Annotated in this window: 49 protein-coding genes (1 of these 49 running past the window's edge); 36 read left to right on the top strand and 13 right to left on the bottom strand. The window is 54.1% G+C overall.

Annotation, left to right across the window (positions count from 1 at the left end):
• The 3 genes from ACLD72_RS09070 to glnA form a co-directional block, all read left to right on the top strand.
• Positions 1-397, top strand: partial view of a CAP domain-containing protein gene (locus ACLD72_RS09070; RefSeq protein ID WP_411000384.1) — the 3' portion only. 359 nt of this gene lie to the left of the window's left edge; 397 of the gene's 756 nt are visible here — the last part of the coding sequence; the start codon falls outside the window, past its left edge; it ends in the stop codon at positions 395-397.
• A gap of 484 nt (positions 398-881) precedes the next feature.
• Positions 882-1,925, top strand: coding sequence for a 3-deoxy-7-phosphoheptulonate synthase (gene aroF / locus ACLD72_RS09065; protein WP_411000386.1), 1,044 nt, complete (start codon positions 882-884; stop codon positions 1,923-1,925).
• A gap of 251 nt (positions 1,926-2,176) precedes the next feature.
• The gene (gene glnA / locus ACLD72_RS09060) at positions 2,177-3,601 is read left to right on the top strand and encodes a type I glutamate--ammonia ligase (protein WP_411000388.1); all 1,425 of its coding nucleotides are present in this window, start codon (positions 2,177-2,179) and stop codon (positions 3,599-3,601) included.
• A gap of 666 nt (positions 3,602-4,267) precedes the next feature.
• Here the strand turns inward: glnA and ACLD72_RS09055 are convergent.
• Both ACLD72_RS09055 and ACLD72_RS09050 read right to left on the bottom strand, forming a co-directional pair.
• Positions 4,268-5,170, bottom strand: coding sequence for a transposase (locus ACLD72_RS09055; protein ID WP_411000390.1), 903 nt, complete (start codon positions 5,168-5,170; stop codon positions 4,268-4,270).
• Positions 5,171-6,068: 898 nt separating this feature from the next.
• A complete protein-coding gene (locus ACLD72_RS09050) occupies positions 6,069-7,097 on the bottom strand; it encodes a LacI family DNA-binding transcriptional regulator (protein ID WP_411000392.1) in 1,029 nt (342 codons plus the stop codon).
• Positions 7,098-7,550: 453 nt separating this feature from the next.
• On the opposite strand from ACLD72_RS09050, the gene ACLD72_RS09045 reads away from it, so the two are divergent.
• The 9 genes from ACLD72_RS09045 (at position 7,551) to ACLD72_RS09005 (ending at position 17,586) form a co-directional block, all read left to right on the top strand.
• Positions 7,551-8,918, top strand: a complete 1,368-nt coding sequence (locus tag ACLD72_RS09045) for an ABC transporter substrate-binding protein (protein ID WP_411000394.1) — start codon at positions 7,551-7,553, stop codon at positions 8,916-8,918.
• A 115-nt stretch (positions 8,919-9,033) separates the two neighbouring features.
• Entirely contained in the window at positions 9,034-9,927 is an 894-nt protein-coding gene (locus tag ACLD72_RS09040) for a carbohydrate ABC transporter permease (protein ID WP_411000396.1), read from the top strand.
• Between the two features lies 1 nt (position 9,928).
• The gene (locus ACLD72_RS09035) at positions 9,929-10,765 is read left to right on the top strand and encodes a carbohydrate ABC transporter permease (RefSeq protein WP_251594642.1); all 837 of its coding nucleotides are present in this window, start codon (positions 9,929-9,931) and stop codon (positions 10,763-10,765) included.
• Between the two features lie 31 nt (positions 10,766-10,796).
• Positions 10,797-13,538 carry a GH36-type glycosyl hydrolase domain-containing protein gene (locus tag ACLD72_RS09030; RefSeq protein WP_411000398.1) on the top strand — a complete coding sequence of 914 codons (2,742 nt, stop codon included), beginning with the start codon at positions 10,797-10,799 and terminating at the stop codon, positions 13,536-13,538.
• Between the two features lie 7 nt (positions 13,539-13,545).
• Entirely contained in the window at positions 13,546-14,427 is an 882-nt protein-coding gene (locus ACLD72_RS09025) for a hypothetical protein (protein WP_411000400.1), read from the top strand.
• A 512-nt stretch (positions 14,428-14,939) separates the two neighbouring features.
• On the top strand, positions 14,940-16,028 hold the full coding sequence (gene serC, locus ACLD72_RS09020) for a 3-phosphoserine/phosphohydroxythreonine transaminase (RefSeq protein WP_411000402.1): 1,089 nt from the start codon (positions 14,940-14,942) through the stop codon (positions 16,026-16,028).
• A 192-nt stretch (positions 16,029-16,220) separates the two neighbouring features.
• Positions 16,221-16,685: a tRNA (uridine(34)/cytosine(34)/5-carboxymethylaminomethyluridine(34)-2'-O)-methyltransferase TrmL gene (gene trmL, locus ACLD72_RS09015; RefSeq protein ID WP_411000404.1), complete on the top strand. Its 465-nt coding sequence runs from the start codon at positions 16,221-16,223 to the stop codon at positions 16,683-16,685.
• Between the two features lie 6 nt (positions 16,686-16,691).
• Positions 16,692-17,252 carry a maltose acetyltransferase domain-containing protein gene (locus ACLD72_RS09010; protein ID WP_411000406.1) on the top strand — a complete coding sequence of 187 codons (561 nt, stop codon included), beginning with the start codon at positions 16,692-16,694 and terminating at the stop codon, positions 17,250-17,252.
• Between the two features lie 88 nt (positions 17,253-17,340).
• The gene (locus tag ACLD72_RS09005; protein ID WP_251594631.1) at positions 17,341-17,586 is read left to right on the top strand and encodes an AbrB/MazE/SpoVT family DNA-binding domain-containing protein; all 246 of its coding nucleotides are present in this window, start codon (positions 17,341-17,343) and stop codon (positions 17,584-17,586) included.
• Between the two features lie 447 nt (positions 17,587-18,033).
• Here the strand turns inward: ACLD72_RS09005 and ACLD72_RS09000 are convergent, their stop codons facing one another.
• The gene (locus ACLD72_RS09000; protein WP_411000408.1) at positions 18,034-19,101 is read right to left on the bottom strand and encodes a phosphodiester glycosidase family protein; all 1,068 of its coding nucleotides are present in this window, start codon (positions 19,099-19,101) and stop codon (positions 18,034-18,036) included.
• Positions 19,098-19,508, bottom strand: coding sequence for a hypothetical protein (locus tag ACLD72_RS08995; protein ID WP_411000410.1), 411 nt, complete (start codon positions 19,506-19,508; stop codon positions 19,098-19,100). Before ACLD72_RS08995 ends, ACLD72_RS09000 begins: the two co-directional genes overlap by 4 nt.
• Positions 19,509-19,720: 212 nt before the next feature.
• Here ACLD72_RS08995 and ACLD72_RS08990 point away from each other — a divergent pair, with 212 nt between their 5' ends.
• The gene (locus ACLD72_RS08990) at positions 19,721-21,337 is read left to right on the top strand and encodes a hypothetical protein (RefSeq protein WP_458475717.1); all 1,617 of its coding nucleotides are present in this window, start codon (positions 19,721-19,723) and stop codon (positions 21,335-21,337) included.
• Positions 21,338-21,527: 190 nt separating this feature from the next.
• Here ACLD72_RS08990 and ACLD72_RS08985 read toward each other — a convergent pair whose 3' ends face one another.
• Positions 21,528-22,283 (bottom strand): DUF2161 family putative PD-(D/E)XK-type phosphodiesterase, encoded by a 756-nt coding sequence (locus ACLD72_RS08985; RefSeq protein WP_411000414.1) that lies wholly within the window; start codon positions 22,281-22,283, stop codon positions 21,528-21,530.
• 1,382 nt (positions 22,284-23,665) lie between these two features.
• Here ACLD72_RS08985 and ACLD72_RS08980 point away from each other — a divergent pair.
• Positions 23,666-25,561, top strand: a complete 1,896-nt coding sequence (locus tag ACLD72_RS08980; RefSeq protein ID WP_411003718.1) for a PrkA family serine protein kinase — start codon at positions 23,666-23,668, stop codon at positions 25,559-25,561.
• Between the two features lie 604 nt (positions 25,562-26,165).
• Here ACLD72_RS08980 and ACLD72_RS08975 read toward each other — a convergent pair.
• Entirely contained in the window at positions 26,166-27,611 is a 1,446-nt protein-coding gene (locus ACLD72_RS08975) for a SpoVR family protein (RefSeq protein ID WP_411003719.1), read from the bottom strand.
• Positions 27,608-28,768, bottom strand: a complete 1,161-nt coding sequence (gene yhbH / locus ACLD72_RS08970; RefSeq protein ID WP_411003720.1) for a sporulation protein YhbH — start codon at positions 28,766-28,768, stop codon at positions 27,608-27,610. Before yhbH ends, ACLD72_RS08975 begins: the two co-directional genes overlap by 4 nt.
• A gap of 291 nt (positions 28,769-29,059) precedes the next feature.
• Here yhbH and ACLD72_RS08965 point away from each other — a divergent pair, with 291 nt between their 5' ends.
• From ACLD72_RS08965 to narI, 7 genes are all read left to right on the top strand, one after another.
• Positions 29,060-29,521 carry a hypothetical protein gene (locus tag ACLD72_RS08965; protein WP_458475716.1) on the top strand — a complete coding sequence of 154 codons (462 nt, stop codon included), beginning with the start codon at positions 29,060-29,062 and terminating at the stop codon, positions 29,519-29,521.
• Complete coding sequence (locus ACLD72_RS08960; protein WP_411003722.1) at positions 29,475-29,804, top strand: hypothetical protein; 330 nt, start codon at positions 29,475-29,477, stop codon at positions 29,802-29,804. Before ACLD72_RS08965 ends, ACLD72_RS08960 begins: the two co-directional genes overlap by 47 nt.
• A 70-nt stretch (positions 29,805-29,874) precedes the next feature.
• The gene (locus ACLD72_RS08955) at positions 29,875-30,156 is read left to right on the top strand and encodes a hypothetical protein (protein WP_411003723.1); all 282 of its coding nucleotides are present in this window, start codon (positions 29,875-29,877) and stop codon (positions 30,154-30,156) included.
• A complete protein-coding gene (locus tag ACLD72_RS08950; protein WP_411003724.1) occupies positions 30,157-33,840 on the top strand; it encodes a nitrate reductase subunit alpha in 3,684 nt (1,227 codons plus the stop codon).
• Complete coding sequence (gene narH / locus ACLD72_RS08945) at positions 33,830-35,332, top strand: nitrate reductase subunit beta (RefSeq protein WP_411003725.1); 1,503 nt, start codon at positions 33,830-33,832, stop codon at positions 35,330-35,332. Before ACLD72_RS08950 ends, narH begins: the two co-directional genes overlap by 11 nt.
• Positions 35,333-35,348: 16 nt before the next feature.
• On the top strand, positions 35,349-35,999 hold the full coding sequence (gene narJ / locus ACLD72_RS08940; protein WP_411003726.1) for a nitrate reductase molybdenum cofactor assembly chaperone: 651 nt from the start codon (positions 35,349-35,351) through the stop codon (positions 35,997-35,999).
• Between the two features lie 19 nt (positions 36,000-36,018).
• A complete protein-coding gene (gene narI, locus ACLD72_RS08935) occupies positions 36,019-36,720 on the top strand; it encodes a respiratory nitrate reductase subunit gamma (protein WP_411003744.1) in 702 nt (233 codons plus the stop codon).
• 68 nt (positions 36,721-36,788) lie between these two features.
• On the opposite strand, the gene ACLD72_RS08930 is transcribed toward narI, so the two are convergent.
• Both ACLD72_RS08930 and ACLD72_RS08925 read right to left on the bottom strand, forming a co-directional pair.
• On the bottom strand, positions 36,789-37,643 hold the full coding sequence (locus ACLD72_RS08930) for a DegV family protein (protein ID WP_411003727.1): 855 nt from the start codon (positions 37,641-37,643) through the stop codon (positions 36,789-36,791).
• A 55-nt stretch (positions 37,644-37,698) separates the two neighbouring features.
• The gene (locus tag ACLD72_RS08925) at positions 37,699-38,547 is read right to left on the bottom strand and encodes a DegV family protein (RefSeq protein WP_411003728.1); all 849 of its coding nucleotides are present in this window, start codon (positions 38,545-38,547) and stop codon (positions 37,699-37,701) included.
• A 177-nt stretch (positions 38,548-38,724) separates the two neighbouring features.
• Here ACLD72_RS08925 and ACLD72_RS08920 point away from each other — a divergent pair, with 177 nt between their 5' ends.
• Complete coding sequence (locus tag ACLD72_RS08920; RefSeq protein ID WP_411003745.1) at positions 38,725-39,102, top strand: DUF423 domain-containing protein; 378 nt, start codon at positions 38,725-38,727, stop codon at positions 39,100-39,102.
• Between the two features lie 701 nt (positions 39,103-39,803).
• Here the strand turns inward: ACLD72_RS08920 and ACLD72_RS08915 are convergent.
• The gene (locus tag ACLD72_RS08915) at positions 39,804-40,367 is read right to left on the bottom strand and encodes a hypothetical protein (protein ID WP_251594571.1); all 564 of its coding nucleotides are present in this window, start codon (positions 40,365-40,367) and stop codon (positions 39,804-39,806) included.
• A gap of 221 nt (positions 40,368-40,588) precedes the next feature.
• Here ACLD72_RS08915 and ACLD72_RS08910 point away from each other — a divergent pair, with 221 nt between their 5' ends.
• From ACLD72_RS08910 to sufB, 6 genes are all read left to right on the top strand, one after another.
• Complete coding sequence (locus tag ACLD72_RS08910) at positions 40,589-41,059, top strand: Dps family protein (protein ID WP_411003729.1); 471 nt, start codon at positions 40,589-40,591, stop codon at positions 41,057-41,059.
• Between the two features lie 254 nt (positions 41,060-41,313).
• A complete protein-coding gene (gene sufC, locus ACLD72_RS08905) occupies positions 41,314-42,096 on the top strand; it encodes a Fe-S cluster assembly ATPase SufC (RefSeq protein ID WP_251594567.1) in 783 nt (260 codons plus the stop codon).
• Positions 42,097-42,115: 19 nt separating this feature from the next.
• Positions 42,116-43,417 carry a Fe-S cluster assembly protein SufD gene (gene sufD, locus ACLD72_RS08900; protein ID WP_411003730.1) on the top strand — a complete coding sequence of 434 codons (1,302 nt, stop codon included), beginning with the start codon at positions 42,116-42,118 and terminating at the stop codon, positions 43,415-43,417.
• Positions 43,414-44,634: a cysteine desulfurase gene (locus ACLD72_RS08895; protein WP_411003732.1), complete on the top strand. Its 1,221-nt coding sequence runs from the start codon at positions 43,414-43,416 to the stop codon at positions 44,632-44,634. The genes sufD and ACLD72_RS08895 overlap by 4 nt, the downstream gene beginning before the upstream one ends.
• Entirely contained in the window at positions 44,634-45,056 is a 423-nt protein-coding gene (gene sufU, locus ACLD72_RS08890) for a Fe-S cluster assembly sulfur transfer protein SufU (protein ID WP_411003733.1), read from the top strand. Before ACLD72_RS08895 ends, sufU begins: the two co-directional genes overlap by 1 nt.
• 21 nt (positions 45,057-45,077) lie before the next feature.
• On the top strand, positions 45,078-46,475 hold the full coding sequence (sufB, locus tag ACLD72_RS08885; protein WP_128632330.1) for a Fe-S cluster assembly protein SufB: 1,398 nt from the start codon (positions 45,078-45,080) through the stop codon (positions 46,473-46,475).
• A 374-nt stretch (positions 46,476-46,849) separates the two neighbouring features.
• Here the strand turns inward: sufB and ACLD72_RS08880 are convergent, their stop codons facing one another.
• From ACLD72_RS08880 to ACLD72_RS08870, 3 genes are all read right to left on the bottom strand, one after another.
• Positions 46,850-47,188, bottom strand: coding sequence for a L,D-transpeptidase (locus ACLD72_RS08880; protein WP_411003734.1), 339 nt, complete (start codon positions 47,186-47,188; stop codon positions 46,850-46,852).
• Between the two features lie 114 nt (positions 47,189-47,302).
• Entirely contained in the window at positions 47,303-48,349 is a 1,047-nt protein-coding gene (locus ACLD72_RS08875; protein WP_411003735.1) for an HD-GYP domain-containing protein, read from the bottom strand.
• A gap of 84 nt (positions 48,350-48,433) precedes the next feature.
• A complete protein-coding gene (locus tag ACLD72_RS08870; protein ID WP_411003736.1) occupies positions 48,434-49,186 on the bottom strand; it encodes a molybdenum cofactor biosynthesis protein in 753 nt (250 codons plus the stop codon).
• Between the two features lie 139 nt (positions 49,187-49,325).
• Here ACLD72_RS08870 and ACLD72_RS08865 point away from each other — a divergent pair, with 139 nt between their 5' ends.
• From ACLD72_RS08865 to ACLD72_RS08830, 8 genes are all read left to right on the top strand, one after another.
• Positions 49,326-50,765 (top strand): bifunctional metallophosphatase/5'-nucleotidase, encoded by a 1,440-nt coding sequence (locus ACLD72_RS08865; protein WP_411003738.1) that lies wholly within the window; start codon positions 49,326-49,328, stop codon positions 50,763-50,765.
• Positions 50,766-50,799: 34 nt separating this feature from the next.
• Positions 50,800-51,627, top strand: a complete 828-nt coding sequence (locus tag ACLD72_RS08860) for an undecaprenyl-diphosphate phosphatase (protein WP_411003739.1) — start codon at positions 50,800-50,802, stop codon at positions 51,625-51,627.
• Between the two features lie 87 nt (positions 51,628-51,714).
• Entirely contained in the window at positions 51,715-52,815 is a 1,101-nt protein-coding gene (locus tag ACLD72_RS08855; protein WP_251594549.1) for an HD-GYP domain-containing protein, read from the top strand.
• Positions 52,812-53,951: a radical SAM/CxCxxxxC motif protein YfkAB gene (gene yfkAB / locus ACLD72_RS08850; protein WP_411003740.1), complete on the top strand. Its 1,140-nt coding sequence runs from the start codon at positions 52,812-52,814 to the stop codon at positions 53,949-53,951. The genes ACLD72_RS08855 and yfkAB overlap by 4 nt, the downstream gene beginning before the upstream one ends.
• A 17-nt stretch (positions 53,952-53,968) precedes the next feature.
• The gene (locus tag ACLD72_RS08845; RefSeq protein ID WP_411003741.1) at positions 53,969-55,324 is read left to right on the top strand and encodes a hemolysin family protein; all 1,356 of its coding nucleotides are present in this window, start codon (positions 53,969-53,971) and stop codon (positions 55,322-55,324) included.
• A 655-nt stretch (positions 55,325-55,979) separates the two neighbouring features.
• Positions 55,980-56,204 carry a spore coat associated protein CotJA gene (locus ACLD72_RS08840; protein ID WP_411003742.1) on the top strand — a complete coding sequence of 75 codons (225 nt, stop codon included), beginning with the start codon at positions 55,980-55,982 and terminating at the stop codon, positions 56,202-56,204.
• Positions 56,176-56,484: a spore coat protein CotJB gene (locus ACLD72_RS08835; RefSeq protein ID WP_458475715.1), complete on the top strand. Its 309-nt coding sequence runs from the start codon at positions 56,176-56,178 to the stop codon at positions 56,482-56,484. Before ACLD72_RS08840 ends, ACLD72_RS08835 begins: the two co-directional genes overlap by 29 nt.
• A gap of 50 nt (positions 56,485-56,534) precedes the next feature.
• Positions 56,535-57,104, top strand: a complete 570-nt coding sequence (locus ACLD72_RS08830) for a manganese catalase family protein (RefSeq protein WP_251594539.1) — start codon at positions 56,535-56,537, stop codon at positions 57,102-57,104.
• The last annotated feature ends 567 nt before the right edge of the window (positions 57,105-57,671 follow it).

Genomic DNA, 57,671 nt, shown 5'->3' with positions numbered 1-57,671 from the left:
GCAGGGCGCAGGAACGACGACGGACAAATCGCAGTTTGCTACCCAGGTTATCAAATTGGTAAACCAGGAACGGGCGAAACAAGGCCTTAAGCCGCTTACCGGCGACTCCGCGCTGAACAACATGGCTTTGGCCAAAGCGAAGGACATGAGCCAAAACAACTACTTCAGCCACACCTCGCCAACTTACGGCTCGCCGTTTGACATGATGACGAAGTTTGGCATCAAGTACAGCTATGCCGGCGAAAACATCGCCATGGGACAAAAAACACCGCAAGAGGTCGTCAACGCTTGGATGAACAGTGAAGGCCACCGCGCCAACATTTTGAACGCCAACTACAACCTGATCGGGGTCGGATACTACAACGGCTACTGGGCACAGGAGTTTGTGGGCAGATAAGTTAGTTAGCAGGATTTGATAGAAGGCTGGAGAGAGGATCTCCAAGCCTTCTATTTTTTGACCGTCTGCACTTTTGCATTTCGTGGGATCTTCCCCCTTTGGACTTGACGGGGACGGCATAATCGGCTATAGTTACTTTAATGGATAAAAGCTTAAAAGCGAACAAGCGTTTAAGTGAAAGAGCGACTTTGTTTCTTCTTAATTATCATTGTCGTACTCACATCGGGCCTGCGCCCGTTAGAGTGCGTGATCAAAAGATGACTTTTTGAACTACCTCTTAAAGTGCGTGTTCAAAAAGGTCGGTTTTCAGCACCAAGAAGGTTGAATGAAGCCGGGACCGAGGAGCGGAGCGTACGTTTTGGGTACGTGAGCACCGGAGGGGCCGGCTGAATTCAAGATTCGACGCCGAATTACTTCTTGAATTTACTTCGTGATCAAAAGCGGACTTTTGAACTACCTCTTAAACATGAAAGGATGAATGTAGATGATCGTCATTACCTCGAAACATACGCCGGAAGAGCGGGTTCAGGAAATCGTTGCCGTGATTGAAAAGGAAGGGCTGCAAGCCCATGTGTCGCGCGGAAAGGACCATACGGTGATCGGGTTGATCGGGACGATCGAACCGAAGCTCGCCGAGCATCTCCGTCAAATGAAGGATGTTGAAAATGTCATTAAGATTTCAAAATCGTATAAATTGGCGAGCCGCGATTTCCATCCGGAAAACACGGTCATTCGCATCGGCGATGTGACCATCGGCGGTGGGGAACTGGTTGTGATGGGCGGGCCTTGCGCGGTGGAATCCCCGGAGCAGATTGACGAAATCGCCAGACTCGTCAAAGCGGCCGGTGGTCAGGTGCTTCGCGGCGGCGCATTTAAGCCGCGTACGGGCCCGTACAGCTTCCAGGGCGTCGGCGTGGAAGGTCTCGTTATGATGGCCGAGGCGGGCAAAAAACACGGCCTGCTGACGATCACGGAGGTCATGACACCGGAATACGTTGACGTCTGTGCGGAATACGCCGATATTTTGCAGGTAGGAACGCGCAACATGCAAAACTTCGACCTGCTGCGTAAGCTCGGTACGTGCAACAAGCCGGTGCTGCTGAAGCGCGGGTTCAGCGCGACCTACGACGAATTCCTGAACGCGGCCGAATACATCCTTGCCGGCGGGAACCCTAACGTTATGCTGTGCGAGCGCGGCATCCGCACGTTTGAAACGTATACGCGCAATACGCTCGATTTGTCGGCGATTCCGGTGCTGCAAAACCTTAGCCACCTGCCGGTCATCTCCGATCCGAGCCATGGGACGGGGCGGCGTGAGCTGGTCGAGCCGATGACTAAAGCGTCCGTGGCCGCCGGAGCGGATGGTCTGATTATCGAGATGCACACCGATCCTGACAATTCCATGACGGGCGACGGCGTTCAGTCTTTGTTCCCCGACCAGTTTGCGGCTTTGCTGCAAGATTTGGAAAAATTAGCTCCGCTTGTCGGCAAACGGTTCGATGCACCAAAGGCTGCGCTTCAGCTGTAAATTATAAATGTTTTGGACTATTTACCAATAATGGGCAGCCCTTTCGCTACACTAGCGAAGGGGCTTTTATACTTTTTGTCGGATAATTTGTACTTGTTGTAATAATACCTTACATGAGATATAAAAATACCTTACATAAGTATTGACGAGCGGACCCAATAGACCTATAATGAACCACAGAATAAAACAAAAGGATGAACGTTAATCGCATTAACGGGATTTAATGTTCGTGATTTGGGGAGGAAAGCGCAATGTCAGCAGAGTTCGTTTTAAAAACAATCAAAGAAAAGCAAATCGAATGGGTAGACTTTCGTTTTGTTGATTTGTCGGGACGCGCACATCATATCACACTTCCTGCCAAAGAAGTGGATGAAGATACTTTCAAAAACGGCGTTGCTTTCGACGGATCTTCGATCCCCGGCTTCCGCGGTATCGAAGAATCCGATATGGTTATGATGCCGGACCACGGCTCCGTATTCGTAGATCCGTTTACAGCGCATCCGACGTTGAACGTGTTTTGCGATATCTATACACCGGACGGCGAACGTTACGAGCGGGATCCGCGCAGCGTGGCCGTACGCGCTGAAGAATACCTGAAGCAAAGCGGTGTCGGAACCGCAGCCTTCTTTGCTCCGGAATCCGAGTTTTTCATTTTTGACGATGTCCGCTTCGAGAGCGGTATGAATAAAACGTTTTACTCGGTAGACTCCGAGGAAGCGGTCTGGAATACGGGACGCGCCGAAGAGGGCGGAAACCTGGGCTACAAAGTGCCTGTAAAAGGCGGTTATGTACCGGTTGCTCCAACCGACAAGCAGCAGGACATCCGCAGTGAAATGTGCCGCTTGCTGGAGGAAGCCGGCCTCCGTGTGGAACGCCACCACCACGAAGTGGCCACTTCCGGTCAAGCGGAAATCAACTTCCGTTTCGATACGCTGCTGAAAACGGCCGATAACCTGATGGTTTATAAATACATCGTGCATAACACGGCCGCTCAATTCGGCAAAACTGCCACCTTTATGCCGAAACCGCTGTTCGGCGATAACGGAAGCGGCATGCACGTGCACCAATCGATCTTCAATGGCGACACTCCGCTGTTCTATGATAAAGGGGCGTACGCGAACCTGAGTGAAACGGCGCTGCACTACATCGGCGGCATCCTGCACCACGCTCCTGCGATTATCGCGTTCACGAACCCGAGCACAAACTCTTTTAAACGTCTGGTGCCTGGCTTTGAAGCGCCGGTTAACCTCGTATTCTCTAAGGGCAACCGTTCGGCGGCTGTGCGTATTCCGGTAGCGGCCGTAACGCCGAAAGGATGCCGGATCGAGTTCCGCACGCCGGACTCCACGGCCAACCCGTACCTGGCCTTCTCCGCGATGCTGATGGCCGGTCTGGACGGCATCAAGAACAAAATCGATCCGGTTAAACTGGGCTACGGACCGTTCGACAAAAACATCTATGAATTGTCCGACGAAGAAAAAGCCGGCATCCGCAGCGTACCGGGCTCCCTGGACGAAGCTCTGAGCGCGTTGGAAGCCGACAACGAGTTCCTGACGGCAGGCGGCGTATTCACGAAAGCCTTCATCGAGAACTTTATCGAATTGAAACGCGCCGAAGCGAGAGCGGTAGCCGTAAGAGTCCATCCTTACGAATTCGGACTTTACTACGACCTGTAAGAAGCACTGATTTTATAACATTGAAAATAAACAAAAGGCCATCCCGAAGATGATCGACTTCACCGGGATGGCCTTTTAAAAATTATAGAATTTAAGCTGGCAAAATAGAAAAACACTGCTTCGTTTGGTAAAGCGAGAGTGACGAGCTTCTACGATCAGACAGAAGAGGTGTCTTTCATTGTTATAGGCCATCAGCCCGACCTAAATCAACTACCAAGGGCGTTGAAAGCTTGAGGATAGGAAGTGGGGTGGGGTGGGCGGCAGACCAACACTCACTGTCCGGACGCTTTGCACGATTATCCCGTTTGATCAGGTAGCAGAGAACAGACAAGCTCGGGGGAAGAGAATATTTGGTGGAGAAGCAGATCGGTTCGAGATAATTTAGACGGACTTAGGAGAAGGAATCAGGTTTAGGGGAGGTGAAACAGACCGGACAAGAGATCAAGGACAAGAGATCAAGGACAAGAGATCAAGGACAAGAGCTCAAGGACAAGAAGTGAGGGAAACGAAAAGACCGTAATTTTGCTGTAGCCTGAACCCTTCCTTATGCAGCAACGCCCGCACCGTTCATGCTAATTCACACCAATCAAGTTGATCCGCATTAAGCTGCCCCCTACCCATTAAGTTGATCTGCATCAAACTCCCCTCGCCGTTCCAGCGTGTCGATCAGGCCGCAGCCGCAAGGGGCTGGTTCGGTTGGCGCGCGATCAGCCGGCGGTAAGGGATCGCCGGAATCGCCAAACACATGTGCAACAACTTCTGCCGCATCGTTTCTTCCGCTCCGGGCAGGTGCAGTTGGCGGCGTCCGGTATACTCGTTGAGGTACGCCTGCAGATACTTCAGTCCCAAGGCTCCATACGTACTCTTCAGCGATTCCCACGCCTCTCTCACCACTTTCCGCAAGGGCGCATACAGCCGATAGGCTAGAGGGAACGACTGTACCACCGATGTACGGACATCCACATGCCCGTTGATGAACGCAGCGAGTTCGAGACGGTTTGCTCTTTGTCCGTCTCCTCTCTTATGCGGTACAAGGCGGATTTTGACCTGCTCCGGCTCGCCCGACTCCGTTACCGTGCATCCCGCTACGACCGCCGTGGCATACGAATGCGAAAGCTGACACCGGGACGGATCGCGCCCGTACAGATCGCTGTTCACCTTCACGTCTCCGCAGAGCAGTTCCCGGGCATCAAACTCTAGGGCGGCATGGCGTATTTTGTGCAGCAACAACCAGGCGGTTTTGTAGGTGACCTCGATCACCTGGCTCAGCCGCATCGCCGAGATGCCGCCCTCAAGCAGGAATAAATCCAGGGCCTCGAACCACTTGAGCAGGGGCAAATGCGTTCCTTCAAAAATCGTGCCGACCAAAGCCGACGTTTGATGCTTGCACTTCCCGCACTCAAACAAGGGGATATGCCTCGAGGTCAAACGACTGCACCGGGTGTGAGCGCAGCGTGGGCAGATGAAGCCGTTTGGCCACTTCATCGCGATCAGCGCTTCCATGCAAGCCTGCTCGCTGTTAAAACGGTTGCTGAATGATTGAAGTTCCGTTCCCGCATTGACCTCCATGTTCGCTCGCCTCCAGATCAAGAATACACGAACGTGCGTTCGATTTACTTCATTATACCAAACGTACGTTCCTTTTTCAATCTAAAAATCTCACCTGAACCGCCTCATTTTTTCCTTATCTCTGTTTCTTCTCTCTTTTGTTGGAACCCTTGCCTAGCCCCCCTGTTCCCTGAAAGAGAGGGATAATCGTGCAAAGGCTCAGAAGGCAGGGACACCAAGGCAGGGACACCATGACACGAACCCTTTGGGCAGCCCTCTCACACCGGCTTCGATTTGCGACACTGCTCGAAACGGCTACGGTGCAAAAGGTAGATGCGCTGACCTCGGTGAAAGCTGACCTCGGCGGATCGTGACGCCCTCTTCATCGTTGACGCTTCCATGCTTCCATGCTTCCATGTTTAAGCGTAATCGCAGCAAAGCGATCGAGTTGCTTGCCCGATTTAGAGATCATGCCACCGGCACGTTTTACAAGGGATCTCCTATGAGACCGAATTGCCTCTATTTACCTCGAATCGGTCCGGATGAACTCGTTTAGAGCGAGATAGGTTCATTTGGGTGCGTTAGGTTGGGAAATACCCGGGAAATGGGCGGATAAGGTCGCTGGAGTTCGCTGGAGTCCGTTAGGGCAGCGTTCACGGATTGGAAAGAGCCGAGGTACTCGGTGCTAATGTGTATGAAAGAAGGGGAAGGTTACTCAAAGTAGAACAGAAGAGGGAATGGGTATGGGGTGGAAAGTTCACGGCCCGCCTTTAGAGTCAGGTTCTACCCACAAAGTAAATTCCACAAGAACCTGACTCTAACAAACGGCTGCCCCCATACCCATAACTCCAATTGCTCCGCTGTAGAAGTCAGATCCATACAAAGACGCCGTCAGGGGCTTTTCTTAGCAAGTTGCCCTTTAAATCAAGGCAGGATTGCCTCCGCAGGACTCGCGAATCACGAGCTCAGGCTCCACGACAACGTTGCTCGTCTCCGATTGATTGTTGATCAGGTCGTAGAGCAGGGAAGCGGCCAGCCTGCCGATTTTGTCTTTGTTCTGCCGGATGGTCGACAGGGTGGGCGTAGTGTATTTGCACGCTTCGATGTCATCGCAGCCGATGATGGCGATGTCCTGGGGGATGCGCAGCCCGTGTTCCTTCAAAGCGCGCATCGCCCCGATCGCCAGCAGGTCCGAGGCCGCAAATACGGCCCGCGGCAAGCTGCCGGATTGGATTATCCGGGACATGGCTTCATACCCGCTGGACTCGAAGAAATTGTCCCCGTTAACAAACCATTGTTCCGTCACCGGAAGACCAAAGCTTTCGATCGCATCTTTATACCCTTGTTCGCGCATATTGGAAATGTCGGATTCCAGCGTGCTGCCGATATAACCGAGCTCCCTGTACCCGAGCAAATAAAAATGCTCTACTACTTTATAAGACATTTTGTAGTTATCGGACATGATGTACCCTGAGCTTTTGCCGTTGAGTTGAATATCGACGCCGATGCAGGGGATTTCGCTGTGATCCAGCTCGTTGATGGAAGGCTCGACCTCCTGGCCGGTGACGATGATGCATCCGTCCACTTGAAAATGCCGGCAGCGCGCCAGATAATCGCCGTCGACGGAGTGGAACTTCTCGTTCGAGAAGAATAGAAGATCATAGCCCAGAAAACCCATCTGCTTCTTGAAGGCGTTCAGCACCTCGATAAAGAAGGGGTGGGTAAAGTCGATATTGAGCTTCCCTGCGAAAATAACGCCGATCAGGTTCGACTTCTTTGTAGCCAGCGTTTTCGCTGAATTCGAAGGTACATACCCCGTCTGCTTCATAATTTCGAGAACTTTCGTTTTTGTTTCCGCGGATATGTCGCTATAGTTATTAATGATTTTGGAAACGGTCGATACCGATACTCCGGCCATTTCCGCAATTGTTTTAATGTTGACCGCCAAAAAGCAGCCCTCCCTACAATAAAAGAACGTTTTGGATTTAGTATATCTTAATGAAATGTTTAAGACTATTAAAGAAATTATTTGCGAAACATTTACGAAACTGGTTTCGTGATTAGTTTATAGGAATTGCGAAACGGAGTCAAGACAACCCGAAATAATTGAGCGAAAAGAAGCATGACCCAGGCCGATAGCGGATGGTTTGATGATGAACACAACCCCTAAAACTGCGTCGCAATCAGCTTTTTTTGGAGCGTGAAAAAATCTCTTTACAAACCTAATTTTTGATGCAATAATGTGTCTTGACGAAACCGCTTTCGGTGAATTTATCCCGATGTTTGCTAAAACAGCCTAGTTTTACGAAAATCATGAAAAAGACCTCAGTGCACAACGTAAAATCGGGAAGGTAAGCCGGATCGATAGTCCAAAATCATTACCTTAATAGGGGGTAACAGCATGGTAAAGAGAATTTCAGCCTTGATCCTGGCCGGCGCCCTGACGCTTAGTCTGGCGGCTTGCGGCGGAGGCAGCGGCAATGGCGGTAACGCGGCTCCGGCAAACGGAGGCGATGGCGGCAAAGCGTCCGGGGAGAAGAAAGTCATTAAAATTCTGCACTGGAAGCAAGAAAACATTAACAAAGCGATGGAAGATATCAATAAGGCGTTCGAGGAAAAGTATCCGGAATACAAGATCGAATATACGACGACCGGCCCGGACGACGAGTATAAACAGGCGCAAAGAGCGAGAATCACGGCAAAAGACGTAGATATTTTGGCCGATCTGTCCGGGATGAGACTTTCTCCGCAAGAATGGACGCCCGGAGCGAAAACACCGGATTGGCAGCAATGGATCGATTCCGGTCTGATTGCTGATCTGTCGGATCAGGCGTTCGTTAAGAACTGGAATGCGAACGACATTGAAAAAGCCGGAACTTACAACGGCAAGGTGTATGCGATTCCAACCGGCAAAGTGGCGATGTCCGGGCTGTTTTACAACAAACAAATTTTTGAAGAAAACGGCCTTTCCGTGCCGAAAACTTGGTCGGAATTCATCAAGCTTTGCGATGACTTGAAAGCGAAAGGCATCACGCCGATTGCCGTCGCCGGTAAAGACGTATGGCCGTTGAAGCTGCCGGTGTTCGCCCTGCAGTCGAAAATTTTGGGCGGCGGCGACCAGCAAAAATGGATCGAAGGCGTCTGGAAGGGCGAAACCGCGTTTAATGACGCCGAAGCTGTGGAAGTGCTGGAAAAAGCGAAAACGATTCAGGACAATTATATGATCGATGGCTTTATGGGGATCGACTATGCTTCCGTACCGTCGATTTTCGCCGCAGGAAAATCCGCGATGCTGGCGGACGGGAGCTGGGACGCTCCGACGATCGCAACCGCGAATCCCGATCTGAAATATGGATATTTCCCGCTTCCGGCTACGGAAGACGCTGCGAAAAACGCCTCGTTCGTAGGGAAGTACGACGTAACCTGGTATGTTGCCGAAAAAGGGCCAAACAAAGAGGGCGCCCTCAAATGGATGGAATTTTTCTCCCAGCCTGAAAATTACACCAAATTCGTCAAAGCGGCCGGCTTTATTCCGACGCAGGACAACATCTCGACGGAAAGCGAATTTATCGACAAAGAGCTGACTCCGTACCTTGGCGACTTCGAATTGGCTTACGAGATTATGATGATCAACCGCGAAAACGTGGGCGAACATCTTGCGGCCGAAGGCGTGCATACGGAATACCTGGCTCCGGGCGGGGCATTTAAAACCGCGAAGGAACTGGCCGATGTCCAGCAAAAAGAATGGGAAGCCGCAGCGCCTAAGTAAACAATAAGGTTTCTGTCTGAATCTATAGAAAGAAAACAACCATACTGTACTGTCTCGGGGTCTGCTCGTCAGGCCCCGATCCTTTATTTGATTTGGACCTTAAGAGGTGAGAGAGATGTACCCATTTGGAAAAGGCTTTGCCCGTTACGTTCCTTTTCTGCTCCTGTTGATTCCCCTGGCGTTATACATCGTTTTTTATTTCGGACCATCGATGTTAACCGTGATTTATTCGTTTACGGATGTGAAAAATATCCCCGGCAGCTCTATGCATTTCGTTGGGCTCGATAACTATAAAGACTTGTTTTTTGCCGGAAATTCCGGGGAACGTTGGGTTTCCATCAAAAACACGTTAATTTTCATGTTTATCGTCACCATCGTGCAAAACGGAGTGGCATTGTTTGTCGCCGTACTGATTAACCAACGGCTGCGCGGCGATTATTTTTACCGGGCCGTGTTTTTTCTGCCGGTCGTGCTTGGGGTGGCCGTCGTCGCGCTCGTTTGGGGCATGATGTTCGACCCGATGAGCGGACCGGTCAATATGCTGTATCAATGGCTGTTCGGATATAAAGACATGTTTTTCTCCAGCTTTACGCACGCGTTCGGTTACATTATTTTCGTGCAAATCTGGATGTACATGGGTTATTCGATGCTGATTTTCCTCGCCGGCCTGCAATCCGTGCCAAAGGATCTGTACGAAGCGGGGTACATTGACGGGACGAACCGCTGGCAATCGTTTAAGAACATAACGTTCCCGCTGATCGCGCCGTCTTTTACCGTCAACATGCTGCTTTCGATCATCGGGGCGATGTCCACGTTCGATATTATCCTCGCCACGACGGACGGTAAGTTCAACACAAGAACGATGGCGTATGACGTGTATAAGGAAACGTTCCGCGGCAGTCTGGAAATGGGCTTGCCTTCGGCGCTGTCCGTGGTCCAGTTCCTGATCATTTTAGTGTTTGTTGTCGTGGCCGTCAGACAGACGCGTAAGAGAGAGGTGGAATATTAAAATGAAAAAATCCAATTCATTTACGATTCTGTCTTACGCCGTCATCGCCGTGCTGCTTGTCCTTTACGTGGTGCCGCTGATTTTGGTGCTCAACGTTTCGCTGAAATCGTATCCCGAATATTTGATGAACCCGATCGGGCTGGTGAAGGACGCCCAGTGGAGCAACTACGTCAGCGCCTGGACCGAGGGCAATTTTGCGAACTATTTTCTGAACAGTGTTCTTTATACGGCCGTGGCAACGGTGCTTACGATTATTGTGTCTATCCTTGGCGCCTTCCCGGTAGCGCGGGGGTACGTCAAATGGAGCGGGTTCATTTATATGTTTTTCCTGCTGTCGCAGTTTCTCCCTAACCCGATGGTCGCTCAATATAAGCTGATGCTTACCTTTAAGGAAAGTCTGGATTTCTTCGGTTACGATACGAAGCTGGGCTACATCATTTTGAAGACGAGCGGTACGGGCGTCGTGTTTATGATGTTCGTCGGCTACATCAAATCGATCAGCCGCGAGCTGGACGAAGCTGCGGGCATGGACGGATCGGGGTATACAAGATACCTGTTCCAGATGATTTTGCCGCTGATGAAGCCGGTTATTGCGACAGGCGTCATCCTTACGGCGATCGGCATCTGGAACGATTTCGTCGGTCCGATCATGTATTTGCCGAGCAAAGTGAACTATCCGATTACGTTTGGCTTAAAAGAGTTCAAGGGCCAATACGGCAACAACTGGCCGCTGTTGGCGTGCGGGATTACGATCGTGGCGGCTCCGCTCATTTTGCTCTATACCTTCATTCAGAAATACCTGGTAGACGGCGCGCTTGCCGGGGCCGTGAAATCGTAAATGCGGACTACAGAGAGAGGAAGAAGCGCAAATGGGAGAAAAAGGATGGAAGTTTCAAGGGGAGCAAGGCGAATTCTGCCTGGAGCAGCCAGGGCATAACAGCTATTTGTATTTTCCCCTCGTCAACGAGGCGGGGATGATGTCGGCCGTGACCCCGAATTTGCACGGAGGCATCACTTCGGGGCACAACACGTTTCTGATGGAGCCCGTTTCGGCGGAAAGCCTGCACAATTCCAAAGCATCGCGGAATTTTTGGGTGTTTATCGAGGGATACGGGGCCTGGTCCGTCAGCGGCAATTCCGCCAAACAAAACGCAGCGCGGTTTACGGGCGAAGAAGAACGCTCCACGGTGGAGGCAGGGTTCCTATGGCATGCCGTGAAGCGCGAGAATGAACAAGCCGGGCTGCAGGCCAAGACGGTCAGCTTTGTTCCGGTAACGGACGATAAAATCGAGCTGATGCAGGTAACCCTGACCAATACGGGAAACGCCCCGCTGCGGCTGACGCCGACGGCGGCGATTCCGCTGTACGGACGTTCGGCCGACGATCTGCGGGATCACCGCCACGTTACGTCGTTGCTCCACCGGATATTTACGTCGGAGTACGGCATTGAGGTGCAGCCGGCGCTTTCCTTTGACGAGCGGGGCCACCGTGCCAACAAGATAGCCTACGCTGTGCTTGGCGCTGAAGGCGAGGGCGCGGCGCCCACCGGATTTTTCCCGGTGGCGGAGGATTTTATCGGCGAAGGCGGGGCGTTGGACTGGCCGGAGGCCGTCGTTATGAACCAGGAGCCGGATACGCAGGCGGGAGCCGCTGTGGAAGGTTACGAAGCGGTTGGCGCGTTGCGTTTCGCTCCGGTGGAATTAGCGCCGGGGAAATCCGTCTCATATGTCGTGGCCATGATCATTTCGGGCGACCGGATCGATGTGGGGCGGTATGCGGCGGATTATTTGGCGGCCGGACGGTTCGATGCCCTGCTTGAGCAAAACCAGGCTTACTGGCGGGACAAATTGGATACGATCCGCTTCAGCTCAGGGCAAGAGGAACAGGATTTATGGTTGAAATGGGTGACGCTGCAGCCGATTTTGCGCCGGCTTTACGGCAATTCGTTCCTGCCTTACCACGATTACGGACGCGGGGGCAGAGGCTGGCGCGACCTGTGGCAGGACTGTCTGGCGCTGATGGTGATGGAGCCGGCGGAAGTGCGCCATCTGCTGCTCAACAACTACGCCGGCGTGCGGATGGACGGCAGCAACGCGACGATTATCGGCGCGGGGCCGGGGGAATTCGTCGCCGACCGCAACAACATCCCGCGGGTATGGATGGATCATGGCGCCTGGCCGCTGATGACGACGCTGCTGTACCTCCATCAAAGCGGGGACCTGGACTTCCTGTTCCAGCCGCAAGGCTATTTCCGCGACGTATTCGTCAAGCGTTGCCGTGAACGCGATGCGTCCTGGACACCGGAGCAGGGGAACAAGCTGCTGACCGCGGACGGACAAATTTACGAGGGTACGATTTTGGAGCATATTTTGCTGCAAAATATCGTCCCGTTCTTTAATGTCGGCGAACACGGCAACATCAAGCTGGAGGGCGCGGACTGGAACGACGGGCTCGATTTGGCCCCGGACCGCGGGGAAAGTGTGGCGTTTACGGCGTTTTACGCCAGCAACCTGATGGAGCTGTCGGAGCTGCTGCTTGAGCTGCAGAAGCGCACGGGAAGAGATTCGCTCGACATCGCCGAAGAGATGGCGCTGCTGCTTGATACGCTTGGGCAGCCGATTGCTTATGACAGCATTCAGGAAAAGCGGAATTTGCTTGACCGCTATTACGACGCCGTCACTCCGCGCGTAAGCGGCAGGAAGCTGGCGCTTGACATCCGCAAGGTGGCCGAGGATTTGAAGCGGAAAGCGGACTGGGCCGTAGCGCATCTTCGCCAAAATGAATGGATCCAAAGCAAGGAAGGGTATGCCTGGTTCAACGGGTATTACAACAATGATGGCGAACGCGTCGAAGGAGACCATCCGGACGGCGTACGGATGACGTTAACCGGGCAGGTGTTCGCGATTATGGGCGGTGTCGCCACGGACGAACAGACGGGGCAAATTTCGCAAGCGGTAAAGCGCTATTTGAAAGACGAACGGATCGGATACCGGCTGAATTCCCGTTTCGGCGGAATCCAGCAAAACCTGGGCCGGGCGTTTGGCTTCGCTTTCGGCCACAAAGAGAACGGCGCGATGTTCAGCCATATGACCGTCATGTACGCCAACGCGCTGTATAAGCGCGGTTTTGTGCAGGAAGGGTTCGAGGTGCTCGACTCCATCTACCGGCTGTCCGCCGATTTCGAGAACAGCCGGATATATCCGGGGGTACCGGAATATATCAATGAGCGCAGCCGGGGCATGTACACCTATTTGACCGGATCGGCAAGCTGGCTGCTGTTGACGCAGCTCACCGAGGTTTATGGGGTCAAAGGCCGCTACGGCGACCTGCGTTTGGAGCCGAAGCTCCTGCAGGCGCAGTTTAACGAAGCCGGCGAAGCATCGGTCGAAACGCTGTTCGCCGGGCGCATGCTGCGGGTCGTTTACCGCAATCCGCAGCGGGCTGAATTTGGGCAGTACCGGGTGGGTTCCGTCAGCTTGGACGGTCAATCCCTGGATGGCGAAAACGTTGGAACCGGCTGCCTGATCCCCCGTGCGCGGATCGAAGCCTTGCCCGCCGACGGCGTTCATGAGCTAACAGTGATGCTTGACCCGCTAGCTCAAGAAAGGTAATGATTGCATGGCTTATCAACTGATAAACGAACTGCTTGCGGTCGATATCGCGGACCCCGGGGAATACCGGGGAACGCGGTTTGACTGGAGCGGCTTTATTACGGGCGTCCGGTTCGCGGGCCATACGTTTGGCGTTCCGGAAAGCCTGATTCCCGGTCAAGGCACCGGAGGGAAGGGACTTTGCAGCGAATTCGGGATCGAACAAGCCATTGGCTATGATGAGGCGGGGATCGGCGGGAAGTTTCCCAAACTTGGCGTCGGGTTGCTGACACGCCCGGATGCGGCGTCTTATCAATTTTTCCGCGATTATGAGGCCGAGCCGTTTTCCATCATGACGGAGCAGAAGGGGCCGAAAAGCATTACGTTTACTGTGTTGCCTAAAGACTGCAACGGCTACGCCATGCAGCTCGTAAAAACCGTCTCGATCGATCATGATCGGCTTATCGTCAGCGTTGAGATGGATAACGTGGGCACCCGACCGGTTCATACCGATGAATACTGCCACAATTTCTTCGGGATTGACGGCATGCCGATTGGCCCGGACTACGTGCTGCGCTTTCCGTTTGCGTTTTCGCCTTGGAGCGATGACCCCGGTACACTGGACGGGCTTGCGTTCAGCGGCAACGAAGTTACCTGGGATCTGCAGCCGGAGAAGGATTTTTATTTTCGCCTGCAGGGGTTCGACAGATCAGAGCAGCCGTGGCTCTGGGAACTGGTACATCGGCCGAGCGGTCTTGGGGTTCGCGAGCGCAGTAAGCTTCGCGTGGCCGCAGCAGCGGTATGGGGCAAGGGGCATGTTGTTTCACCGGAGATGTTCGTAGAAGTGAAGCTCGCTCCGGGGGAGCGGCAAACCTGGACCCGGGTTTACGAGTTTTTTAAGAGGATGTAGGTGGTTCAGGCGGTTTAGGCGGTTCCAGTCAAGTTGGCGAAGGCTCTAAACCCAGGCTGCGGGGATAGCGGTAAAAAAGGGCGTTATTTTCTCCAAAGCAGGGAGTTCAGGCGACATAAGGACATTTTTTGTATCTATTATTGGCGAATGAGGGATAGTAAGCTCTGATTACCAAGTTCGGTAAGAAATAAGTACTAAAAAGTCCGCTATTTTCGCGTGAGAGGTCATATATCCAAAATAACGCTGCAAATTACCTCTATTTACATTTACCTCAAGGAGCATATACCTCAAGGAGCATAATGACTGGCTATTCGTGTCGCGATCTCCGCAATCCATGCACGGTATGCGTACAGCTCGTTCCTTTATCAAAATGAAGCATTAATGTGTCATTTCTGTAAACTGGCGAATTTTTGCGAAATATCAGCTTGCTGGGCGGCGGTTTAGTTGATATGATAATCCTTATCTAAAACTTCGAACCATACAAGCCATGGAAGGGAAAGGGATGGGGAGCAATGAGTAACAGAGCTTATAACTTTAACGCCGGACCGGCCGCACTACCGCTGGAAGTGCTGGAACGCGCCCAAGCGGAATTTGTCGATTTTCGCGGAACAGGCATGTCGATTATGGAAATGTCCCACCGCGGAGCCGTGTACGAAGCGGTTCATAACGAGGCGGCCAGCCGCCTTTTGAAACTGTTGGGCAGCCCGTCAGGCTATCAGGTGCTGTTCCTGCAGGGCGGGGCTTCCACGCAGTTTGCGATGATTCCGATGAACTTTTTGAGCGAAGGCAAGACGGCCGGTTACGTGAAATCGGGAAGCTGGGCCAACAAGGCGATTAAGGAAGCGAAGCTCATCGGCGAGACGTTTATCGCGGCCTCCTCGGAGGAAAATAAATATATGTCCCTCCCGGATGTCAGCAGCTTGAATCTTCCGGACAACGCGGCGTACGTGCACATCACGTCCAATGAGACGATTGAAGGCACGCAGTTCCGGCAGTTCCCGGATACCGGCAGCGTGCCGCTGATTGCCGATATGTCGAGCGATATTTTGTGCCGTCCGTTTGATCTCAAGCAATTTGGCATGGTTTATGCCGGAGCCCAGAAAAACCTCGGCCCGTCCGGCGTAACGGTCGTGATCGCCCGCGAGGATTTGCTCCGCGAGTCGCCGAAGCATCTGCCGACAATGTTCCGGTACGATACGCATGCGGAAAACAACTCGCTTTACAACACCCCGCCATCCTTTTCGGTCTACATGGTGAACGAAGTATTGAAGTGGATTGAGGAACAAGGCGGTTTGCAAGGCATCGAGCAAAAAAATGAGGAAAAAGCCGGTCTCCTCTATCAAACGATCGACGCAAGCGGCGGATTCTACCGGGGCTGCGTAGAGCAAGGCAGCCGTTCGACGATGAACGTAACGTTCCGTCTCGCTTCCGAAGAGCTGGAAAAGCTGTTTGTCAAGGAGTCGGAGCAGGCCGGTTTTGTCGGGCTCAAAGGTCACCGCAGCGTTGGCGGTCTGCGCGCCTCGATCTACAATGCCGTGCCGTACGGAGCAATTAAAGCGTTGGTCGAATTTATGAACCAGTTCCAAAAATCGCACGGCTAAGCGGGACCCGGGGCCTGCGGGCCTGGCCGCTTTTCAGGCTATTGCAAATCACGGCTCCATCATCGCAAGGTTTGCGGTGGTGGAGTTTTTGCTTTTGATCCCCGCACCTGAAAGAGGGCGGCCAATTTGCTATAATGGAACAAGCGCTGCCCGAGGATGGACAGACTTAAAATTGGATGAGGTGTTAGTTTCATGGCATTGCATATTGTGCTGGTGGAGCCGGAAATTCCGGCAAATACGGGGAATATCGCCAGAACCTGCGCGGCGACGGGGACGCATCTGCATTTGGTGCGCCCGCTGGGATTTCGTACGGATGACAAAACCCTGAAACGGGCCGGGCTGGATTATTGGTACGCGGTCCATATTGAATATCACGATTCTTTTCAGGAAGTGGAGGAAAAATACCGGGGCAGCCGGTTTTTCTTTGCGACCACCAAGGCGGACAAGCGTTATACGGATTTCTCGTTTCAGGATGGGGATTTTTTAGTGTTCGGCAAAGAAACGAAAGGGCTGGCTCCGGAAATTTTGGCGGCTCATCCCGATACTGTGATGCGGATGCCGATGACGGATAAAGTCCGTTCATTGAATTTATCCAATTCTGCGGCGATCATCGTGTATGAGGCGCTGCGGCAGCTTAATTTTCCCGGAATGGAGTAGATGAGGGTGACAACTGAGAAAGAGAAGATGCTGGCCGGAGATTGGTATGACGCCAGCGATCCCGTGCTCGTTGCCGAACGGCTGCGGGCTCGCGGGTTGACCAGAGAGTTTAATGCCACACAGGAGGATGAACGGGAGCGGAGAACCGGTATTTTGAAGCAGCTCTTCGGCAGTTGCGGCGACGATATTTATATCGAACCGACCTTCCGCTGCGATTACGGCTCGAATATTTATGTCGGGAATCATTTTTATGCCAATTTCGACTGCGTTATCTTGGACGTATGCGAGGTGCATATTGGCGAGTACTGCTTTATGGCGCCGGGAGTACATATTTATACGGCGGCCCATCCGCTGAATCCGGCCGAACGCAACTCCGGTGCGGAATTCGGGAAACCGGTCAAGATCGGCAACAATGTATGGATCGGCGGCCGGGCCGTGATCGTTCCCGGGGTGACGATCGGCGATAACGCGGTCATTGCCGCTGGCGCGGTCGTTACGAAAGATGTGCCGGCCGGTGCGGTGGTTGGAGGAAATCCTGCCAAAATAATTAAAACAATTGAAATTTAGCAGGAATCCTGAAAATGATAGCGAAATAAAATAGATTAGGTATTTGGTTCTATTTTTACATAATTTTTTTCAGGAGAGGTGTGCCTTTATGAAACCTGCTGGTGTGGTCCGCAAAGTGGATCAACTGGGGAGAATCGTCTTACCCAAGTCGTTGCGCAAAAGATATCAAATGAACGAGGGCGATCCCGTCGAGATTTTGGTACAGGGAGATCACATTATTTTGGAAAGATACCGTCCAAAATGCGTGTTTTGCGGATCGATGGAAAACGTGAGCGATTTTAAAGAACGCTCTATTTGCAATCAGTGTTTGGTCGAAATGAATCAGTTGTCCTAAAACCAAAGACCTGATGAACCCCGAGGGTTAGGCCTTTCCGCAGTGAAGGGACGGCCCCCGCGGCAAATCGTAAATAAATAAGCTTCCCGCAGGGGGGCTTATTTATTTTGGCTGAAAGCAAAGCTTTATCCGAATCACGTCAGTCATCGTCTGTCTGCCGCAAGAAAAAAGACCGCTTGCCGCGGCCTGTCTTCTTGGAATGTACGCCCCCAAAGACGCTTGCTTTCATTAAAGACCTTTTGTTTTATCTTCGTTGTAAGACGCGGTTAAAATTCCGCACAAAAACATAGCCAAAACCAGGGCAATAATCCAGAATGTCAATGAGAAAGACAAACCCGAACACCTCCACGTTGTACTTCTGCTCTTATTATACCCGCCCAAACTTTAAAAATAAATGCTAAAATGTGATGTTTCTCATAGACGCGGATGATTGCGGTTTGGCTTGTGCTATTTAAAGAACAAGAAGTGGGTTGGCACGGGGCGCAGAGCACCGTCCGACGGGCTGTTGACCACGCGGCCGTTGACGATAAGCGACGAAGAACCGCCGCCGTCAAGGTTATAGGCATCCTGGACGCCCATCTTTTGCAATTTTGCCTGAAGCTCCTCCAGGGTTGCCCCGGAGCTTCCGTTTTCGTTCCGGCCATCGACGACCACTATAATTAGCTGGTCATCCTTGTAGTTGCCGATCACGGTGCGCGGTGCCCGCAGCGGCGAGGATTGCCATTTCTCCGGGATCGTCGTTTTTGCCCCGTCCTGCAGCAGGATGGGCACAAAGGAAGCGCCGAACATCGGTTCCAGCCTGTCCAAATTTTCCTTGCGCTCAAACTTGCCGCCGATGAGCTTGCCGGATTTATTCAAGCCGACGAAAAACAAATCCTTGTAGGTGGCTTCGAACCCGTTAACGTATTTGCCGCCCACGATCGTCGTGCTTAACGGGTAACGCTTGCCGCGGGAATCGGCGAACCCGCCGGCATTGATGCCGGCCACGGCGCCGTAGCGCTGGACGGCTTGTTTGGTCGTTTCCGAACCGCCCAGCAGGTCTTTGCCCAGCGTCATTTTCATCGCATCCGGAGATTTCAGCTTGACCTTCATCGCATAACCCCGGTAGGTTCCCGGGTTGACTTTGTATAACTCGATACGAATCCGGTCGCTTTGGATCGTTTCGTACGGCGTTCCGAGCTTGGCCGTAATTCTTCGATTGTAAATGGTCGCGGGCATCCCGGCGAACGTTTTGGCCGTTTTCACGATGGTGCTCATCGCCGAAGTCGTTTTGCGGTACAGCTCGGCAGTTTTTTGAATGGACGAAATCGTGGTTTTGGCGTTCGTTTGCGCTTGCGTAAGTCCTCCGGAAATCGCCTCAGTCGTATGAAAAATATCCGCCTCCGGCGTAATATCGCCGGGTTGGCTGTTCCACTCGATATGGGGGCCGCTGATCAGCAGGGCGATCAGAAGGCCAAACAAAGGACCGGTTGCCAGCAGAAAAAAACGGTTGATTCGTTTGACCGACGTAATCATTTGAGCAGATCCATCTGTTTCTGGAGCTTAGCCAACTGCTGCTTAACTTCGTTCAGTTGGGTATACAGCTTGTTGCTGTTGTCCGTTTTTTCGCTGGTATTGTCCTTCGTAAACTCAAGCAGTTCGTTAAAGGTGTCGACTTTGCCCTGCAGTTCTTCGACTTCTTTCGATAATGCCGTCAGTTGCGAAGTGTAGTCGGCTTTCATTATTTCCGTTTGGCTTTGCCATTTGGCGTCCAGTTGTGCGATCATCGATTGCTTTAAATGATTGCTATAAAAATAGGCGGCGGCGGCTCCGGCGCCGATCAACAGTACCCAGACGAGTAAAATCAAAGTTACGGAAGGCCTCTGCTTTTTCCGGCTGCGCATCGGTTCAGTGTCGGTTGCAGGCTCCGTAGAGTAAGACATCACATGATCACCTCAAAAACTATTATTTGCAGTACCCATTCTAACATGGCGACATTTTTATCGCAAAAAAGGATAGATTTAGAGAAAATATGCTAATTTGTGCGTCTTTTTTCGCTTGCTGCCGCCGGTTGTCTGGAAACTTTGTCCTGGGGTACAATCGCCGTAAATGAAGCAGCGAAAAGGGGGAGTTTAATCTGGACCTCTGGCTGGAGATGTTAAGAGGAAAATTGCCGCCTGCTTTTGTGCTTGAAGCCGAAGCGCGTCTGGAAAGCGGAATGTTGATCGGGTTGGCCGGGTCGCGCGGGGACGGAGTGCGGGAATTACGGGATGAAGATCTATTAAATGAAGAAGACGTTCCACAGAATGAAAGCGCGGATGGCGTGCCGGTGGAGGAAGGGGCGGAACATCCGCTGGTGGATTGGCTGGCTGCCGCTTACGCCAAATGCGAAGGCGGAGAGGCGCTCCCGCCGCGGCAATGGCTGCTTGCGGAAAGCGCCGATGGGGCGCTTGAGTTGGCGCTGCGGGCGCTGGTTCCCGGCGGCGGGGCAGTGCTGGTCGAAACGCCCGCCGCGCCGGAGGCGCTGGAGCTGATGCGCCGCCTGGGGCTTCGGGCCGTCCCGGTGGAATGCGACCGGGACGGCATGCTGCCGGACGATGTGCGGCGGAAGGTGCGGCTGGCCGGGGGCAAGCCTGCCGGGGGCGAGCCGGCCCTGGCGTACGTGACGCCGCACTTCTCGAATCCGTCCGGCCGGGTGTGGAGCCGGCAGCGCAAGCTGGAGCTGCTGGCGTTGAGCGCGGAGCTGGAGCTGCCGATTGTGGAGGACGACACGGCAGGAGCGCTGCCATTTGCGTTGATATTAAAAAATACGAAAGTTCCTGAAGCTCTGGAAGCTCTGGAAGCCCTGGAAACGGGGGCTGCTGTGGAGGAGAGGTTGACGGCGGCAGGGCAGGGAGACGTAATGCCGAGAACGATGGTGCCGGGGGATGAAATACCGAAAGAGATGGTAAGGGAGAACGAAATGTTGCAAGCGGTGGTGCCGAGGAATAAAATGCCGAAAGCGGTGGTGCCGAGGAATAAAATGCCGAAAGCGGTGGTGCCGAGGAATAAAATGCCGAAAGCGGTGGTGCCGAGGGATAAAATGCCGAAAGCGTTGGTACCGGGGGACGAAATACCGAAAGCGGCGGTGCCGGGCGTCCCCGAGTCTCTGTTCCGCTTGCGGCAGACGGCGGGGATTTCCGAGGCCGAGGTGATCGGCGTCGGCTCGTTTGAGCGGACGCTTCTGCCGCAGCTGCCTTTGGCCTGGCTGCGCGGCGAGGCGGCGGCACTGGAAAGGCTGCGGCGGGAAGCGGAGCGCGGGCGGGGCGTCGGCGGTTCGTCCGCGGCGGGCCCGGCCAGGCAATGGAGCGAGTCCGATCGAACCGCGGACGATCGGGCCGTGGCCGCAAGAGCCGGGCGGCTGCGCGCCTGGCTCGCCTCGCCAGCGGCCGCGCGGCATGCAGCAGCAGCCGACGCGGCGTACACAGCGCGGCGCAAGCTCGCGCTGGAACTGCTGCAGGCGCCCGCCTGGCGGGGCGCCTGCGCAGCCGATCCCGGCGGCGGGCTGTACCTGTGGGTCAGCCTGCCCGCCGGGATCTCCAGCGAAGCGCTGCTGCGCGCTTCGCTGCTGGAGGGCACAGCGTTCCTGCCGGGGACGCTGTGCTACGCCAGTGAGCCGGATGATGGCTTCATCCGGCTCACTGTGGCCGCGCTCGAAGAAGCGCGGCTGCGCGAGGGGCTGGCGCGCATCGCCGCCGCCCTCGCCGGCTTTACGGCGCGTTCCGGCAGCTGAACGCGCCGCCCGGCCGCCCGCGCCAAGCATGGCCGCCAATCGCCACCGGCCACGGCTGGCTAGCACTGGGCCTCCTGCACCTGGTTGCCGCCCGTTCACACAATGCGGCCAGCCGTTGCCGGTCTCGCGCGCGTTCACTCAGACCGGCCCATCGCCGGGCCACGCCCCTCGCCCAAAGCCCGCGCCCGGCCTACTCCGCCCCCTCGTTCCGCTCCAAGGCCGCCGCCGTGCGCCGCCACGCATCCACGACGTGGGCGTACTGCCGCAAGCCTTCCGCCCCCGCAGGCGTCAGACAATAGCGGCCGCGGGCGACGCGGCGGAACCAGCCGTAGTAGTCGCGCTGCAGGATTGCCGCGGCGCTGCCGACCCCGCTGCGGTCGCGCGCGTCCTTCGGGGCCATCTCACCGCCGCCTTCCTGCAGCGCGAGCGCCACGCGCAGCGCCCTTTCGCGGTACGCCGTCACCAGCTTGGTGCCGTGGCTGCCGCCGACGTTGTAATCGCCGCTGCGCTCATGAAATTCGTGCAGCAGCCGCTCGGCCCGCCTTTTGACGACCTTGGGTCCCGGGGTGTACACGGTGTCTCCGGGCGCGCATAAAATTTCCACAAACGCCGGTTTCGTTTTATACCGGGTGACCGCGATCAGACCTAACCCAAGCCTGCGGCACAATACGGTGATTTCGCTCCAGCGCTGGTTGTGCGCCCCTTTTTTCGTGCGGTTTTTCTCCACGGCCAAATAAACTTCGCCGCTTAGCTTCTGCCGTTCCAATCCCTGCAGCAGCAGCGCTAGATTAAACGTCTTTTTCATTTCGACGATCAGCGGCTCAGCGCTGTCCGGCCGTAGGCCGACCAGGTCGCAATGGCGGACCTCGCTGCGCACGATGTATCCGCGCTCCTCAAAAAAAGCCTTCAACGGGGCGTATAATTCCGTCTCATGCTGTACTGCCATGACAATCTCCTTTACAAGGTTGTTCAAAAAGTCATCTTTCCATGACGAAGCAAGTTCATGAAGTGGATCGGCGTCGAATCTTGAATTCAGCCGGGTGGGGCATATGCTTACAAAGCATGTTTCCTGCGGAAATATTTCAGTTGCTCACGTACCTAAAAAGTATGCTCCGCTCCTCAGTCCCTAGTAGAATGATCCGGAAATAATATGGCTTATCTGCGGACAGGTGCCATGGATCACTTTGTTCTATATTAGTCTTGTGCTCAGTATCGTCCCCATAAAATAGAGGAACTTTAGGGTCTTATTTTCCGAATTTGAGCCTATTCATCACCATAGGGGAACTTTAGGGTCTTATTTTTCGATGAACAGGTCGAAGGGCAGCCTTTCGCCACTAAATCGTAAAAATAGCGCCATAAAATTCCTCTATTTCACGCAACATGGGGGATATCGCTGAAATAGCGCCCTTTTTTTCCTCTATGCTGTCACCCGAGATATTCAATAGACTAATTTTGCCGTTTTTTCACTTGCCATCATGCTAGCGTTATTTCCAGAATCGTCTGCTGGCTTCATCCAACCTTCTCGGTCCTGCAAACCTAACTTTTTGAACTCACATTTTACAAGGTTGTTCAAAAAGTCATCTTTCCATGACGAAGCCGTTCATGAAGTGAATTCGACGTCGAATCTTGAATTCAGCCGGGCCTTCCGGTGCTCACGTACCCAAAACGTACGCTCCGCTCCTCAGTCCCTGGCTTCATCCAATCTTCTTGGTCCTGCAAACCTAACTTTTTGAACTCACATTTTACAAGGTTGTTCAAAAAGTCATCTTTCCATGACGAAGCAAGTTCATGAAGTGGATCGGCGTCGAATCTTGAATTCAGCCGGGCCTTCCGGCGCTCACGTACCCAAAACGTACGCTCCGCTCCTCAGTCCCTAGCTTCATCCAATCTTCTCGGTCCTGGAAACCTAACTTTTTGAACTCACATTTTACAAGGTTGTTCAAAAAGTCATCTTTCCATGACGAAGCCGTTCATGAAGTGAATTCGACGTCGAATCTTGAATTCAGCCGGGCCTTCCGGTGCTCACGTACCCAAAACGTACGCTCCGCTCCTCAGTCCCTGGCTTCATCCAACCTTCTCGGTCCTGGAAACCTAACTTTTTGAACTCACATTTTACGTATCCATAATGCTGTACAAATTATAGCACAAACCTTAATCCCTACTTTTTCGATGTGAATATTTTTAGTCCGAAAACGGTCAACATCTCGGGAAAAGCCGCATAGGAATGTAATACACTTTTCTATGTGGAAGCTCCATTTAAATTCAGCTTCAGATACCAAGGCCGGGGACGCGGGAGAACCCCCAAGCGGGATACAGGAGGTACCTAACATGGACATTTTTGAACGTATAGCGGCTTACCGGGCAGAAAGCGACTCATTGTCGTGGAGCGGCACATTTAAACAATATATCGAACTTTTGGCCAAGGACCCTTCGCCGGCGATGACCGCCCATGCCAGAGTTTATGAAATGATCAAGTCTTATGGGATAGAGGAAGTTGACGGGCGGAAAAGGTATAAATTTTTCGAGCAGGAAATTTTCGGGTTGGACCGGGCGATCGAAAAGCTGGTTGAGGAATATTTTCACTCCGCCGCCCGCCGGCTGGATGTGCGAAAACGGATCTTGCTTCTGATGGGCCCGGTCAGCGGCGGTAAATCGACGCTGGTGACCCTGCTTAAACGGGGGCTGGAGAAATTTTCGCGGACAGACCAAGGGGCCGTATATGCCATTGCCGGCTGCCCGATGCATGAGGACCCGCTCCATCTCGTTCCGCATGAGCTGAGGCCCGAGGTGGAGAAGACGCTGGGCATCCGGATCGAAGGCAACTTATGCCCGGTCTGCCAGTTGAAGCTCAAAACGGAGTACGGCGGCGACATTGAAAACGTCAAGGTGGAGCGGGTGCTGCTCTCTGAGGACGAGCGGATCGGTATCGGCACGTTCAGCCCCTCCGACCCGAAGTCGCAGGACATCGCCGATTTGACGGGAAGCATCGACTTCTCGACGATTACCGAATACGGATCGGAGTCCGATCCCCGGGCATACCGGTTTGACGGCGAGCTGAACAAAGCCAACCGCGGGCTGATGGAATTTCAGGAAATGCTGAAATGCGACGAAAAGTTTTTGTGGAACCTGCTGTCGCTAACCCAGGAGGGCAACTTCAAGGCCGGGCGGTTTGCCTTAATTTCCGCGGATGAGTTGATTGTCGCCCATACGAATGAGGCGGAATATAAATCATTTATCGCCAACAAGAAAAACGAGGCGCTGCAGTCGCGGATGATCGTTATGCCGATTCCGTACAACCTCAAGGTGTCCCAGGAGGAGAAAATTTACGCGAAGCTGATCGGCCAAAGCGATATGAACCACATTCACATTGCCCCGCACGCATTAAGGTCGGCGGCGATTTTTTCCATCTTGACCCGGCTTAAGGAGACGAAAAAGCAGGGCGTTGATCTGGTAAAAAAAATGCGCCTGTACGACGGCGAGGAAGTGGAGGGCTACAAGGACGCCGATTTGAAGGAGCTGCAAAACGAGTACCTGGAGGAAGGGATGTCCGGCGTCGATCCGCGCTACGTGATCAACCGGATTTCCAGTGCGCTGATCAAGCAGGACCTGCATTGCATGGGGGCGCTCGATATTTTGCGGGCGATCAAGGACGGTCTCGATCAGCATGCCTCCATTACGAAGGAGGAGCGCGAGCGCTATTTGAACTTTATCGGCATCGCCCGGAAGGAATACGACGAACTGGCCAAAAAAGAAGTGCAAAAAGCGTTTGTGTATTCGTTTGAAGAATCGGCGCGCACGCTGTTTGAGAACTACCTCGACAACATCGAGGCGTTCTGCAACTGGACGAAAATCCGCGATCCGCTGACGGACGAGGAACTAGACCCCGATGAGCGCCTGATGCGTTCCATTGAGGAGCAGATCGGCATCTCGGAGAACGCCAAAAAAGCGTTCCGGGAGGAGATCCTGATTCGCATTTCCGCCTACTCGCGGAAAGGGAAAAAATTCGAATACAATCATCACGACCGGCTGCGGGAAGCGATCGAAAAGAAGCTGTTCGCCGATCTCAAGGATATCGTGAAAATTACGACGTCGACCAAAACGCCGGACGAAAATCAGTTAAAGCGGATCAACGAGGTCAGCAAACGGCTGATCGACGAGCACGGGTACTGCCCGGTGTGCGCCAACGAGCTGCTGCGCTATGTCGGAAGTTTGTTGAACCGCTAGGCGATGGGGTGACGGCAAAAAAGGTGGAGGGATTTTTCCCTTCACCTTTTTGATTTGAATGGAAGCCCAAGTGCTTGGTCAGCTGTCTGGCTAAAGGACTCCAGAGCCGTTAAATGGGCCAAAACGGAGGCCGCAAAAATGTAACGGACTCCAGAGCCGTTATTCTCATCAAACGTATGCAAATTCCCCCTTTTGCAGCCGAATAACGCCTTGTAGGTCCGTTACATTGGGAAATAGCCGGGAAATGTACGAATAAGGTCATTACGGTCCGTTACGGAATCGAGCTGCCATTCTAACGGTTGTCAGCGCCGTTATTTCGGTAAAATGCAGGGGAAACTAATTTTAACGGTTGCGGCAGAGTTTATTTTGCCTTTTTTCTACGGATTCGCGCCTTTTTCGTCGAATAGGCGCGATCACAACCGTTAGAAATTAAAACCCCATCTTTTCGGCTAATTAGGTGCGATTACAACCGTTAGCGAAAGACCGGAGACTCGGAGACCCGGAGACCCGAGGGCCGAACCGTCCACTCCATACGAAAGGATCGGCCATCTGATCTTGGATCTTGTAGTCCGGCACTGATTTCGGCCCACGGCTTACGTCTCCCTCACAGCATCTTCCGCTGATGTTTTTGCCCGTCGTAGGAGAACAGCGCGCGTTTGTCTTCGATCACGGTTTCCAGGTGAACGGGCCGGCCCCATAAACGGTAGACGTGGGGGAGCGTATGCTCCAAATACTTCAGGTCGAGCTCCAGGCCTTCATATTGATGCTTTAGCAGCAATTCGCCGGAGCGCAGGTAGTCGCCGTCCTGGACGATGATGTACGGGGAGCCGCCGTTGACGCGGGTGGCCACAAGCTGATCGCGGATGTGTTCCCACGTTTTGTCGGTGATTTTCCATTCCGGGCCCTGTTTCTCGAAAATGTAAAGGTCAAGGTCGCGCACCAGATCCTTGGTCAAATAGCTGCGCAGGAAGGAGGTGTCGGAATCGAGCTCGCGGACCTCAAATATTTTCTCCCGGCCCTGTCCGGGTTCCCGGCCGAAGCGCTCCTGTTCCTCTTTTGTCGGATTGTCCCAGCGCCGCTCGATATCCTCGAAAATTTTCAGCCCGAGATAATACGGGTTCAGGCTTTGCCGCGACGGCTGCACGACCGAGGCGTTCAGCTTGGCGAATTCGATCGTTTCGTCGCTGGTCAGGTCGAGCTCGCGGATAATGCGCTGATGCCAATAGGAGGCCCAGCCTTCATTCATGATTTTCGTCTCCATCTGCGGCCAGAAATACAGCATTTCCTCGCGCAGCATGCTCATGATGTCCCGCTGCCAGTCCTCCAGCGTTTCTGAGTACTCCTGGATGAACCACATGATGTCCTTCTCCGGCTCGGGGGGGAAGGAGGACTCTTTGCCTTTAGTTTTGGCTTCGGCTTCGCGCTTCTCTGCAACGTCGTCCAGCTCCCACAGGTCGTCGTATTCCTTCGGCTTGACCTGCCCCTGCCGCCCTTCCTTGGCGAGTCGCAGCTTTTCGGCCATCTGCCGGCTTTTATCGTAGCGTTTCGGTTTGATCAGCTGCGGGTCGACATGCTCCTGGATGGCCAGCACGTCATCGAGGAAGCTTTCCACCGTACCTTTGCCATACACCAGCTCATAGCGGCTGATCCGCTCGGCGGTGGCGGACATGCTTTCCACCATATCCCGGTTGGTGCCGGAGAAGCGGACGTTGTTTTTGAAAAAATCGCAATGCGCCAGCACATGCGCGACGATCAGTTTGTTTTGGATCAGGGAGTTGCCTTCCAACAGAAAGGCATAACACGGGTTCGAGTTGATGACGAGCTCGTAGATTTTGCTTAGCCCGAAGTCGTATTGCATCTTCATCTTGTTGAACGTTTTGCCGAAGCTCCAGTGCGAGAAGCGGGTAGGCATGCCGTAGGCGCCAAACGTATAAATGATCTCGGCGGGGCAGATTTCGTAGCGCATCGGATAATAGTCGAGGCCAAAGGAGCCGGCGATTTCCATAATTTCCGCGATCGCGTATTCGAGCTGCTCATGTTCGCTGTTCAACTGGCCGCACCCCCTTCGCGCTTGTGGAAAAACCGCTTCAGCGCGTTATAAACCTCGCCTTTTTCCTTGATGACGTAATACATGAATTTCTCCTGCTTGATGTTCCGGTAAGCGGACATCAAGGTGCTGCCGCGGTTGTATTGGTTGACCTCACCGTAGCCGAACAGATTGCAGCGCTTCATGAGCTCGACGATCAGCTTGGTGCAGCGTTCGTTGTCGCTCGTCAGGTTATCGCCGTCCGAGAAATGGAACGGGTAGATGTTGTAGCTGGACGGAGGGTAACGGGAATCAATGATTTCCAGCGCTTTTTGGTACACGGACGAGCAGATCGTGCCGCCGCTTTCGCCGCGGGTGAAAAACTCCTCCTCGCTGACTTCTTTGGCCTCCGTGTGGTGGGCGAGAAACACGATCTCCACCTTTTCGTACTGCCGCCGCAAAAAGCGGGTCATCCAGAAGAAAAAGCTGCGCGCGCAATATTTTTCAAATGCGCCCATGCTGCCCGACGTATCCATCATGGCGATGATGACGGCGTTACTATGGGGGACGACGACTTCCTCCCACGTTTTGTAGCGCAGATCGTCGGGCGTGATGCCGTGGATGCCCGGCGTGCCGGCCGTCGCGTTGCGGCGGAGATTTTCCAGGATCGTCCGCTTTTTGTCGATGTTGGACATGAGGCCTTTTTTGCGTATATCGTTGAAACGGTAGGATTCGGTCTCCAATTCGTCTTTGTCTTTTTCCTGAATGAAGGGCAGCTCCAGCTCCTCGAACAGCATATCCTCCAATTCCTCGATGCTGATGTCCGCCTCCACGTAGTCGACTCCCGGCCGATCGCCGGCTTTGCCGCCTTTTCCGTTATCCTTGGGACTGTCCTGGCCAAGCACATCACCGACCTCGCTGCTCCCGTCACCCTGGCCGACATGCTTTTGCTTCTGATAGTTATGGATAAACCGGTATTCCTCCAAATTGCGGAGGGGTACCTTGATGATCTGCTTTCCGTCCGACATAATGATGTTTTCCTCGGTCACGAGGTCGGGGAGATTTTGCCGGATGACTTCCCGCACCTTCTCCTGGTGGCGCTGCTGATCCTGATACCCTTTGCGGTGCAGCGACCAATCCTCTTTGGAGACGATGAAATTGTTCCGATCGGGCGTATACATGGTGAACACCTCCATATGTGGATTTACGCCAGCGCTGTGAAGTGGATGTAAATAAAGTATATTCACGGGGTGAGGCGATATGTGAGGGGTACTATACAAGTTGAACTATTGGTTATACGTGAAAGGGCAGCCGTGTGAAATGTTTCTTACCTAACTCCCGTATTTCTTTAGTTCAACTAGTATAGTTTTTATGGGGTTTTATTCTTAATAGGTATATTTCATGGAATGGGAACAAACGCTAATAAAAATTCAGGTAGGAAAAGGAAGTGGAGTGAAATGTCAGGACCCTCCTTGAGACGAGCGGACAGCCACGGTCTGATTCATGAGGCCGCGCTTGAGGAAGCCGGGGAATTGGCGGAATTGCTTGAGCGGAGCTTGCGCCGGGGCGAACGGGACAAAGCGCAGGGCATCGCTTGGATTGCCGTCGAACATTGGGAATCGCGGACGCTACAGCACGCGCAATGCGAGGAAGAGGGACTATACCTGGAAGCGGTAGAGCTGAAGCCGCAGCTTCGGGACGTGATTATCGCTTTGACCCGGGACCACGATTTGATGCGGGAATTGGTCGCCGAAATCAAAGCGCGGCTGGAGCGGGGCGAGATGGACGAGCAGGTGCTGCAGCGGTTTCAGGCGCTGATTCTGATCGATCAGATACATAACCGGGATGAAGAAGCAATGGTGGAAAAGGAATTGGAGGAGAGTCGCCATGGATCGGTTTCCGGTCCCGAAGTTGACGGCCCTGCTGCCGGATAAACCGCTGCGGGCGGTGGAACCCCGGCTGTACGAGTGCCTGACCTGCGAGCTTCGCCGGCTAAACCTGCATCCTTATGACGTAAAAGCCGGCGGGCAGGCGAGCGGACAAGGGGTTGCCGTTTACGTTCGCTATGGAGAAGGGTTCGACCGGTTGGAAGGCCGTTTTTTTTCTTGGGATATGGTCGAAAATCAAGACAAGCAAATCGGCGGTTTTATGCGCCAGGCGGCGGAACAGGTGAAAAAAACGCTGATCGCGGAGTACTACAAAAAAACGCGGCTCTAAAGTTTATGGCACGGGGGAACCGATACCCGCGGGAGGGCCGAATTCGTTCTGACGAAAAGGAAGGGTCGACATGGAAGTACATGAGCTTGACGTTTTGGCAGCGCAGGATCAGGAGGACTTGCTGGCGGTGCTGGACATGCGGTTCGGGGAGATTCCGCGCGAGACGGTGGAACGGATCGCGGCGATTCGCAAGCCGGACGAGCTGCAGCGGTTGATTCTGGCCGCTTGCAATGCTTCCGCATGGAGCGTATTTGCGGAGGAATTGCAAGCGGGAGAAGGGGCGTTTAAGCTGGTGGGCGAACGGTTTAATCCGGCGCCGCGGATTAGCGAAAGCGAAGGGGGGAACTCATAGGTGGGCGATAAGCAAAACAAGTTGCTCCAGGCGTTGAAACATTTGCGGCGCGGCGAAGTCATCAATGAGGGATGGACGGAGGAAAGCCCGCGGGGACGGGAATGGGAAAGCCTGTACCGCGGCCGCTGGCAGCACGACAAGGTCGTACGCTCCACGCATGGGGTGAACTGCACCGGTTCCTGCAGCTGGGATGTGTTCGTGAAGGACGGCATCATCACGTGGGAGACGCAGAAGACGGATTATCCGACGACAGGCGCCGATTTTCCGGAATACGAGCCGCGCGGCTGCCCGCGGGGAGCCAGCTTCTCCTGGTACACCTACAGCCCCCTGCGCGTGAAGTACCCGTATATTCGCGGGGAGCTCTACGAAATGTGGCGGGAGGAAATGGCCGCCGTAAAAGACCCCGTTGTAGCCTGGGAGAACATCGTCAGCGATCCGGAAAAAAGAGCGCGTTACGTCATAGCCCGGGGGAAAGGCGGATTCGTGCGCGGCGATTGGGACGTGGCCTGCCAGATGATCGCCGCAGCCACGATCCATACGATCAAGCGGTACGGGCCCGACCGCGTCGTAGGGTTCAGCCCGATTCCGGCCATGTCCATGGTCAGCTACTCGGCGGGAACCCGGTTTCTGTCGCTGATCGGCGGGACGATCCTGAGCTTTTACGACTGGTATGCCGATCTTCCGCCCGCTTCGCCGCAGGTATGGGGCGAACAAACCGATGTGCCGGAGAGCGGAGACTGGTACAATACGAAATATTTTATCATCTGGGGGACAAACATTCCGCAAACCCGCTCGCCGGACGCCCATTTTATGGTTGAGGCGCGTTACAACGGCACCAAGGTGGTTGGCGTGAGCCCCGATTATTCCGAATACGAGAAATTCGCCGATATTTGGCTGCCGGCCCGGGCCGGCACGGACGCGGCGCTGGCGATGGCAATGACGCACGTCATTCTCAAAGAGTTTTATGTGGATCGGGAGATCCCCTATTTCATAAATTATGTGAAAAAATTCACCGATCTTCCGTTTCTCGTCATCGTGAAGGAGGAGAACGGCATGATCCGTTCAGACCGCTTCCTGCGGGCGGCTGACATGGGCGATGGACAGGAGCTTGCCGAATGGAAAACCGTTGTCTGGGACACAGCGTCGGGGAAACCGGAGGCACCGAACGGGAGCGAAGGGTTTCGCTGGGATCAAAGCAGCCGCTGGAACCTTGATCTGAACAAGCCGGACGGAACTCCAATCGACCCGCAGCTGACATTTATCCAGGATGCCGACGGAGTCGTGCAGGTGGATTTTCCGTATTTTGCGGAAAAAGAGGGGCAAACAGTGCGGCGCGGCGTCCCGGTCAAAAACTTGCAAAGCCCGTCGGGCGAGACGTTTAAGGTGACGACGGTGTATGACCTGATGATGGCCCACGCCGGCGTTCCGCGCGGCCTGCCTGGCGATTATCCGGCCGATTACGACGATATGAAGCCTTATACGCCGGCCTGGCAGGAGGCGATCACCGGAGTCAAAAAGTCGCATTGCATCCAGGTGGCCCGCGAGTTTGCCGATAACGCGGCCAAAACCGGCGGCCGTTCGATGATCGCCATGGGCGGGGGGACCAATCACTGGTTCCACAGCGATCAGATTTACCGCTCGATCCTGAACCTGGTGATGCTGACCGGGGCGCAGGGCGTAAACGGAGGCGGCTGGGCCCACTACGTCGGCCAGGAAAAAGTGCGCCCGCTGGAGGGCTGGCAGCAGATCGCTTTTGCCGGTGACTGGATCCGGCCGCCGCGGCTGCAGAACGGCACGTCGTATTTTTACTTTGTGACGGAGCAGTTCCGCTATGAGGTGCGCGCGAATGAAGAGCAGGATACGACCTGGGGCGGCCGGTACGGCAAAATGCATCCGGCCGACGTCAATGCGCTGGCCGTGAGGCTCGGCTGGCTGCCATCGTTCCCGCAATTCACCCAGAATTCCCTCGATCTGGCCCGGCAAATGCGCGAAAAGGGGCTGACGGACGATCAGGAGGCCGTGCGGGAAATCGCCAGGATGGCGGCGGAAGGCGAACTCGACTGGGCGATCGAGCATCCGAACGACCCCCGCAACTTTCCGCGGGTGTTCTTCAACTGGCGCTCAAATCTGCTGGGGGACAGCGGCAAAGGCCATGAATATTTCGCCAAACATTTGATCGGGGCGGATGGTCAGGTGCTAACCGACCCGAGCCACTCCTGGCGGCCGGAGGCTGTGCACACCGACGATGTGCCGCCGGAAGGCAAAACGGATCTGTTCGTCAGCATCGATTTTCGCATGACCAGCTCCGGGCTGTTTTCGGACATCGTGCTGCCGGCGGCGACCTGGTACGAAAAACATGATTTGAGCAGTACGGACATGCATCCGTTCATCCATCCGTTTAATCCGGCGATTTCGCCGCCATGGCAAAGCAAAAGCGACTGGGACGCGTTCCGGGAGATCGCCAAGACGTTTTCCGAGCTTGCGGAGAAACATCTCCCCGCCTGCGAAGACGTGATGATGACTCCGCTCGGCCATGACAGCCCGGACGAGATAGCCCAGGTGCACGGGAGGATCAAGGATTGGCGCAAAGGGGAAATCGCGGCGGTTCCCGGTAAAAGCATGCCGCATTTTCTCATCGTGCCGCGCGATTACAAGGACGTTTACGGCAAGATGATTACGGTTGGGCCCAACATCCGGAAAGGGTACGGCTCGAAGGCGGTGAAAATCCCCGGCGAGCGGGTTTACGAACAATTGCTGGCCCGGCTTGGCGCCTCGAAGCGTGAAGGCATCGGCAAAGGCCAGCCGGATTTGTATTACGACCGCCAGGTGATCGAAGCGATCCTGCTGATGTCGGGGGCGACGAACGGAGAGCGCGCCGTGGAAGGATGGCGCGACATGGAGCAGAAGACCGGCAAAAAACTCGTGGAGATCGCCCAGCCGCGCCAGGAGGAAGCCTTTACATTGCTCGATATCACGGCCCAACCCCGCCAGGCTATTTCCGCGCCCGTCTGGAGCGGGCTGGAGAAGGACAACCGCCGCTATTCGCCATTTACGCTGAACACCGAATACAGTATTCCTTGGCGGACATTAACCGGGCGGCAGAGCTTTTATCTCGACCATGAAATGATCCTCGACTTCGGGGAGGCTTTGCCGCTGTATTTGCCGCCGCTAAAGCACGTTCCTTTTCTTAAAGGGGAAAAAGGCGTGCCGGAGAACGGGAAATCGCTGACGCTCCGTTACCTGACCCCGCACCAGAAGTGGGGCATCCATACAATGTTCACCGACACCAACCAGATGACGACCCTGTTCCGCGGCTGGCAGGTCGTCTGGCTGAACGAGAAGGATGGGGCTTCCATCGGGATCAAGGACAACGATTGGATCGAGGTATACAACCGCAACGGCGTCGTCGCGGCCCGGGCCGTGCTGACATACCGGATCCCAGAAGGCATTGCCTACATGTATCATGCCCAGGACCGCACGCTGGGCGTACCCGGGACGTCAATCACCAAGCAGCGCGGCGGTACGCATAACAGCGTGACGCGGATTACGCTCAAGCCGACCCACATGATCGGAGGCTACGCTCAGTTAAGCTACGGGTTCAACTATTACGGTCCAACGGGAAACCAGCGCGATACGCTGACCATCATCCGCCCGCTGAAGGAGGTAGATTGGCTTGAGGATTAAAACGCAGGTTGCGATGGTGATGAATCTGGACAAATGCATCGGCTGCCACACCTGCTCGGTCACCTGCAAAAATACCTGGACCAACCGCCCCGGCACGGAGTACATGTGGTACAACAACGTGGAGACGCGGCCGGGCCCGGGTTATCCGAAGGAATGGGAGGAGACGGGCAAATATAAGGGCGGTTGGGTGCTGCGCGGCGGTAAGCTGGCGCTGCGTGCCGGAGGCCCGATCACCAAGCTGGCGAACATTTTTTACAATCCGAACATGGCCGATTTGGACAACTTCTATGAACCTTGGACCTATGATTACGACAACCTGCTGCACAGCCCAAAGAGCAAGCATCTCCCGGTCGGTCGGCCGGTGTCGCTGATTACGGGCGAGTATATGGACAAGCCTGTATGGGGGCCGAACTGGGATGATGATTTGGCCGGCGGCAGCGAAATCGTGCCACTCGATCCCAACGTCAAAAAGCTGCAGGAGCATATCGCCTTGGAATATGAAAAAACGTTCATGATGTACCTGCCGCGAATCTGCGAGCATTGCCTCAATCCGTCTTGCGTTGCTTCGTGTCCGTCCGGCGCGCTGTACAAACGCGACGAGGACGGGATCGTGCTGGTTGACCAGGAGGCTTGCCGGGGGTGGCGGTTCTGCATGAACGGCTGCCCGTACCATAAAGTCTATTACAACTGGAACACCCATAAGGCGGAAAAATGCAATTTTTGCTACCCGCGCACGGAGGCCGGACTGGCGACGATCTGCTCCGAGACGTGCGTGGGCCGGATTCGTTATATCGGCGTTGTCATGTACGATGCCGACCGGGTAAAAGCCGCCGCCTCGGCAGAGAATCCGCAGGAGTTGTACGAATCGCAGCTCGGCGTTTTTCTGGATCCGTTTGATCCGGAGGTCATCAAGGAAGCGAGAAGAACGGGGATCACGGATGCTTGGATCGATGCGGCCCAGCGCTCTCCGGTTTACAAACTGGCGATGAAATGGAAGGTGGCGCTGCCGCTGCATCCGGAATACCGCACGTTGCCGATGGTTTGGTACGTACCGCCGCTTAGTCCGATCATGAACCATATCGAGGAGGACGAGCTGCAGACGGACATGTACATCCCGGCGGTCGATCAGATGCGGATTCCGCTGGAATATTTGGCTTCCCTGCTGACGGCGGGAGACACGAAAGTGATCCGGCGGGTGCTGCTGAAGATGACGGCGATGCGCGTATTGATGCGGGACCGTGCGGTCGGCGGCTTGGACGAGCTGAAGCGCAGCAAGCTGCTCAGGGAGGCGGAAACCAGCGTCGAGGAAATCGAAGAGATGGCCCGTTTGTTTGCCGTAGCCAAGCACAACGAACGTTTCGTCATTCCGACAGGCCGGCGGGAAATGATCGGCGAAGCCGGGCTGCATTACCGTCAGGGAGCTTGCAGTCTGGAGGGCATCACGCCGGAGGAAGGATTTTTGCCGCAACGGTTTGCCAAAGAAGACAGATAGAGCAAGGAGGTTGGCGATGGAAGACAAGCAAATCAGTTTGATATTTGCGGCCAGACTGCTCGGATATCCGGAGGACGACTTTCCGGAAACCGCGCGGAGCATGCTGGAAGCGGTCCGGGAAGCCGGGAGCTCGTTGCTTACGGAACGTCTTCAGGAGACAAGCCGCCCGCTGTTATCCTGCCCGCTCAGGGAGCTAAGGGAGCAGTATGTTTGGGCCTTTGACTGGAAGGAAAAAACCGGACTGTATCTCACCGCGCACGAGCTTGGGGACAGCCGGGAGCGCGGCGCGGCGCTGATTCTCCTGCAGCAGATCATCAAGGACGCCGGTTTTGCCGCCGCTGCAGGCGAACTGGCCGATTATATGCCGCTCTTGTACGAGCTGCTGGCCGTGCGTCCGGATCATGTCCACGTCCGGGCTTTGGAGCTTCGGCTCGCCGTCGCCACAAAGCGGATTTGCGAGCATTTGGCGGAGGACAACCCCTACCGGGAACTGCTTCGCCATCTCGTGGCGGACGTTTTTGGCGAACCCTCGGAGGAAGATGTCCGCCGGTTTACGGAGAAGCGGGAGCAGGCGGACCACGGCGAGCTTCCTTACCCGATTCTGTACGGTATGGATGGAACCGCCCGAACTGGAGCAGATTTATCGTTTTTCCAAAGATGCAACTGAATGAATGGGGGGTAGCTTCATGACCGGATTGTTCTGGTGGGTCGTTTATCCGTACATCGCCCTGGCGGTGATGATCGTCGGATTGTTATACCGGTTTGCCTTCCGCCAAGTGAGCTGGACCGCTCCTTCGACGGAAATGTTTGAGAAAAAATGGCTGCGGCTCGGCTCCATGATCTTCCATTACGGCATCATCTTCGCCTTTATCGGCCATGTGATGGGAGTGTTAATTCCGCGAAGGGTATACCATGCCATGGGCGTGAGCGATGAAACGTACCACATCTTTGCGATTGCCGGAGGCGGGCTGGCGGGAATCATGGTGGTGCTGGGGCTGATTATTTTGCTGATTCGCAAAATAACGAACCGGCGCGTGCGCGCCCACGCCGGATTTGCCGATTATTTTACGGTGATCCTGCTGCTGATCGTCGCCGCCAACGGCACCTTTATGACGCTCGTATACAACACGACGGTGGCCGCTTACGAATACCGCACTACCATCGGTCCATGGTTTCGCAGTTTGCTGGCGCTTCGGCCGGATTATCGCCTGATGGATACGGTTCCGTTCATCTTCCAGTTGCACGTTCTTTCGGCGTTCCTGTTGTTCGCCTCGATCCCGTTTACGAAGCTCGTGCATATGTTTTCGCTGCCGGTCCGTTATCCGGCCCGGGCGCCGCAGCAATACCGCTCGCGGGTCAGCTACAAACGCGGCAAGCCGCAAACTTAGGCGGAAAACCCATAGAGTCATGTCCTGACCGCCTCACGGGGGATGAAGGACATGACTCTATTTATACGTCAGCTTGTCTTTTTCGTATACAGGATGCCGATCGTTTTGGCGCCGCAATGGCTGGAAATGACACAGCCGGCATTAGAGACGGCGACGGTCTTGGCCCCGGTTCTGGCCTCAAGCTCTTGCTTCAGCTTGGCCGCGTCCTCATCCGCCAGGGAATGGGTGACAAAGATAATGTCGTTATCCATATCGTTCAAGCGGCTAAGCGCGTTGTTCAGCAGCTGGTCGAGCGCTTTTTCCCTGCTGCCGCGGATTTTGTAGGCCGGGGTCATTTTGCCGTCCACCACTTTGATGACCGGGCGGATTTTGAGCAGGCTGCCGATCAGGTTTTGCATGCCGGAGCAGCGCCCGCCTTTGTACAGGTACTCTAGCGTATCGATGACAAACTCCGTTTCGACCTGGGGCCGAACCGCGGTGAGCAGGCCGATGATTTCGCCGACGCTTTTGCCTTCCGCCGCGGCCTGCACCGCCTTCATTACCTGAAGGCCGATGCCGGTCGATAAATTAAGCGAGTCGAATACGGTGACCGCCCCTTCCGGGAATTCCTCCGCCGCAAGCAGGGCGTTTTGGTATGTAGAGGACAGCTCCGAAGACAAGCTGATGCATAGAATTTGCTGCCCTTGTTCGACATAAGGGGAGAACGCCTGAATGAAATCGGCCGGCGACGGCGCGGCCGTCTTCGGCAGCTTGCCGGTCTCGCTGACTTTGCGGTAAAGATCGGGCACGCTCAAATCGACGCCGTCCTTGTACGTTCGGTCGGAAAAAGTGACGTACAGGGGAACGATGCCAATTTCGTGCCGCTTGATCCAATCCTCCGGCAAATCGCAGGTGCTGTCCGCGAAAATTTTGATCGATGCCATAGTGATCCTCCTATAAGTTGTGGCCTTTCTGGAAAAGCCTGGCCTAGGCGGCCGGTTATTTTTTCGTGTACATAATGGCGACGGTGCCGGGCCCGCAGTGACTGGAAATGACGCAGCCCGCTTCGGATATTGCCACCTCCCGCGCTCCCGTCTGCTCCCGCAAAATCGCGGCCAAACGCAGCGCCTCCTCTTCGGCCAGCGTGTGCGCGACGATAATCAAATCGTTATCCATGTTGTCCCGGTCGGCCAAAGCATTGTCCAGCATTTGCTGGACCGCCTTCTCCTTGCGGCCGCGGACCTTGTAGGCCGGGATGATGTTCCCGTCCACCAGCTTGAGCACGGGCCGGATCTGGAGCAGGCTGCCGATAAAGTTCTGCATGCCGGAGCAGCGTCCGCCTTTATACAAATATTCCAGCGTATCGATGACAAATTGCGTTTCCACCTGCGGCCGGATAGCGCTGACCAGCGCGGCGATTTCACCGGCGGTGCGGCCTTCCGCGGCGGCCTTGACCGCTTTCATAACCAACAGGCCGATGCCGCTGCATAAAGTTTGGGAATCTACAACGTGAATCCGCCCTTCCGGGAACTCTGCGGCGGCGATCAGGGCATTTTGATAAGTCGATGAGAGTTTGGATGAAAGGCTGATATAAACGATGTCCTGCCCGCGCTCGATATAGGGGCCGAAGGCGTCCATAAAATCTTTGGGCGACGGGGCGGTCGTTTTCGGCAAACTCCCGGCAGCCTCGACCCTCCGGTAAATACCGACCGGCGTGATATCCACCCCGTCCCGGAACATCTCGCCGCCAAACACGACATATAAAGGAATAATTCCGATATCATAGCGGGGGATCCATTCTACGGGCAGGTCCGAGGTACTGTCAGCGAAAATTTTGACGTTTGCCATAAGCATCTCCTTGATTATATTGTTCGATTATTCTATTTTATCAAAAAGCGGAAGGCAAGGGAAAGGCAGCGGTCATAGCCTTCATTTCCGCTAGCTGTAGATATCGGACGGATGGTTGAGGTAGAATGAACATGAATGAATCTTGGCGAAATGGACAAACAAGGGGAGGCGAAAAAAATGCGGCGCACCTATGCCGGAATCGGAGCGGTCATCATGCTGCTCGCCGTTGCGCTTGGCGCATTCGGAGCCCATATGTTGAAGGCGAAAATCGGCGAAACGGCCATCGGCACCTATGAGACCGGAGTACATTATCAGATGATTCACGGGATCGCCATCCTGCTGACGGCGTTTTTTGCCGGGCAGTGGGGGGAATCCGGGCGGCTTCGCTGGGCGGGCCGGCTTTTTCTGCTCGGCGTCATCCTGTTCTCCGGCAGCCTGTACGGATTGGCTGTATTCCATTGGACCTGGCTTGGGCCGGTTACGCCGCTCGGCGGCGTTTCTTTTATCGCCGGTTGGCTGTTGCTTGCGCTGGAGGCATGGAGCAAGAAAGACTGACCGGACCATCCGGTAGCAACGGAAAAAGACGGCTGAAGGGCTCCACGGCGGAGCGGGTTCAGCCGTCTTTTTGAAATTGATAGAATTTATAACTCAGCTTTTGGTGCGACCAGAACGAAATCCCATGAACTGCAAAAGTGCAGGCGGATTTCGTCGAAATTCCTCGAAATAGGCGGCTCAGCTGCAAAAGTGCATTTCACTTCCGGTCAAAAGTCCCTTATTTATCAAACAGCTCCTAAAGAGATGCACTTTTGCATTTCAATCGCTCTAAAATGGTGATTTACGGAAAATAGAATGCACTTTTGCAGTTGATCTCATCTCAGCGGGCACTGGCGTTGCATTAACTGGGAAGTGATCATGTTTTCAAGCCGATAATGCGCCTGACGGAAATCTAACGGTTGTAGCAGCGGCTAATTTGCGAAAAAAGCCTTTTTCAAAACTCTAACGGTTGTGATCGCCGTTATTTGCCTGAATCTAAGCATACTAAGCCGGAATTCAGTGAAATAAGCGCTATGGCAACCGTTACAATTTAAAATCAACGTTTTTGGAACAAATAACGCTTGTGGCAACCGTTAGAATATTGGTGTGGCTAAAAATGTATCTTGTCAGATTTAATGCAATGCTAGTGCTCAGCGAGCCGCCCTTCTTCCCAAGAAAAACGATAAGCTCGGCTGAATGACGTTAATCGTCCATTTCCTAGATCAAGTATCCAAGAAGTCGATAATTTCGCTCAGCTTCAGGTTATAAACCTGCTTTTCGTCCACATGATACACGTTCAACGCGTACGTTTCCGGCAGGAAATTCAAAATCCGGCAGGGGATGCTCATCCGTTCGCCGTTCCGGTTGACGTATAACCGCACCAGCTTGTTTCCCGTAATGTAACTCTGAATCCACTTCTGAAATTCCTCGCTGGAGGCGAAGTCCCTAAAGCCGCTGGCGGCTTGATCCGGGGCGGGAGCTTTCGCCTTTGGCTGGGGTTCGCTTTTTTTGCCGTCAGCGGGTGTGTTGTTGCTTGCTTCCGATTTTCCCAAGCGCTTATAGGTCTTGGAAATAAAGGACTGCTTCCGGTTGGCAAGCAGCGATTCGATGATTTCGCCCAGCTCAATTCCCGAATTAATCCGGAAATCTATGATGTCAGGCCCGTTGTTCAATATTTGCAGCAGGTTCTGCAGCGCCTGTCCGTTCGTTTTGCTCCGAATCAACACTTCCACGTTAAATAAGTAACCGGATTCATCCTCATGATGCTGTTCAGTTTGCTTGTCCATAGTTCCCCCATAAAAGTCGTGTTCGGTTTGACTTCATTATAATAGCACCGCTCAATAAACAATCATAGCCCTAAATTCCCAAAAAGAGCACGGAACAAAATTTGGAAGCCTTTTACAATGGTCCAAGGGTCCGAATGAATCGAACCTGTTTCGTAAACACTGGTTATGGGTAATAAATAAGCGAGCATACTCTATTCTAAGATAAAGGTAGGGGATGAATCATGGCGCAATCGGATGCCAAACAAGCAGGCAAGTCGAATAAGGCCCTGGAGCAGATGCTTAACGCACAGGTGGCCAATTTGAACGTTTTATACGTCAAGCTCCATCATTTTCATTGGTATGTTCAAGGCGGGACTTTTTTTACCCTGCATGCCAAATTCGAACAGCTATATAATGAAGCCACGGAGCAGATGGACGCCATAGCCGAACGGATGCTGGCCCTGAAGTGGAAGCCTGCCGCAACGTTAAAGGAATATCTCGAACTGGCCTCCATCCAGGAGGCGGCGGGGCAGGATGACCCGCAGACCATGGTGCAGAGCTTGATCGAGGACCTTGCCACCTTGGCGGAGTCGTATCATGAGGCGATCGATTTGGCCGATCAGGGCGGCGATGATGCCACCAGCGACTTGTTGACGGGGTACAAAAGAGATTGGGAAAAGCACATGTGGATGCTGCGTTCTTATTTGGGCTGATTGTAGGAACGCTTTAGTCAGCTACCCTTGCATTAGAACAGGGCTTGGCCGTCATGAAGAGGGCCGAGCCTTTTTCGTATGACGGTATGTCCGCCAGCGTACGTTGATTATGCATACAAAGTAGGTTAGAATGAAATGAGAATCAATGAGAATCACTTAGAATTATTCTAATGTGATAATTGTTATGTTATAATGGCAAAAACAAAGGGCAGCGTCCCTGGCTAAACTCTCGTATGATGGAAGGAGCAGGAAAAATGGCTACGCATTTTGCTGTGGAAGGTCTTAAAGCGACGATTGAAGGGAAGGAGATCCTGAAAGGGATCGATCTTGAGATAAAAGGCGGAGAAATTCACGCGATCATGGGTCCGAACGGAACCGGGAAAAGTACGCTCGCATCTGCCCTGATGGGGCATCCGAAATATGAAGTGACGGACGGCAAAGTTACTTTGAACGGAGAAGACGTGCTGGAGATGGAAGTGGACGAGCGTGCCCGGGCCGGCATGTTCCTGGCCATGCAGTATCCGAGTGAAATCGCCGGGGTGACAAATTCCGACTTTTTGCGCAGTGCGATCAACGCCCGCCGCGAAGAAGGCAATGAAATCTCGCTGATCAAATTCATCCGTCAAATGGAAGGGCAGATGAAGGTGCTGGAAATGAATCCGGAATTCGCCCACCGCTATTTGAATGAAGGTTTCTCCGGCGGGGAGAAAAAGCGGAACGAAATTTTGCAAATGTTGCTGCTTGATCCGAAACTCGTCATTCTCGACGAAATCGACTCCGGTCTTGACATCGATGCGCTGCGCATTGTGGCGGGCGGCGTCAACTCGATTCGCAACGAGGACCGCGGCTTCCTGATCATCACCCACTATCAGCGCCTGCTGAACTACATCAAACCGGACTTCGTGCACGTGATGATGCAAGGGCGCATCGTTAAATCCGGCGGCCCTGAGCTGGCGGAACGTCTGGAGCAGGACGGTTACGATTGGGTTAAAGAAGAGCTTGGCATCGTGGACGAAACGGTCGGTCAAGAAGCCTAAGCGGAAGGAGGAGCCAAAGATGACGACACAAACCGTTCTTCCGGTGGAAGCGGAGCAGTTAAAAAATCTATCCGCTAAGCGCGGCGAACCGGCGTGGCTGGCGGAAAGCCGGTCGCGGGCGCTGCAGCTGGCGGCGGAACTGGAATTGCCTAAACTGGAGAAAACGCGGCTCGACCGCTGGGATCTGAACAATTACGGGGGGTTAAGCGAGGTTCGCAAGGAAAAATCGCAGCAGCTTCCGGACAGCATTACTTCGCTCGTCGATTTGACGGAGCAAAGTAATCTGCTCGTGCAGCGCAACTCCGACACCGTGTTTACCCGGCTCGCGCCGGAGCTGGCGGCGCAGGGCGTTATTTTTACCGACCTGGAAACCGCGGCCCGCGAGCACGGCGACCTCGTTCAGAAATATTTGCATACGGCGGTGAAGCCGGAGGAGAACCAGCTGGCTGCGCTGCATGCGGCTTTGTGGAACGGCGGGGTATTCCTGTACGTGCCGAAAAACGTCGAAATCGATGCGCCGCTGCAAAGCATTTTCCTGCTGGATGAGGCCGATGCGGCATTTGCGCCGCATGTCTTGATCGTAGCTGAAGCGAACAGCAAGGTTACTTACGTGGATAACTACATTTCCGTGAACCTGGGCGGCAAAATTGTGCACAACGGTTCCGCGGAAGTGTTCGTAAAACCCGGGTCCAAGGTGCAGTTTGCTACGGTGCATCATTTGGGCGAGCAAGTGACCGACCTGACGTTCCGGCGCGCTATCGTCGAAAATGACGGCAGCATCGAATGGATCGTCGGCGAAATGAACGGCGGCGACTCGGCCAGCGAAACGCTGTCGATTTTGCAAGGGAACGGCTCGAGCTCAGACGCGAAAGTTATTGCGGTTGGTTCCGGCTCGCAGCGTTTGAACTATACGACGAAGGCTGTGCACTACGGCAAAAGCTCAAGCAGCCAAATGATCACCCGCGGAGTAATGCGCGAATCGGCTACGGCGATCATCAACGGGATCACGAAAATCGAAAAAGGCGCGACCAAAGCGGATGGCCAGCAAACGGAAAAAGTGCTGATGCTGAGCCCGAAAGCGCGCGGGGACGCCAATCCGATTCTGCTGATTGACGAGGATGACGTTACGGCCGGTCACGCTGCTTCTGTCGGCCAGGTGAACCCTGAGCAGATCTACTACCTGATGTCGCGCGGCATTACCCGCGCCGAGGCCGAACGATTGATCATCTACGGTTTCTTGGCTCCGGTTGTGTCGGATATCCCGCTCGAGCCGCTGCAAAAGCTATTGCAGGCTCTGGTGGAAAGGAAGTTGGGACAATGAGCATTAACGCCGAAGAGCTCAAAAAACAGTTTCCGATATTGCAGCAGGAGGTAAACGGGCATCCGCTCGTTTACCTCGATAGCGCGGCTTCTTCGCAGAAGCCGATCCAAGTATTGGAGGCGCTGAAGCACTACTACGAATGGGATAACGCCAATGTGCACCGCGGCGTTCACACGCTGGGCAGCCGGGCGACCGACGCTTACGAGGGCGCTCGCGAGAAGGTAGCCCGCTTTATCGGGGCGGCACGCCGTGAGGAAATTATTTTTACCCGGGGAACAACGACTTCGCTGAATCTGGTCGCATCGTCTTACGGCTCGGCGGCCGTGAATGAAGGCGATGAAATTGTCATCACCCCGATGGAGCACCACAGCAACCTGATTCCTTGGCAGCAATTGGCGCTGAAGAAAAAGGCGGTGCTGAAATATATTCCGCTTCAACCGGACGGTCATATCGCGCTGGAGGATGCGGAGAAAACGATCACCGGCAAAACGAAAATCGTGGCCACTTCCTATGTATCCAACGTGCTTGGTGTGGTGAACCCGGTGAAGGAGCTGGCCGCTATCGCGCACCGGCATGGGGCCGTTATGGTTGTCGACGGGGCGCAAAGCACGCCGCATATGAAAGTGAACGTACAGGAGCTTGACTGCGATTTTTATGCTTTTTCCGGACATAAGATGTGCGCTCCGACCGGGATTGGGGTACTATATGGGAAGAAGCATCTGCTGGAATCAATGGAACCGGTCGAATACGGCGGCGAAATGATCGACGATGTCGGTTTGTACGAGTCGAGCTGGAAGGAGCTTCCCTGGAAGTTCGAAGGCGGGACGCCGATTATCGCCGGCGCCGTCGGACTCGCGGCGGCCATCGATTTTCTGGAAGGGATCGGGCTGGAGGAAATTCATCGGCACGAGGCCAAACTTGCGGCTTACGCGATAAACCGCCTGGCGGAAATTGAGGGACTGACGTTGTACGGACCGCGCGAACGCGAGGTCGGACTTCTGACCTTCAATCTGGAAGGCATTCATCCGCATGATGTGGCGACCGTGCTTGACGCCTCCGGCATCGCTATCCGGGCCGGCCATCATTGCTGCCAGCCGCTGATGCGCTGGCTGAAAGCGAGCGCAACGGCCAGAGCCAGCCTGTACTTGTACAATACGGAACAGGATATCGACCGACTGGCGGAAGCTTTAATCCAAACAAAGGAGTATTTTGGGTAATGCAACTGGACGATTTGTACCGCCGCGTCATTATGGATCATTATAAAAACCCGCGCAACCGCGGAAAATTTGCTGGAGATGCCGTTACGGTCGACCTGAACAATCCGACCTGCGGCGACCGGATTTCCCTGCAGCTGATCATCGAGGGGGACACCGTCAAGGACGCCCGGTTTACCGGGGAAGGCTGCTCGATCAGCATGTCGTCGGCCTCGATGATGACGGAAGCGGTCAAGGGCCGGACGCTGACGGAAGCGTTGGATTTGGCCGGACGTTTCTCCAAGCTGATGTTGGGCGAATCCGTGGATTTTGACGATTACGAGGATCTTGAGGCCTTATCCGGCGTTAATAAATTTCCTGCCCGGATCAAATGCGCCACATTAGCTTGGAACGCTTTGAAAAAAGGGATTCAAACCGATTCTTAAATTTAAGGAGGGACCTGACTCATGGCCAAAAAAGCACCGGAATTGGAAGAGTACAAATATGGTTTTCGGGACGAACACAAGGCGATATTCCAATCGGGTAAAGGTTTGACCCGCGAAATCGTGACGGAGATCTCCCGGATTAAAAACGAACCGGAATGGATGCTTAATTTCCGGCTGAAATCGCTGGAACAATTCGAGAAGATGCCGTTGCCGCGTTGGGGCGGGGATCTCAGCGAGCTTGATTTTAACGATATTCAATATTATGTAAGACCTTCGGAAAAGCAAGGGAAAACTTGGGAAGAGGTTCCTGCCGAAATCAAAGAAACGTTTGATAAACTCGGGATTCCGGAAGCGGAACAGAAATTCCTCGCCGGGGTATCCGCGCAATACGAATCCGAGGTTGTTTACCACAGCATTCAAAAGGACCTGGAAGACCAGGGCGTTATCTTTATGGACACGGACTCCGCACTGCGCGAGTATCCGGAGTTGTTCCGCGAATACTTCGGCACCGTCGTTCCGGCGGCGGACAACAAGTTTGCCGCTTTGAACAGCGCCGTCTGGTCCGGGGGCAGCTTCATTTACGTGCCGAAAGGCGTAAAATGCGAAATCCCGCTGCAAGCTTATTTCCGCATCAACTCGGAAAATATGGGCCAGTTCGAACGCACGCTGATCATCGCCGACGAAGGCAGCTTTGTGCACTACACGGAAGGCTGCACGGCGCCGATCTACAGCACGAACTCGCTGCATAGCGCGGTCGTGGAAATCATCGTGAAAAAGGATGCCCGCGTGCGCTATACGACGATCCAAAACTGGGCGCCGAACATTTACAACCTCGTTACGAAACGGGCGGTGGCCGAAGAGAACGCCACGATGGAATGGGTCGACGGCAACATCGGCTCCAAGCTGACGATGAAATATCCGGCGGTTGTGCTTAAAGGCCGCGGCGCGAAAGGCAGCGTGCTGTCGATCGCGGTAGCGGGCAAAGGCCAGCTTCAGGACGCCGGGGCGAAAATGATTCACCTGGCGCCGGATACGACGTCCACGATCGTTTCCAAATCGATCAGTAAACATGGCGGCAAAGTGACGTACCGCGGCCTTGCTTCATTTGGCCGTCAGGCGGAAGGCGCGAAGGCCAACATCAAATGCGATACGCTGATTCTCGACAACGAGTCGACGTCGGATACGATTCCGTACAACGAGATCATGAACGACAACATCGTGCTGGAGCACGAAGCGACCGTTTCGAAGGTGTCGGAAGAGCAGCTTTTCTACTTGATGAGCCGCGGCCTCACTGAAGAAGAAGCGACGCAAATGATCATCATGGGCTTCATCGAACCGTTCACCAAGGAGCTGCCGATGGAGTACGCGGTGGAAATGAACCGGTTGATCAAGTTCGAAATGGAAGGCTCGATCGGTTAAGGGAGAGCTGGGCTATCCCCTGTTTCGGTTGCAAAATCCGCAGATTTTCTCTGCGGATTTTTTTTGCATAGTGGGGAAAACCACCATTTACCGGTAGAGTAGACGCTGAATCAGATGGGGGCAAATGCAAAAGTACATTTGAGTTTGCGCAAATTTCTGCTTTTGAGCGGTTGAAGTGCAAAAATACATCTGATTTGCGGCTATCGGATCAAAAAGTATCTTTTGCCCGGAAATGAAATGCACTTTTGCAGTTGAGCCGCCTATTTCGAGGGATTTCGACGAAAATCGCATGCACTTTTGCATTTCGTCATCGTAACGGCCTCAGGAGGGGGCCTCAGGAGACCTTATTATCTCCAATTCAGCACAAGTTACGGCTACGGCCTGATCGTGACGCTCGTCCCAATCGGCAGGATACGTGCCAGCTCGATCACATCCGGATTGTACATGCGGATGCAGCCGTGCGAAACCTCTTTGCCTATGGTGGAAGGATCATTGGTGCCGTGAATCCCGTAGTGGGGTTTGGATAACCCCAGCCAATAAGCGCCGAACGGGCCGCCGGGATTTGGGGCTTTGTTGACGATCGTATAGGTGCCTTGCGGCGTTTGCGTGAGCATTTTCCCGATTCCGACCGGAAACGCGCGGACGACGGTGTTGTTGTCCAGCAAGTATAGCCTTCTTTCCGAAAGATCGACGATGATGCGGTAGTTCGGCATGTTGTGCGCCTCCACGTTTTTGCCATAGTTTATGCTTTCTGGGCTGGAGTGGATTGGGCGCACAAAAGGCCGCCCCGGGTCGATTGGACCTATGAAGCAGCCTCTCGCGCGAGCTTACAGATACACTTCTTCAATCGCGGTTTCCCGTTCTTTGGACAGATCGATGAATCGGGAAACGGTTTGGACAAGCGGACGGAAAAAATCGGTCTGGTTGGTCATGACGATCGAGCCGACTTCGCCGCTGCTGAGCAGCACCTTCTTGCCGATGAAGTTCGGCAGCAAATGGCCGATCAGCGCTTGCGTCGGTTCGGGGCTGAGCTTGCCGAAGCTGAGGTTGTTCAGTTCGCGCAGCACGGTCAGCAGTTCCTGCTTGGAGCGGTAAACCCGATTGGTGGTCATTGCGGAATAAACGTCGGCGACGGCGGCGATTTTGGCGAAAGGATGGATGTCTTTGGCGGGCAGACCGCTTGGGTATCCGCTCCCATCCTCGCGTTCATGGTGCTGCAGAGCCACTTGAGCGGCGATTTCATCTCCGGTTGAATGTAGGATGATTTCATATCCGTAGGCGGGATGTCTTTTGACCTGATCGAATTCCTCCGGCGTTAGTTTGCCGGGCTTGGACAAAATTTCCTGCGGCACCTTGCAATTGCCGATGTCGACCAAGTAGCCGGCCTTGCCGGCCTGATAGGCTTCCTCCTTGGAATATCCGAGCCATGAAGCGATATAATAGGAGAGCATCCCGACCTGCATGGAGTGATGATAGGCATAGTTGTCATCGCCTCCTAAGAGCAGCAGCAAGGATACGACGTCTTTATGGTCAACGAGTTGATTGACCATGGGCTTAAGCAGCTTGTCCACTTTGTCATTATCAAAGGTACCGTGAGTTAGCGCTTCCAGGAAAATCTGTTCAAAACCGTCCACGGCATCGTCCAAAATGGGTTTGACCTTTTGCGCCGAATGGGAAGACCACTCTTCCGAAGGGGCGTTCCCATCCCGGCTTTGCGGTTCAATATCCACGTAGTCGATACCGTGCTGCATCAATTTCACGATGGCATCTTTCGTCAACCGGGCGCCTTTCTGCAATACAAAAACGCCATAATTGTTGAAGATGTCGGTTTGAAGACGATCTCCGGGGCTCAGTTCCATGATATGCACTTTCATGGGCGATGACACCTCATAATCACCAGTTTTCCTTTATGATAACAGGTAATATTTGGATTGACAATGAGAATTATAGGGCGTCAGTCACCTTACGGAGCTGTAAGTCCCGGGGACAGAGGGGTTCCATGGACCCAAGCCATGCCCTTTCCATTCGGAACCGTCTTCCCAGATTTCCTTCTTCCAAATGGGCACGATTTGTTTCAGCCGTTCGATGGCGTAACGGCTCGCTTCGTAGCAGCTGTCCCGGTGCGGGGCCGATACGGCGATCACAACGCTGATTTCAGCCAGGCCGACTTGGCCGATCCGATGGCTGATGGCACAGCGCGTCCCCGGCCATTTCTCGCCGAGCTCGGTACCGATTTGCCGCAGTTTGGCCAAGGCCATCGGAACGTAAGCTTCGTATTCCAAATGTACCGTGCGGCGCCCTTCGGTCCATTCCCGGGTTGTTCCGATAAAAGCAAGCGATGCGCCGTGCGCGGGGGTAATGACTTTGCGGCTGACCTCTTCGGCGGAAATCGGCTCTTCGGTAATGACATAAAGGTTGTCCTCCGCCTGGGGTTCTCCGTCTTCCGCGGCGTTTTCCCCGCCCGATACCGGCGGAATCAGAGCCACCTCGTCACGTTCGGTTATGACGGCATCTCCGGCGGCATATTCCTGGTTAATCGCCACAAACGAAGCGTCAATCAAAGCTTGGGCGGCGGGATATGCGGCGGACAAGGCTTCTTTCAACTGAGCCGCGCTCACTTGCTGAAGTTCGGGCTGTGGATATGCAAAATCGAGGCTGGACGCGCCGATGCGGTCAGCCAACCCGGCAAATAAAGCAATATTGATGTTCATAAGAAATCTCCTCGATTTGGTCTGATTGTAATATATCATTATCAGAAGACAATGATCAATTTTAAGGTATATAATACTCTTTGAACTCTAAAATTTAGAATAGGCCGGTTTTAAGGAGAAGGCAAGGGGGCAGGATGTGATGCCGGAGATGGACCAGGATACATTAACGATTCTTTATACGAACGATATACATAGCCATTTCGGCGCCATGGAGCGCATCGCCGCCATGATCGATGATTTGCGGGCCCAGGCGCCCGGACCTACGCTTCTTCTCGATATCGGGGATCATATGGACCGCTCCGCCGTGGAAACCGAAGGCACGATGGGACAGGCCAACGTGGACGTGCTGAACCTGACGGGCTACGATGCCGTGACGATCGGCAACAATGAAGGGCTGACGTTTACCCCCGACCAGCTTGAACAGGCTTATGCAGAGCTGCAAAGCCCCGTGGTGTGCGGCAACATTTTGGAAAAAGCGACCGGGCGTCCGCCGGTCTGGATGCACAGACAGCTGATCGTGCAAAAAGGCGGGTTTAAAATCGGCCTGGTTGCGGCAACGGCTGCTTTTGCCGAATTTTATGATCTGCTGGGCCTGAACGCTTTGAATCCGCAGGAGACGATTGCCGAAGACGTGCGGCAGCTTCGCGGTCAGGCGGATCTGGTGATCGTGATGTCCCACCTGGGGCTGACGATAGACCGCGAGCTGGCGGAGACGATCCCGGGGATCGACCTGATTTTGGGCGGACATACGCATCACCTGCTGGAGACGCCCGAGCCAATCGGCACGGCGATGATTACGGCGGCAGGTAAATTCGGCCGTTATCTGGGAAAAATCGTCGTCCGCAAAAATCCGCCGGGCCAGGGCCGGCCCTTCCAAATCGGCGGCGTTTGCCTTGAAGTGGGAGACGGGCCCAAGCAGGAGCGGGTGACCGAAGCGATTTCCCGGAACCTCGGTCTGGCCAAAGAGCGATTAAGCCGCACGGTGGCCGTCACAGAGCGAAGCCTGCCAGTAGATTACGGCGCCGAATCTCCGTTCGGCAATTTGCTCGCGCAAGCGGTCCGGAGATATACGGGCAGCGAGTTGTCGATGGTGAACAGCGGGCAGCTGCTGGCCGGTCTTCCGGCCGGAGAAATTAGCGCGGGGATGCTGCATGAGCGGTGCCCGTCGCCCATTAATCCTTGCCGGATGAAGCTGAGCGGTGCGGACATTCTTTACAGTCTGGAGCAGTCGCTATTGGATGAAATGAAGGAGAAGGTCATTTTCGGTTATGGTTTCAGAGGGAAAGTGCTGGGAAGCATTTGCACTGACGGCATGGAGATTCTCTACCATCCGGACGCCCCTCCTTTCCGGCGGATCGTTGAGGCCCGCGTGGCGGGAAAACCCGTGGAAGCGCAGCGAATCTATGATGTCGGGACGCTGGATATGTTTTCGTTTGGCGTCGGCTATGAGCGGCTGAAAAACGGCAGCGAGAAGCGGTACATGCTCCCCGATTTCCTCCGCGATCTGCTGCGGATGGAGCTGCAAACGCGCGGCGCGGTGGAAAATTGTTTTCATCTGCGCTGGAAAAAAGTAGAATAAAAGCATAGACGTCATACCTGATCAGGAGGATGGGATGAGTTTTATCGTCGCGATTGTTTTAGCTATTGTGGAAGGCTTAACGGAGTTTATTCCTGTGTCGTCAACCGGTCATATGATCCTGACGGCCAAGCTGCTCGGATACGATGATCAGTCGCCGGAGATGAAAACTTTCGAAATCGTCATCCAGCTTGGGGCCATTTTGGCGATGGCCTGGGTTTACCGGGAACGGATTTTGGATTTGCTTGGCCTGAGCCAAAAAGTGAAGACCGTCAACACGAACGCTCCGTCACAGCGGCTAAATTTGCTGCATGTTTTTTTGGGCATTTTGCCGGCGCTTCTTGTCGGTTATGTTTTCCGGGATTTCATCAAAAGCCTGTTCAGCCCTTCCACGGTATTGTGGGCCTTGGTCGCAGGCGGCGCTTTTATGCTGTTTGCCGAATGGTTCTCCAAATGCAAAGCGAACATTACGGCGCCGGACATCGATCAGCTTACGTACAAGCAGGCTTTGCTGATTGGCGTGTACCAATGCATCTCCGTACTGTGGCCGGGTTTCTCGCGTTCCGGCTCGACGATTGCCGGCGGCATGCTCAGTGGACTTAGCTACCGGGCGGCGTCGGATTTTTCGTTCCTGATCGCCATTCCGATTATGTGCGCGGTCTCGGGTTACGAAATGCTCGATTCTTACCGATATTTAACTTCAGATACGCTGGGTTATTTTTTGGTCGGATTTATCGTGGCTTTTATTGTCGCGTATGTGGTGATCGTGGCCTTTTTTAAGCTGATCCAAAAGATTCGGCTCCGCCATTTCGCTTACTATCGCTTTATTCTTGCCGCGCTATTCTGGATTTTTATAATGCGGTAATTCCGCATATGGCTGGAAGTTTAACGACCATAATAAGCCGCTGTTCCATAGGGACATTACGAAAATACAGAGACGGAAGTGGATAACATGCGGTTGATACCCGTCGGCTCACTGCAGACCGGAATGAAATTAGGCAAAAAGATTTATAATGAGGACGGGGTCGTTCTTCTCTCTGAAAATGCGGAGCTAACCGATGCGATTATTCGGCGTCTTAAGACCCATGGGCTGGATTTCGTCTATATTGCGGATTCGCGTACGGATGATGTCGCCGTGCAGGACATGATTGAAGATGAAACGCGGCGGCAGGCGCTGACAGAGATCCGGACCCAGTTTCGCAATTGGGCGGCCCCGGCCGCCAAAGGAGTGGTGTATCCCTATTTGGGAAAAAAGTTCACCGGGATCATCGAGTCGATTCTCGACGATCTCAGCGCCAGGGACGATGCCATGATTATGATGATGAACATCAACAGCATGGATCATTACCTGTATCGTCATTCCTTAAACGTATGCGTGTATACGCTGCTGCTCGGACAAATTCACGGATATAACAAAGACGAGCTGACGATGCTCGGCCTGGGGGCGATGCTGCACGACGTGGGCAAAACGAAGCTGCCGCTGTCATTGCTGAACAAGCCCTCCCGGCTGACCGATGAGGAGTTTAAGCAGATTCAACTCCACCCGGAGTTGGGCTTTAAAATGCTTAAGGATGAGCCGGGCATTCCTTTGGTTTCGGCGCATTGCGCTTACCAGCATCATGAGAAAATCGACGGCAGCGGTTATCCGCGGGGACTGAAGGGCGAGGAAATCCATGAGTTTGCCCGCTGGATCGCGATTACGGACGCCTACGACGCGATGACGACGCACCGCGTCTACCGCAAGGCGATGCTGCCGCATCAGGCTTTGGAGGTGCTGTATGCCGGTTGCGGGGATTGGTACGAAAAGTCGAAGCTGGAGGTTTTCCGCGACCGGGTGGCGATTTACCCGTTAGGCATGACCGTGAAGTTAAGCACGGGCGAAAGCGGTGTCGTGGTGAAAATTCACGGGCATATGCCGCAGCGGCCGGTGGTGCGGGTTATAACCGATCCGCTGGGCGCGGATTTGAAATCGCCCTATGAAGTTGATTTGTCCGTCAGTCTTTCCGTGGTGATTACGGAGGTTGACGGGATGGGAATGGTGATAAAATCATGATAGAAACGAATAATATGGCGGGAGCCTGGAGTCAGGCGATCAGCCCGAATAACGATCCGTGGGACCCGATTGTATCGCTGCGGAAATACGGCCGGCATGTGCTGACCAGCGTGGAATTGACGGTCACGAATTTGTGCAATATGCGCTGCGAGCATTGCGCGGTTGGCGACAGCCTGGTCTTGAAGGAGCCCGAGCAGCTACCGCTGCCGCTCATTCTGAAAAGGCTGGATGAAGTGGAGCATTTGCAGACGATCAGCATCACGGGAGGAGAGCCGACGTTTCGGCGGCAGACCGTGGAGGAGAAAATCATCCCGCTGCTCAAATACGCTAAGGCGCGCGGAGTACGCTCCCAGATCAACTCGAACCTTACGCTGAGCTATGACCGGTACGAGCCGTTGCTGCCGTTTTTGGATGTGATGCACATCTCCTTCAATTATACGAGCGAGCGTGATTTTCACGAGGTGGGGTTTGCGCGAAGCGGGCATCCCGTTCCGCCGGAAGCGGCGTATAAACTGTATGATACAATGATCGAAAATACGCGCAAACTAAGTGAAGCGGGGATGTTCATCTCCGCCGAGTCGATGATCAATTACCGGACGCACGAGAAGCTTTCGCAAATTCACCGGATGATCGTGGAGATGGGCTGCCGGAGACATGAGGTTCACCCGATGTATGCGGCCGATTTTGCCGAAGGGCTGCCGGTTTTGTCGCTTGCGGATATGCGCCAGGCGATACATGCGCTGCTGGATGAGCGGGATCCGTCGATTTGGATGCTGTTCGGGACTTTGCCGTTTTTTGCGTGCAATGAAAGTGAGGCGGATATCGCGCTGCTGCGGCGTTTGCGCAAGGAACCTAATGTGACGGTGCGCAACGATCCGGACGGGCGGAATCGCGTGAATGTGAACATGTTTACGGGCGATGTTTACGTGACGGATTTTGCGGCTATTCCGGCGTTCGGCAATGTGAACGAAGGGCGTCTGGACGACATTTTCGCCAAATGGCAGACGGAGCATCCGCTGAACCAGACGGTGAATTGCCATTGCGATGCCGCCGGCTGTTGCGGTCCCAATCTTCTGGTGGCCGACATGTATTACAAAGATAACGACTTTAAAGCCCGTCAAGCGATTACATTATAGGAAAGAGGCGTTTTCCATTGCCTGATGGTCATACCGAATTTGAAGTAGGCAAACTGCTCTTAAACCTGCTTATTGTTCTCATCCTCGTATTACTGAACGGTTTCTTTGTGGCGGCCGAATTTTCGCTTGTCAAAGTGCGGCAGTCCCGGCTTACCCAATTGGTAAAAGAAGGAAACCGGCGCGCGAATTATGCGCTGAAGGTGAATAAACGGCTCGACACGTATCTGTCGGCAACACAACTCGGCATTACGCTGGCCTCGCTTGGTTTGGGCTGGGTCGGCGAACCCGCCGTGTCGGAGCTGCTGGTCGAGCCGCTCATGCATAAAATGGGCGCCACGGACCCGACGCTGATTTCGACGATTTCCGTGGCCGTCGGTTTTGCGATCATTACCTTTTTACATATCGTTATGGGCGAGCTTGCCCCGAAATCACTGGCGATCCAGAAATCGGAGGAGACGTCGTTGTGGCTGTCGTGGCCGCTGTTGATGTTTTACCGTTTGTTCCTTCCGGTCATCTGGCTGCTCAATACGGCGGCTAACGGGGCGTTGCGCCTGTTCGGCATCGAGCCGGCCGGCGAGGCGGAAGCAGCCCACTCCGAAGAGGAGATTCGCATCCTGATGAATCAAAGCGCCAAAAGCGGGGTTTTTGATCAGGACGAAATGAAGCTGGTGGACAATATTTTCGATTTCTCGGACATGCTGGCCCGCGAGGTCATGCTGCCGCGCACGGACATGGACTGCTTGTACACGAATCTGAGCTGGGAAGAAAACATGAAGATCGTGGCCGAAACCAAGCATTCGCGATATCCGGTTGCGGTCGAGGATAAAGACCAAATCATCGGTTTTGTCCATATTACCGACCTGCTGCTGCCGGAAGCGGATCGTCCACTGGATTTGGCGGAGATGATTCGGCCGATCCTAAACGTGCCGGAGTCGATGGAAGTCAGCCAGGTGCTGCGCCTGATGCAGAAGAAGCATTCCCAGATGACGCTGGTGGTGGACGAATATGGGGGCACGGCCGGACTGCTGACGGCGGAGGAAATTCTCGAGGAAATCGTCGGCGATTTGCATGACGAGTTCGAGGACGAACGTCCGGAAGTGGAAATTTTGGCGGAAGGCGTCTATTCGGTGGACGGCCGGCTGCTGATCGAGGAAGTCAACGATCTGGTCGGCAGCGACATCGAGGATGAGGAGGTCGACTCTATCGGGGGTTGGCTGTTCAAGGAGCTGGAAGGAGCTCCGGCCAAAGGAAAAAAAATACAGGTCGACGACACCCTGTTTGAAGTAGCCGAATCGGGCCGCCTCCGCATCACCCGGGTGAAAATTACGAAACTGCAAATTTTGGAGCCGGAAGAGGATTTGGAGGATGAATAGGACCGGTTGCTGATTATTGCCGAGGAAATAAAAAAAGGACAGAAAGTATAAAATTCCAAGGGAGGAGAAGGGGAAACAGGGGGCTAAGGGACACCAGAGCCGCTATCTGCGGAAAAACGGAGGATTGCAAAATGTAACGGACACAGAAGACCATATTTGCCTCAAATCGGCCTGGATGAACGGGTTTAGAGCGAAATAGGGTCGTTTGTGTCCGTTAGGTCGGGAAATACTCGGGAAATGGGCGAATAAGGTCGCTGGAGTCCGTTAGAGCAGCGTCCAAAAACGTCCAAAGTTTAGAAAGAGCCAAAGTACTCGATGCTTCTGTTCATAAAGGAAGGGGAAGGGTTCTCGGAGTGGGGCTCAATCCAGAAGGAGTGGCCCCACCAACTCGGCCGGCCCGTCTTTAGAGTCAGGTTCTAACTTAAAGTAAGTCCATAAGAACCTGGCTCTAAGCGCTGGTGAAACCCCGTAACCATTCCTCCCGCGCATCCAAGGTATGGGCTTGCCGGGCAAAGGACCTCGCCAGCGGCGAGGTTTTTTTGCGGTTTTTGCGGATTTTCGGTTCATTATCTGGGCGAATGTCATATGTTATTGGTAAGATGCAGGGAAATGATGGTTTCCTGGCAGCATGAAATTTGTCCTGGAAAAGGAGGAAATGTCTTTGAACCATCCCCAAGAGCGCGTGTTTACCCCCTTTATTGGGCCGTTTGATCCTTGTCCGCCGATCACCCACAAAACATACAGCACCCCTCCGCAGTTATTTATACCTTTTCAACCGCCGAATTTGCCGCAGTTCAGCCCGATGGAGGCTTTGAGGCACGGTACGTTGTGGCCCGCTTTGTACAGCCCTTATGAATCGAAATGGGGAAAAGGACGGTGATCCCATGACGACGACCCCGAACAAACCGTACGAGCCGGAGTATTACGAATTGCTGGAAAAACTGCAGGCACTTGATTTTGTGCTGGTGGAGTTAAATCTGTACCTCGACACGCACCCCGACGACTTGGCCGCCGTCCAGCAGTTCAACCAAGTGACGCAGGAACGGACACGGCTCGCCAACCATTTTCAACAGCGATACGGACCGCTGCAAAACTTTGGGCGCGCCTATTCGAAATTCCCCTGGGAATGGTCACAAAGCCCATGGCCTTGGCAGGTTTAGGCGACCGATGGCCCGGTTGAGTTGAAGCTAAAGGAGGTTAACCAGGCAATATGTGGGTATATGAGAAAAAGCTGCAGTATCCTGTTCGTGTAGGCAAATGCGACCCCCGGATGGCCAAACTGCTGATCGAGCAGTACGGCGGAGCCGACGGGGAATTGGCAGCCGCGCTGCGCTATTTGAATCAAAGATACACGATCCCCGACAAGGTCATCGGGCTTCTGAATGACATCGGCACGGAGGAATTTGCGCACCTGGAAATGATTGCCACCATGGTTTATAAGCTGACGAAGGACTTGACCGTGGAGCAGATCGAGGCGGCGGGGCTGGGCCCGCACTACGTGAACCACGACAAGGCGCTGTTTTACGAGAACGCGGGCGGAGTACCGTTTACGGCCACATACATTCAGGCCAAAGGCGACCCGATCGCCGACCTGTACGAGGACATCGCCGCCGAGGAGAAGGCGCGGGCTACATACCAGTGGCTGATCGACATGACCGACGACGTCGACATCCAGGACGGCCTGAAGTTCCTGCGCGAGCGCGAAATCATTCACTCGCTGCGGTTCCGCGAGGCGGTGGAGATTTTGAAGGAGGATCGGGAGCATAAGAAGGTGTTTTGAGGAGTAGTTCTAATTTCAAGTGGTAAAGGCAGATAAAATGATGATCGGAAAAATTAAATTTTTGTTATATTCTTAGCCCCGGAGCAATCCGGGGTTTTATAGTTAGTACACTGAGTTGCAATATCAGACAGAAGGGGTGTCTTTCATTGTTATAGACCATCAGCCCGACCTAAATCAACGCAAACGAAGTAAAGTATTCTTTTCTTGGGGTGGGCGGCAGATCAACACTAACTGTCCGGACGCTTTGCACGATTATCCCATTTGATCAGGTATCAGAGAAACAGACAAGCTCGGGAGATGGAAATATTTGGTGGAGAAGCAGATAGGTTTAAGATAATTTAGACGGGCTTAGGAGAAGGAGGCGGGTTTAGGGGAGGCGAAACAGACCGGGTAAGAGATCAAAACAGGAGATCAAGACAAGAGATCAAGACAGGAGACCATGGGCAAGACGCGAGGGAAACGAAAAGACCGTGATTTTGCTGTAGCCTGAACCTTTCCGTTTGCAGCAACGTCCACACCGTTCATGCTAACTCACTCCAATCAAGTTGATCCGCATTAAGCTAACCC

Source organism: Paenibacillus lacisediminis, from assembly GCF_046567315.2.
This window is presented reverse-complemented; position numbering and strand designations above follow the sequence as displayed.

Bases quoted from the DNA above. Each gene is read 5' to 3' on its own strand.
- aroF (WP_411000386.1), top strand. From the start codon at position 882: ATGATCGTCATTACCTCGAAACATACGCCGGAAGAGCGGGTTCAGGAA.
- glnA (WP_411000388.1), top strand. From the start codon at position 2,177: ATGTCAGCAGAGTTCGTTTTAAAAACAATCAAAGAAAAGCAAATCGAA.
- ACLD72_RS09055 (WP_411000390.1), bottom strand. From the start codon at position 5,170: ATGGAGGTCAATGCGGGAACGGAACTTCAATCATTCAGCAACCGTTTT.
- ACLD72_RS09045 (WP_411000394.1), top strand. From the start codon at position 7,551: ATGGTAAAGAGAATTTCAGCCTTGATCCTGGCCGGCGCCCTGACGCTT.
- ACLD72_RS09040 (WP_411000396.1), top strand. From the start codon at position 9,034: ATGTACCCATTTGGAAAAGGCTTTGCCCGTTACGTTCCTTTTCTGCTC.
- ACLD72_RS09035 (WP_251594642.1), top strand. From the start codon at position 9,929: ATGAAAAAATCCAATTCATTTACGATTCTGTCTTACGCCGTCATCGCC.
- ACLD72_RS09030 (WP_411000398.1), top strand. From the start codon at position 10,797: ATGGGAGAAAAAGGATGGAAGTTTCAAGGGGAGCAAGGCGAATTCTGC.
- ACLD72_RS09025 (WP_411000400.1), top strand. From the start codon at position 13,546: ATGGCTTATCAACTGATAAACGAACTGCTTGCGGTCGATATCGCGGAC.
- serC (WP_411000402.1), top strand. From the start codon at position 14,940: ATGAGTAACAGAGCTTATAACTTTAACGCCGGACCGGCCGCACTACCG.
- trmL (WP_411000404.1), top strand. From the start codon at position 16,221: ATGGCATTGCATATTGTGCTGGTGGAGCCGGAAATTCCGGCAAATACG.
- ACLD72_RS09005 (WP_251594631.1), top strand. From the start codon at position 17,341: ATGAAACCTGCTGGTGTGGTCCGCAAAGTGGATCAACTGGGGAGAATC.
- ACLD72_RS09000 (WP_411000408.1), bottom strand. From the start codon at position 19,101: ATGATTACGTCGGTCAAACGAATCAACCGTTTTTTTCTGCTGGCAACC.
- ACLD72_RS08995 (WP_411000410.1), bottom strand. From the start codon at position 19,508: ATGTCTTACTCTACGGAGCCTGCAACCGACACTGAACCGATGCGCAGC.
- ACLD72_RS08990 (WP_458475717.1), top strand. From the start codon at position 19,721: ATGTTAAGAGGAAAATTGCCGCCTGCTTTTGTGCTTGAAGCCGAAGCG.
- ACLD72_RS08985 (WP_411000414.1), bottom strand. From the start codon at position 22,283: ATGGCAGTACAGCATGAGACGGAATTATACGCCCCGTTGAAGGCTTTT.
- ACLD72_RS08980 (WP_411003718.1), top strand. From the start codon at position 23,666: ATGGACATTTTTGAACGTATAGCGGCTTACCGGGCAGAAAGCGACTCA.
- yhbH (WP_411003720.1), bottom strand. From the start codon at position 28,768: ATGTATACGCCCGATCGGAACAATTTCATCGTCTCCAAAGAGGATTGG.
- ACLD72_RS08960 (WP_411003722.1), top strand. From the start codon at position 29,475: ATGGATCGGTTTCCGGTCCCGAAGTTGACGGCCCTGCTGCCGGATAAA.
- ACLD72_RS08955 (WP_411003723.1), top strand. From the start codon at position 29,875: ATGGAAGTACATGAGCTTGACGTTTTGGCAGCGCAGGATCAGGAGGAC.
- narJ (WP_411003726.1), top strand. From the start codon at position 35,349: ATGGAAGACAAGCAAATCAGTTTGATATTTGCGGCCAGACTGCTCGGA.
- narI (WP_411003744.1), top strand. From the start codon at position 36,019: ATGACCGGATTGTTCTGGTGGGTCGTTTATCCGTACATCGCCCTGGCG.
- ACLD72_RS08930 (WP_411003727.1), bottom strand. From the start codon at position 37,643: ATGGCATCGATCAAAATTTTCGCGGACAGCACCTGCGATTTGCCGGAG.
- ACLD72_RS08925 (WP_411003728.1), bottom strand. From the start codon at position 38,547: ATGGCAAACGTCAAAATTTTCGCTGACAGTACCTCGGACCTGCCCGTA.
- ACLD72_RS08920 (WP_411003745.1), top strand. From the start codon at position 38,725: ATGCGGCGCACCTATGCCGGAATCGGAGCGGTCATCATGCTGCTCGCC.
- ACLD72_RS08915 (WP_251594571.1), bottom strand. From the start codon at position 40,367: ATGGACAAGCAAACTGAACAGCATCATGAGGATGAATCCGGTTACTTA.
- ACLD72_RS08910 (WP_411003729.1), top strand. From the start codon at position 40,589: ATGGCGCAATCGGATGCCAAACAAGCAGGCAAGTCGAATAAGGCCCTG.
- sufC (WP_251594567.1), top strand. From the start codon at position 41,314: ATGGCTACGCATTTTGCTGTGGAAGGTCTTAAAGCGACGATTGAAGGG.
- sufD (WP_411003730.1), top strand. From the start codon at position 42,116: ATGACGACACAAACCGTTCTTCCGGTGGAAGCGGAGCAGTTAAAAAAT.
- ACLD72_RS08895 (WP_411003732.1), top strand. From the start codon at position 43,414: ATGAGCATTAACGCCGAAGAGCTCAAAAAACAGTTTCCGATATTGCAG.
- sufU (WP_411003733.1), top strand. From the start codon at position 44,634: ATGCAACTGGACGATTTGTACCGCCGCGTCATTATGGATCATTATAAA.
- sufB (WP_128632330.1), top strand. From the start codon at position 45,078: ATGGCCAAAAAAGCACCGGAATTGGAAGAGTACAAATATGGTTTTCGG.
- ACLD72_RS08880 (WP_411003734.1), bottom strand. From the start codon at position 47,188: ATGCCGAACTACCGCATCATCGTCGATCTTTCGGAAAGAAGGCTATAC.
- ACLD72_RS08875 (WP_411003735.1), bottom strand. From the start codon at position 48,349: ATGAAAGTGCATATCATGGAACTGAGCCCCGGAGATCGTCTTCAAACC.
- ACLD72_RS08870 (WP_411003736.1), bottom strand. From the start codon at position 49,186: ATGAACATCAATATTGCTTTATTTGCCGGGTTGGCTGACCGCATCGGC.
- ACLD72_RS08865 (WP_411003738.1), top strand. From the start codon at position 49,326: ATGCCGGAGATGGACCAGGATACATTAACGATTCTTTATACGAACGAT.
- ACLD72_RS08860 (WP_411003739.1), top strand. From the start codon at position 50,800: ATGAGTTTTATCGTCGCGATTGTTTTAGCTATTGTGGAAGGCTTAACG.
- ACLD72_RS08855 (WP_251594549.1), top strand. From the start codon at position 51,715: ATGCGGTTGATACCCGTCGGCTCACTGCAGACCGGAATGAAATTAGGC.
- yfkAB (WP_411003740.1), top strand. From the start codon at position 52,812: ATGATAGAAACGAATAATATGGCGGGAGCCTGGAGTCAGGCGATCAGC.
- ACLD72_RS08840 (WP_411003742.1), top strand. From the start codon at position 55,980: ATGTCTTTGAACCATCCCCAAGAGCGCGTGTTTACCCCCTTTATTGGG.
- ACLD72_RS08835 (WP_458475715.1), top strand. From the start codon at position 56,176: ATGAATCGAAATGGGGAAAAGGACGGTGATCCCATGACGACGACCCCG.
- ACLD72_RS08830 (WP_251594539.1), top strand. From the start codon at position 56,535: ATGTGGGTATATGAGAAAAAGCTGCAGTATCCTGTTCGTGTAGGCAAA.